Annotated in this window: 52 protein-coding genes and 3 pseudogenes; 35 read left to right on the forward strand and 20 right to left on the reverse strand. The window is 59.1% G+C overall.

The genetic code is table 11. The features are described from left to right. Positions 1-29: 29 nt before the first annotated feature. The 3 genes and pseudogenes from K9B32_RS17520 to K9B32_RS17530 form a co-directional block, all read right to left on the reverse strand. A pseudogene (locus K9B32_RS17520) lies at positions 30-188 on the reverse strand (YMGG-like glycine zipper-containing protein); the annotation flags it as partial. Positions 189-291: 103 nt separating this feature from the next. Continuing rightward, positions 292-831, reverse strand: a complete 540-nt coding sequence (locus tag K9B32_RS17525) for a DUF1269 domain-containing protein (protein ID WP_224564403.1) — start codon at positions 829-831, stop codon at positions 292-294. A gap of 351 nt (positions 832-1,182) precedes the next feature. Then, the gene (locus tag K9B32_RS17530; RefSeq protein WP_224564404.1) at positions 1,183-1,674 is read right to left on the reverse strand and encodes an AAA family ATPase; all 492 of its coding nucleotides are present in this window, start codon (positions 1,672-1,674) and stop codon (positions 1,183-1,185) included. Between the two features lie 333 nt (positions 1,675-2,007). Between K9B32_RS17530 and K9B32_RS17535 the strand changes: the two genes are divergently transcribed. Beyond that, complete coding sequence (locus K9B32_RS17535) at positions 2,008-2,871, forward strand: tyrosine-type recombinase/integrase (RefSeq protein ID WP_224564405.1); 864 nt, start codon at positions 2,008-2,010, stop codon at positions 2,869-2,871. A 42-nt stretch (positions 2,872-2,913) separates the two neighbouring features. Continuing rightward, positions 2,914-3,210: pseudogene (locus tag K9B32_RS17540) on the forward strand (transposase zinc-binding domain-containing protein); the annotation flags it as partial. On the opposite strand, the gene K9B32_RS17545 reads toward K9B32_RS17540, so the two are convergent. The 3 genes from K9B32_RS17545 to K9B32_RS17555 form a co-directional block, all read right to left on the reverse strand. Beyond that, positions 3,208-4,677 carry a Na+/H+ antiporter NhaC family protein gene (locus K9B32_RS17545; RefSeq protein WP_224564406.1) on the reverse strand — a complete coding sequence of 490 codons (1,470 nt, stop codon included), beginning with the start codon at positions 4,675-4,677 and terminating at the stop codon, positions 3,208-3,210. The pseudogene K9B32_RS17540 and the gene K9B32_RS17545 sit on opposite strands and share 3 nt — an antisense overlap. Before the next feature lie 118 nt (positions 4,678-4,795). Next, entirely contained in the window at positions 4,796-6,040 is a 1,245-nt protein-coding gene (locus K9B32_RS17550; RefSeq protein WP_224564407.1) for an arginine deiminase, read from the reverse strand. A 69-nt stretch (positions 6,041-6,109) separates the two neighbouring features. Then, positions 6,110-7,594, reverse strand: a complete 1,485-nt coding sequence (locus K9B32_RS17555) for a basic amino acid/polyamine antiporter (RefSeq protein WP_224564408.1) — start codon at positions 7,592-7,594, stop codon at positions 6,110-6,112. Positions 7,595-7,928: 334 nt separating this feature from the next. Here K9B32_RS17555 and K9B32_RS17560 point away from each other — a divergent pair, with 334 nt between their 5' ends. The 3 genes from K9B32_RS17560 (at position 7,929) to K9B32_RS17575 (ending at position 9,625) form a co-directional block, all read left to right on the forward strand. Next, entirely contained in the window at positions 7,929-8,168 is a 240-nt protein-coding gene (locus tag K9B32_RS17560) for a GrpB family protein (RefSeq protein ID WP_224564409.1), read from the forward strand. Positions 8,169-8,223: 55 nt separating this feature from the next. Next, positions 8,224-8,631 (forward strand): GNAT family N-acetyltransferase, encoded by a 408-nt coding sequence (locus K9B32_RS29130; RefSeq protein ID WP_224564410.1) that lies wholly within the window; start codon positions 8,224-8,226, stop codon positions 8,629-8,631. A gap of 682 nt (positions 8,632-9,313) precedes the next feature. Continuing rightward, on the forward strand, positions 9,314-9,625 hold the full coding sequence (locus K9B32_RS17575; RefSeq protein WP_224564413.1) for a hypothetical protein: 312 nt from the start codon (positions 9,314-9,316) through the stop codon (positions 9,623-9,625). 38 nt (positions 9,626-9,663) lie between these two features. On the opposite strand, the gene K9B32_RS17580 is transcribed toward K9B32_RS17575, so the two are convergent. The 6 genes from K9B32_RS17580 to K9B32_RS17605 all read right to left on the reverse strand — a co-directional run bounded on the left by K9B32_RS17580 (position 9,664) and on the right by K9B32_RS17605 (position 16,372). After that, a complete protein-coding gene (locus K9B32_RS17580; RefSeq protein ID WP_224564415.1) occupies positions 9,664-10,002 on the reverse strand; it encodes a DUF2147 domain-containing protein in 339 nt (112 codons plus the stop codon). A gap of 173 nt (positions 10,003-10,175) precedes the next feature. Further along, entirely contained in the window at positions 10,176-12,179 is a 2,004-nt protein-coding gene (locus tag K9B32_RS17585) for an aldo/keto reductase (RefSeq protein WP_224564416.1), read from the reverse strand. Positions 12,180-12,224: 45 nt separating this feature from the next. Next, positions 12,225-13,310, reverse strand: coding sequence for an ABC transporter ATP-binding protein (locus K9B32_RS17590; protein ID WP_224564417.1), 1,086 nt, complete (start codon positions 13,308-13,310; stop codon positions 12,225-12,227). Between the two features lie 14 nt (positions 13,311-13,324). Beyond that, positions 13,325-14,161, reverse strand: coding sequence for a carbohydrate ABC transporter permease (locus K9B32_RS17595; RefSeq protein ID WP_224564418.1), 837 nt, complete (start codon positions 14,159-14,161; stop codon positions 13,325-13,327). Further along, on the reverse strand, positions 14,158-15,018 hold the full coding sequence (locus K9B32_RS17600; RefSeq protein ID WP_224564419.1) for a carbohydrate ABC transporter permease: 861 nt from the start codon (positions 15,016-15,018) through the stop codon (positions 14,158-14,160). Before K9B32_RS17600 ends, K9B32_RS17595 begins: the two co-directional genes overlap by 4 nt. 76 nt (positions 15,019-15,094) lie before the next feature. Beyond that, a complete protein-coding gene (locus K9B32_RS17605) occupies positions 15,095-16,372 on the reverse strand; it encodes an ABC transporter substrate-binding protein (RefSeq protein WP_224564420.1) in 1,278 nt (425 codons plus the stop codon). A gap of 86 nt (positions 16,373-16,458) precedes the next feature. Here K9B32_RS17605 and K9B32_RS17610 point away from each other — a divergent pair, with 86 nt between their 5' ends. Continuing rightward, a complete protein-coding gene (locus K9B32_RS17610; protein WP_224564422.1) occupies positions 16,459-17,367 on the forward strand; it encodes a helix-turn-helix domain-containing protein in 909 nt (302 codons plus the stop codon). 20 nt (positions 17,368-17,387) lie between these two features. On the opposite strand, the gene K9B32_RS17615 is transcribed toward K9B32_RS17610, so the two are convergent. Next, positions 17,388-18,296: a LysR family transcriptional regulator gene (locus K9B32_RS17615; RefSeq protein ID WP_224564423.1), complete on the reverse strand. Its 909-nt coding sequence runs from the start codon at positions 18,294-18,296 to the stop codon at positions 17,388-17,390. Positions 18,297-18,413: 117 nt separating this feature from the next. Here K9B32_RS17615 and K9B32_RS17620 point away from each other — a divergent pair, with 117 nt between their 5' ends. From K9B32_RS17620 to K9B32_RS17635, 4 genes are all read left to right on the forward strand, one after another. Then, a complete protein-coding gene (locus tag K9B32_RS17620) occupies positions 18,414-20,249 on the forward strand; it encodes an IlvD/Edd family dehydratase (RefSeq protein WP_224564425.1) in 1,836 nt (611 codons plus the stop codon). A gap of 238 nt (positions 20,250-20,487) precedes the next feature. After that, complete coding sequence (locus K9B32_RS17625; protein WP_224564428.1) at positions 20,488-21,648, forward strand: fumarylacetoacetate hydrolase family protein; 1,161 nt, start codon at positions 20,488-20,490, stop codon at positions 21,646-21,648. Positions 21,649-21,762: 114 nt separating this feature from the next. After that, positions 21,763-22,035 (forward strand): hypothetical protein, encoded by a 273-nt coding sequence (locus K9B32_RS17630; RefSeq protein WP_224564430.1) that lies wholly within the window; start codon positions 21,763-21,765, stop codon positions 22,033-22,035. Between the two features lie 229 nt (positions 22,036-22,264). Next, complete coding sequence (locus tag K9B32_RS17635; RefSeq protein ID WP_224564702.1) at positions 22,265-22,717, forward strand: helix-turn-helix domain-containing protein; 453 nt, start codon at positions 22,265-22,267, stop codon at positions 22,715-22,717. A 68-nt stretch (positions 22,718-22,785) separates the two neighbouring features. Here the strand turns inward: K9B32_RS17635 and pepT are convergent, their stop codons facing one another. Beyond that, complete coding sequence (pepT, locus tag K9B32_RS17640) at positions 22,786-24,018, reverse strand: peptidase T (protein ID WP_224564432.1); 1,233 nt, start codon at positions 24,016-24,018, stop codon at positions 22,786-22,788. A gap of 249 nt (positions 24,019-24,267) precedes the next feature. Between pepT and K9B32_RS17645 the strand changes: the two genes are divergently transcribed. After that, positions 24,268-24,522, forward strand: coding sequence for a YMGG-like glycine zipper-containing protein (locus K9B32_RS17645; protein WP_224564434.1), 255 nt, complete (start codon positions 24,268-24,270; stop codon positions 24,520-24,522). A gap of 60 nt (positions 24,523-24,582) precedes the next feature. Here the strand turns inward: K9B32_RS17645 and K9B32_RS17650 are convergent, their stop codons facing one another. From K9B32_RS17650 to K9B32_RS17665, 4 genes are read right to left on the reverse strand one after another with little or no spacing between them, the layout of a single operon-like run. After that, positions 24,583-25,425 carry an ABC transporter permease gene (locus tag K9B32_RS17650; protein ID WP_224564436.1) on the reverse strand — a complete coding sequence of 281 codons (843 nt, stop codon included), beginning with the start codon at positions 25,423-25,425 and terminating at the stop codon, positions 24,583-24,585. Positions 25,426-25,427: 2 nt separating this feature from the next. Beyond that, the gene (locus K9B32_RS17655) at positions 25,428-26,306 is read right to left on the reverse strand and encodes an ABC transporter permease (protein WP_224564438.1); all 879 of its coding nucleotides are present in this window, start codon (positions 26,304-26,306) and stop codon (positions 25,428-25,430) included. Further along, a complete protein-coding gene (locus tag K9B32_RS17660; protein WP_224564440.1) occupies positions 26,303-27,403 on the reverse strand; it encodes an ABC transporter ATP-binding protein in 1,101 nt (366 codons plus the stop codon). The genes K9B32_RS17655 and K9B32_RS17660 overlap by 4 nt, the downstream gene beginning before the upstream one ends. 57 nt (positions 27,404-27,460) lie before the next feature. Further along, entirely contained in the window at positions 27,461-28,636 is a 1,176-nt protein-coding gene (locus tag K9B32_RS17665; RefSeq protein ID WP_224564442.1) for an extracellular solute-binding protein, read from the reverse strand. Between the two features lie 206 nt (positions 28,637-28,842). Here K9B32_RS17665 and K9B32_RS17670 point away from each other — a divergent pair, with 206 nt between their 5' ends. The 17 genes and pseudogenes from K9B32_RS17670 to K9B32_RS17750 all read left to right on the forward strand — a co-directional run bounded on the left by K9B32_RS17670 (position 28,843) and on the right by K9B32_RS17750 (position 49,378). Beyond that, positions 28,843-29,565 (forward strand): GntR family transcriptional regulator, encoded by a 723-nt coding sequence (locus K9B32_RS17670; RefSeq protein WP_224564444.1) that lies wholly within the window; start codon positions 28,843-28,845, stop codon positions 29,563-29,565. A gap of 44 nt (positions 29,566-29,609) precedes the next feature. Next, complete coding sequence (gene uxuA / locus K9B32_RS17675) at positions 29,610-30,797, forward strand: mannonate dehydratase (RefSeq protein WP_224564447.1); 1,188 nt, start codon at positions 29,610-29,612, stop codon at positions 30,795-30,797. A 475-nt stretch (positions 30,798-31,272) separates the two neighbouring features. After that, complete coding sequence (locus K9B32_RS17680) at positions 31,273-33,567, forward strand: FdhF/YdeP family oxidoreductase (protein WP_224564450.1); 2,295 nt, start codon at positions 31,273-31,275, stop codon at positions 33,565-33,567. A gap of 263 nt (positions 33,568-33,830) precedes the next feature. Continuing rightward, the gene (locus K9B32_RS17685) at positions 33,831-34,664 is read left to right on the forward strand and encodes a formate/nitrite transporter family protein (protein WP_224564452.1); all 834 of its coding nucleotides are present in this window, start codon (positions 33,831-33,833) and stop codon (positions 34,662-34,664) included. Positions 34,665-34,672: 8 nt separating this feature from the next. Continuing rightward, positions 34,673-35,821 (forward strand): HlyD family secretion protein, encoded by a 1,149-nt coding sequence (locus K9B32_RS17690; protein ID WP_224564455.1) that lies wholly within the window; start codon positions 34,673-34,675, stop codon positions 35,819-35,821. Then, complete coding sequence (locus K9B32_RS17695; protein WP_224564458.1) at positions 35,818-37,437, forward strand: MFS transporter; 1,620 nt, start codon at positions 35,818-35,820, stop codon at positions 37,435-37,437. Before K9B32_RS17690 ends, K9B32_RS17695 begins: the two co-directional genes overlap by 4 nt. Before the next feature lie 103 nt (positions 37,438-37,540). After that, positions 37,541-39,121 (forward strand): sensor histidine kinase, encoded by a 1,581-nt coding sequence (locus tag K9B32_RS17700; protein WP_224564460.1) that lies wholly within the window; start codon positions 37,541-37,543, stop codon positions 39,119-39,121. After that, positions 39,114-39,770 carry a response regulator transcription factor gene (locus tag K9B32_RS17705; protein WP_224564462.1) on the forward strand — a complete coding sequence of 219 codons (657 nt, stop codon included), beginning with the start codon at positions 39,114-39,116 and terminating at the stop codon, positions 39,768-39,770. The genes K9B32_RS17700 and K9B32_RS17705 overlap by 8 nt, the downstream gene beginning before the upstream one ends. Positions 39,771-39,838: 68 nt before the next feature. Beyond that, on the forward strand, positions 39,839-40,207 hold the full coding sequence (locus K9B32_RS17710; protein ID WP_224564464.1) for a response regulator transcription factor: 369 nt from the start codon (positions 39,839-39,841) through the stop codon (positions 40,205-40,207). Positions 40,208-40,410: 203 nt separating this feature from the next. Next, entirely contained in the window at positions 40,411-40,623 is a 213-nt protein-coding gene (locus K9B32_RS17715) for a hypothetical protein (protein WP_224564466.1), read from the forward strand. A gap of 137 nt (positions 40,624-40,760) precedes the next feature. Then, positions 40,761-40,928: pseudogene (locus K9B32_RS17720) on the forward strand (LuxR C-terminal-related transcriptional regulator); the annotation flags it as partial. Positions 40,929-41,124: 196 nt separating this feature from the next. After that, a complete protein-coding gene (locus K9B32_RS17725; protein ID WP_224564469.1) occupies positions 41,125-41,325 on the forward strand; it encodes a hypothetical protein in 201 nt (66 codons plus the stop codon). Between the two features lie 59 nt (positions 41,326-41,384). After that, positions 41,385-42,569: an efflux RND transporter periplasmic adaptor subunit gene (locus tag K9B32_RS17730; RefSeq protein ID WP_224564470.1), complete on the forward strand. Its 1,185-nt coding sequence runs from the start codon at positions 41,385-41,387 to the stop codon at positions 42,567-42,569. Positions 42,570-42,573: 4 nt separating this feature from the next. Further along, complete coding sequence (locus K9B32_RS17735; RefSeq protein ID WP_224564472.1) at positions 42,574-45,684, forward strand: efflux RND transporter permease subunit; 3,111 nt, start codon at positions 42,574-42,576, stop codon at positions 45,682-45,684. A 39-nt stretch (positions 45,685-45,723) separates the two neighbouring features. Continuing rightward, positions 45,724-46,971, forward strand: a complete 1,248-nt coding sequence (locus K9B32_RS17740) for an oxalate decarboxylase family bicupin (protein WP_224564474.1) — start codon at positions 45,724-45,726, stop codon at positions 46,969-46,971. 1,003 nt (positions 46,972-47,974) lie between these two features. Next, positions 47,975-48,661 (forward strand): GntR family transcriptional regulator, encoded by a 687-nt coding sequence (locus K9B32_RS17745; RefSeq protein ID WP_224564476.1) that lies wholly within the window; start codon positions 47,975-47,977, stop codon positions 48,659-48,661. Between the two features lie 42 nt (positions 48,662-48,703). Continuing rightward, on the forward strand, positions 48,704-49,378 hold the full coding sequence (locus K9B32_RS17750) for a GntR family transcriptional regulator (protein WP_224564478.1): 675 nt from the start codon (positions 48,704-48,706) through the stop codon (positions 49,376-49,378). A 10-nt stretch (positions 49,379-49,388) separates the two neighbouring features. Here the strand turns inward: K9B32_RS17750 and K9B32_RS17755 are convergent, their stop codons facing one another. After that, a complete protein-coding gene (locus K9B32_RS17755) occupies positions 49,389-51,278 on the reverse strand; it encodes a bifunctional sugar phosphate isomerase/epimerase/4-hydroxyphenylpyruvate dioxygenase family protein (protein WP_224564480.1) in 1,890 nt (629 codons plus the stop codon). A gap of 248 nt (positions 51,279-51,526) precedes the next feature. Here K9B32_RS17755 and K9B32_RS17760 point away from each other — a divergent pair, with 248 nt between their 5' ends. The 7 genes from K9B32_RS17760 to K9B32_RS17790 all read left to right on the forward strand — a co-directional run bounded on the left by K9B32_RS17760 (position 51,527) and on the right by K9B32_RS17790 (position 56,965). Next, the gene (locus K9B32_RS17760) at positions 51,527-52,357 is read left to right on the forward strand and encodes a transporter substrate-binding domain-containing protein (RefSeq protein ID WP_224564482.1); all 831 of its coding nucleotides are present in this window, start codon (positions 51,527-51,529) and stop codon (positions 52,355-52,357) included. 104 nt (positions 52,358-52,461) lie between these two features. After that, on the forward strand, positions 52,462-52,905 hold the full coding sequence (locus tag K9B32_RS17765; protein ID WP_224564485.1) for a type II 3-dehydroquinate dehydratase: 444 nt from the start codon (positions 52,462-52,464) through the stop codon (positions 52,903-52,905). A 9-nt stretch (positions 52,906-52,914) separates the two neighbouring features. Then, positions 52,915-53,583 (forward strand): amino acid ABC transporter permease, encoded by a 669-nt coding sequence (locus K9B32_RS17770; protein WP_224564487.1) that lies wholly within the window; start codon positions 52,915-52,917, stop codon positions 53,581-53,583. A gap of 9 nt (positions 53,584-53,592) precedes the next feature. Beyond that, positions 53,593-54,234, forward strand: a complete 642-nt coding sequence (locus tag K9B32_RS17775) for an amino acid ABC transporter permease (RefSeq protein ID WP_224564490.1) — start codon at positions 53,593-53,595, stop codon at positions 54,232-54,234. 38 nt (positions 54,235-54,272) lie between these two features. After that, positions 54,273-55,037: an amino acid ABC transporter ATP-binding protein gene (locus K9B32_RS17780; RefSeq protein WP_224564493.1), complete on the forward strand. Its 765-nt coding sequence runs from the start codon at positions 54,273-54,275 to the stop codon at positions 55,035-55,037. A gap of 19 nt (positions 55,038-55,056) precedes the next feature. Further along, positions 55,057-56,133, forward strand: coding sequence for a Gfo/Idh/MocA family protein (locus tag K9B32_RS17785; RefSeq protein WP_224564496.1), 1,077 nt, complete (start codon positions 55,057-55,059; stop codon positions 56,131-56,133). A gap of 1 nt (position 56,134) precedes the next feature. Further along, the gene (locus K9B32_RS17790; RefSeq protein WP_224564498.1) at positions 56,135-56,965 is read left to right on the forward strand and encodes a shikimate dehydrogenase family protein; all 831 of its coding nucleotides are present in this window, start codon (positions 56,135-56,137) and stop codon (positions 56,963-56,965) included. 11 nt (positions 56,966-56,976) lie between these two features. On the opposite strand, the gene K9B32_RS17795 is transcribed toward K9B32_RS17790, so the two are convergent. After that, on the reverse strand, positions 56,977-57,294 hold the full coding sequence (locus K9B32_RS17795) for a DUF6665 family protein (RefSeq protein WP_318013350.1): 318 nt from the start codon (positions 57,292-57,294) through the stop codon (positions 56,977-56,979). Between the last annotated feature and the right edge of the window lie 90 nt (positions 57,295-57,384).

A 57,384-nucleotide genomic window follows, 5' to 3' on the forward strand; every position in this document is an offset into this window, starting at 1 on the left:
AATTCCCACACGAACATAGCGGGTTACGCACCGCCAATTGCCGCCCCGACGGCCGCGCCACGCACGTTATTTGTCACCACGCCGCCAACCACAGCGCCTGTGGCGGTACCGATCCCGGCGCCTTGTTGTGTTGGGGTGCAGCCTGCAATGATTGCCCCGCCAAGAAGCAACAAAGTCGAAACGCGCATCGCTTTTTCCTTCCAGGTTTAAGCCAGCAAGATCGTGAGGACCTAGCCGGGGCGTTAGAGGATCGATCTCTTATCAATGAGAGAGCACGCGTTTACCCGACAATCATGAGGGAGCTGCCGATCCGGCTTCCGTTGCCACAGGTGAAAGCGCTTCGCGGAGTCTCGCTTCCTGATCAGGAGAGAGTGAGGTTCTCAGAATACGTGCACGCTTGTTTTTGAATTCTTCGAGGACCTTCTCTGGCTGCACTTTGCGTACAAGCAAGAAGAGAGCTGAACTGCCGGCTGGGATAGTCTCAGCCAGGCTCTTGATGAGTTTGTCGTCGATACCGTAGTCTGTGAGCGATCCGGCGATAGCACCAGAACCAGCTCCGAACGCTCCGCCAACAACCATTCCCGCCAGAGGGTTCAAAAACAAGAGACCTACGAGAGTCCCCCACAACGCTCCGGACAACCCGCCTCTTGTCGCTCCCATCCCTGCAAGGTTGACGCTTTGCTTCAAGCGAACTTTTCCGCCGCTGTCTCGAATAGCAACGACGGCGTCCTCGAGGTCTATCAGGTACTCCTTTTCGAGCGTCAACAACCGGCTGAGTATCGCGTCCGCTTCGTCAGGTTTATCAAAACCAAGCACTATGAGTTCAGACATAGTTCCCTCCTTGATCTACCGCATATCGAAATAGAGCCAGTCTTGACCACGTCCAGAGGTGTGGACTACCTTTCGTTGCACTTTGTAACATTACCATGAGAAATCCTTGGCATCGGCGTCGATTTCGGCCACTTCGATGGCGCCAGGTATCTCTGGAAGTGGCAGTGTCGCACCGCAGCGTGGTTAAAGCAGATCACATCAACTCGGCATTATCGAGCAAGTGCCACAAGAGTCCGATGAAGGCTGGCGCGACGATCGCGGGACGATGCGCGTGCCTTCAGAACGGGTGTAGTGGTGGTCAGCCGTCGGTTCGCTATCGGCTCGAAGAACGCGATAGCGAACGTTCAATCATCACGGACGATGCACTATCACCTCGAACGCCTCTTCGGGAGAGGGCGGAACGAAGTGACTGGTAAAGAGAGCGAAGTCATCGTCGCTGACGTTGAACTCGTGCTCGCCGCCCTCATTCCTTTGACGAAGGCGGGCTTTGCAAACCTCGTCTGCCACATCGAGAAAGTGGAGCTGGTGGGCGCACCCCGCCCCCTCAAACAGCGTGCGCATCCATGCTCTACTGCCGCGTGTGTTCGCGGGGAAATCCAGCACCACCGACACTCCACCACGCAGAAGACTGATTAAATGCTCGCTCATGGCGTCACGCAGCCGCCTAGAGTTGCGGATGTAGTCAGCTAAATTGTTCTGTTCGCCCGGATAAAGGCGAGCCAGCCAATAGTCCTCCTTTACGACGATCGTGTTGGGCATCCTCCCCAAAGCGCTCGTAAGTGTCGACTTTCCGGCAGCGATCTTGCCGCACACGAGGTGTAACGTGGGTTCGTTCAAAGACATGATCATAGACTTTCGCGGACGCAAACAGCGTCGTGATGTTCACACATGCGCAGACAGACCCGACCCGACGCATCAGGCCGGGCAATCAATTCGTCCGCTAGTCGCAAACGCGATGTGAATCATGAAAGTCATGCTGCGAGGATACCCGTGTTTTCGGACAGAATCCAGTAGCAGCGCCCCCTTTCGAGCGCTGCCCTAAAAGCGTGTCGCAGCTTACGTGATTCAGGATTGAACTAAGCCGCTAGTCGCGGCAGTTGGTGCCCGCTTTGAGAGATGGCTCCTGTCTGAGAGGATTTGGGTGTTGCACCCCCCCCCTTCAGACAGGAGATCCAGATGGCCGAGATGAGCCCTCTGCGTCGCCGGATGATCGAGGACATGACGGTCCGCAATCTTTCTCCGGCCACGCAGCAATCCTATCTTTATGCTGTCGCAAAGTTTAGCCGCCATTTTGGCCGATCGCCGGATCGGCTCGGACTGGACGAGGTCCACGCCTTCCAGGTGCATCTGGTGTCTACGGGCATATCCTGGTCCGGATTGAACCAGATCGTCTGCGCACTCCGGTTCCTCTATGGCGTAACGCTCGGCCAGAATACGATCCCGGAGCATATTCCGTATGCGCGCGAGCCTCGCCAGTTGCCGGTTGTTCTTTCGAGCGACGAGGTGGTCGGATTTCTGCAAGCCGTCTCCAGCTTGAAGGCGCGGGTGGCTTTGACAACGGCTTATGCCGCCGGTCTCAGAGTCTCAGAGGTCTGTGGTCTTCGCGCCACCGCTATCGACAGCTCAAGGATGGTGATCCACATCACGCGTGGCAAAGGCGGCAAAGCCCGCTACGTCATGCTGTCGCCGGAACTGCTCGGGATCCTGCGCAGCTATTGGCGCTTGGCGCGGCCCAAGGACATTCTGTTTCCTGGGCGCGATCCTGACAAGCCGATCGAGCCATGGGGGCTGCATTCCGCCTGCCGTTCGGCGGTTGCCGCAGCGGGCCTTTCCAAACACGTCACCGTCCACACACTGCGGCATTTTTTCGCCACTCGTCTGCTCGAGAACGGGACCGATATCCGCATCATCCAGGTCCTGCTCGGCCACGCCCACCTCTCGACAACAGCGCGCTATACGCAGGTCTCCACCGACACGATCCGGTCGACGGCCAGTCCGCTCGATCGGTTACGACTGGAGGTGACGCCGCCGGAATCGTAATCGGTTGCGCCCCACCTTCGAAGTCGCCGACATCTTTCGACCTTTCGACGACATGGAGGCTCCTACAGGCGAGAGAACGCCGGTCATCTTGGCCGCGGCGAGCGACGCGTCATGGGCGCGATCGAAGCCTGCCGTACACCCAGGCTTGGCGGTCACGTCGATGCCTGCGACGACTGCGGCAGGACCCGCATCTCCTACAATTCCTGCCGCAATCGCCATTGCCCGAAGTGTCAAGGCGCCGCTCGCAAGGCGTGGGTCGATGCACGCATCGCCGATCTCTTGCCGGTCCCGTACTTTCATGTGGTCTTCACGCTACCACCTGGCGTCGCCAAAAGTTCAGACCGCCGATTCATCGAAATTGACCTTCGTTAAACGCAGCATACGAATACCGAGAAAAGCAACGACGGCCGCCAGAATCGGGCTAGCGAAATTGAAAACCGCATAAGGGAAATAGTGAAAGGTCGAAACGCCCAGCGTCGCTGACAGATATGCGCCGCAACTGTTCCAAGGGACAAGTGCCGAAGTTGGCGTGCCGCTCGCGCCGATGGTGCGCGACAGAACCGGCGGCGCGAGCCCACGTTCAGCGAAGACGGCATTAAACATCCGACCTGGGAGAACAATCGATAAATATTGATCGGCGGTCGTGACGTTTGTCGCAATGACGGAAGCGATTAACGCACTAACGAGAGTTCCACCCGATTTCGCCACGCTGACAATTGGCGCAATGAGCCGCTCAAGGATACCGGCCCTCTCAACAACACCCCCGAACGCAAATGCCGTGATCACAAGCCACACAGTTGACAGCATGGCGCTCATGCCGCCGCGTGTCGCGATTGCATCTAGCGCCGGATCGCCGCTGCTGGATACATAGCCGGTAGCGAAGGCGAGCCAGACACCTTTGACAAGTGCCAGCCAATGGGGAACTGAAGCGCCCGCACCAGCGAATGCGACAACCCTCTCGGGCGCTACGATGACGGCAAGCACGCCACCGAGCAAAGCGCCGATGAAGATTGTGGTGAACGGAGGCAATTTAAGGAGCGCAAGTAACAGAACAACGAGCAAAGGCAGGAGAAGGACCCAGGACACGTGGAAAGAGGCTTGGATATTGGCCAAATGGTTGGTGGCATCGAAACTACCCGGCTCGCCAAAACGGCCGAGAAGCCAAAAAACACCGAGGCTAAGCAAGAGTGCCGGGATGGAGGTCAGAAGAGTCTCGCGGATATGATCGTAAAGATTGGCTTCGCCAGCACCGGCAGCAAGGTTTGCCGAATCGGACAACGGCGATGTCGTGTCCCCAAAATAAGCCCCGGAAATGATGGCGGCGGCCGTAATGGCGGGATCAAGGTCCATATTTGCGGCGACGCCCATTAAACCGATGCCGATCGTTCCGGCCACCGTCCAGGAGCTACCGATCCCGAAAGACGTGGCGGCAGCAACTGCACAGGCGGTAACGTAAAAATAGTTGGGGTTTAGCAGGACCAGTCCATAATAGATCATGGTGACCAGCGTGCCGCTCAACGCCCATGTACCGATCAGCGCGCCGACCCCCAATAGAATGAATATTGCGCCGACCCCTGATCCGACACTCGAAATCGCCGCTTCTCTCAGTTCATCGAGTGAACAGCCACGAATGCGCGCCATTGTGACCGCAATCATTGTCGCAAAAACCAGGGCAACCTGATTGGGGCCTGATGAGCCTGCATCTCCGAACAGATAGTAAGACAATGCGATAAGGAGGATGAGGCCAGCCACCGGTACAAGGGCTTCGAACAACGACAGCGGTTGTTTTTTGTTTTCTGCTGACATGGCTTTCACATTCAAAGAGCGCGCCGACCGTTTCACGCCGTGTCATCGTCTGGTTCCAGGACGGACCCCGGGTCATGCAGGCCTAGCCCATCGGGTATCAGATGCGAGGTTGTGGCCGTCAATAATCGACCGCGTCGCGGATGATCGGGCAGGTCATGCAGTGCCCGCCGCCGCGCCCGCGTCCAAGTTCAGCACCGGTAATGGTGATGACTTCGATACCTTCCTTGCGAAGCAGGGTGTTCGTGTATGTATTGCGGTCATAGGCATAGACGACGCCCGGGGAGGCGCAGACAAGGTTGGCGCCGCTATCCCATTGGGTGCGCTCGCGCATGTAGTCATTGCCAGCGGTCTGGACGACACGCATCTTCTTCAAACCGAGGGAGTCGCGGACCGTCTCGACGAAGCTGCCCTTGTCCTTGTGCAGCTCGACGCCGCCTTTGCCGTTCGGGCGGTAGGAGAAGGCATCGATCTTGTCGACAATGTCGGGGTAGATTAGCACGCAATCACGGTCGGCGAACGTGAAGACCGTGTCAAGATGCATGGCAGCGCGCAGCTTTGGCATGGCCGCGACAATAACGCGTTCGGCCGCACCTTTTTCGAACAGGGCCTGGGCAACCTGGCTGATCGCTTGCCGTGAGGTCCGCTCGCTCATGCCGATTAGCACGTTGCCTTTGCCGATCGGCATGACGTCGCCGCCCTCGAGCGTGGCAAGCCCCCAATCCTTCGTCGGGTCACCCCACCAGACGTTCACCTTTCCGGCGAAGTCCGGATGGAACTTGTAGATAGCGGCGGCAAGGATGGATTCTTCATGGCGCGCGGGCCAATAGAGCGCATTGAGCGTCACCCCGCCGTAGATCCAGCAGGTGGTGTCGCGGGTGTAGAGTGTGTTCGGCAGCGGCGGCAGCAGGTATTCGTTCACGCCCGCCGCGTCGCGTATCAGCGCGAGCTGCTCACCGCCGATCGATTCCGGAAATTCAAAGGTCGACAGGCCGCCGATCAGCGTTTCGGCGAGCTCGCGGTTGGAAAGGCCTTCCAGATAGGTGCGAACTTCGTCGAGCAATCCGAGCCCGATCTGGTTCGGCACGACCTGATGGTCGAGAATCCACTTCTTCGCTTCCGGGATGGCGACCGTTTCGGCGAGCAGACTGTGCATCTCAACGACTTCGACGCCGTGATCGCGCATCTTCGTCATGAAGTCGAAATGGTCGCGTTTGGCATTGTCGACCCAAAGCACGTCGTCAAAGAGAAGGTCGTCGCAATTGCTCGGCGTCAGGCGCTGGTGAGCGCGGCCCGGCGCGCAGACCAACACCTTGCGCAATTGCCCAACTTCGGAATGAACGCCAAATGAGGATTCAGTTACCATGTGTTCTCACCTCTTGCTTCAAGGAATTGCGTCGAACTGCAACTGGAGCATGGAACGGATGGTGGATTCTCAAATCTGGACTACGCCGGTGGTAAGCAACACGATCCCGATCACGGCAAAGACCAGGACAATTAAGAACACGATCAGGCCCGGCGTCGTAAAGATTCTAACGTTCTGCTGACGCCTGGCGATGAAGTACAGCGCCGTCGCGGGGGCGAGCAGGATGCAGGCGAGGAAAAGGAAAGTATATCCGGCGGCCCATATGAGGAATAGCGTGTAGACTGTCGAGACAGCTGCAACCACTAGCTCTCGGGTTCGTGAGGCGTCCGACGCGCCGTGATATCCGTCCCGCTGCCATGCGATTTTGACGGCATAAGCGCTGGCGAGTGCGAACGGTGCAAGCGCGAGCGCGGCCGTCAGGTCGAGGGTGAAGTCGAGAGCGTTTTCCGCGAACTGCACGGCGAACAGGATCGCAGACACGAAGACCGACGTCCAGAAAACCGCGTGCTCGGGAACCTGACGGTCGTTGAGCTTGGCAAACTGGCTAGGCATGTCCTGGTCCTTTGCCGCCGCGTACATGACATCGGCTGCCAGGAGCTGCCATGCGAGGTAGGCACCAAGCACCGACACAATGAGCCCAAGGCGGATGAACGTTCCGCCCCATGGCCCGACGGCGGCCTCTAAGACGCCACCCACGGATGGCTGTGACAAAGCCGCAATTTCCGCCTTTGGAAGGATGCCGTATGAGAGGATCGAGATGGAGGCAAACAGCGCGAGCACCCCGAGGAACCCGAGCACCGTCGCTGCGCCGACATCCTCCCGTCGTTTGGCGTACCGCGAGTAAACGCTTGCGCCTTCGATGCCGAGGAAGACGAAAACCGTAACGAGCATGGTGCCCTGTACCTGCATCAACAGAGATGTACCGCCAGGGACATCGTAGCCTCCAGTGAGATTGCCCCAAAAGACCTCTCCGTTGAAGAAGAAGATAACGAGCACCAGGAATAATGCTAATGGCACAAGTTTGGCGATGGTCACGATATAATTGATCCAGGCGGCCTCTTTCACACCGCGGCGGATGAGAAAGTAATATCCCCAGACCGCAACAACGGAGACGATGAAGGAGGGCCATGTATCGCCGTTGCCGAACAATGTTCCGCTCTGGGGAAACAGCTGCGAAACAGTGGTCATGATCAGAACCCAGTAGAAGGCGTTCCCCGCGCAAGCAGAGGCCCAGAATCCGATGGCGGAAAGGAAACCGGGATAGACGCCAAAACCGTCCCGCGCATAAACGTAAACGCCGTTGTCAAGCTCTGGTTTGCGTATCGCGAGTGCTTGAAAGACGAAGGCAAGGGCTAGCATACCGGTGCCGGCAATCGCCCAGGCGATGAGAGCCCCATAGACGCCGGTCTGAGTTGCAAAGCGGGTCGGCAGCTGAAACACGCCTGCGCCCACCATGGAACCAACGACCATCGCGGTCAGTGAGAAAAGGGGAAGCTTTTGCTCGGCTTCGCTCGCCGGCGGATTACTTTCGGCTTGGGTCGTTATGCTTGCCATTGTGCCGCTCCACTCACGTAAAGAATATCGTGGCGCGTTGCTTCACGATATTCCGTTAACCGCTACCGTGTTGAAACTATCAGGCGACAGAACCGAAGTTATATATGGTGGATTGTAGGATATTAGCAGGAAAATCGGTGATTGAAAAGTCCTTGAAATTGCAATGTCGTCTCCGTTGAAACCACAGCGGGAAGATTGCACAGCTGAAATCCGCGACACACTGCACCTCTTTTGAGTTTGGTGGCCTTCACGATGTCACGAGCGGCCCCCCTTTCGGACAGCGGGTGGCTTGCAGCACATCGATAGGTTACCGTTGTTTCAGAGGATGAAGCCCATGCCAACGCTGGTCGAACTTGTTCCTTATGATCCGAATTGGACAAAACATTTTTCCGATGCTGAAGCAGCATTAAGAGCAACGCTCGGGTCCAGCGTTATGGCTGTTGACCACGTTGGCAGCACAAGGATGGGACCGAGGGTAGCCGACGGCCCGGATCGTTGCTTCGCCCACGACGCAGATTTCTCACTCCCTCGCTTCCTTCATGCGAACTTTGCGCGATGGGCATTAATGCATTAATCGCCGCTTGGAACCATTTCCGAGAACCTCGAAGGCCTTCCTCCAATACCGTTCGGTGAGAGCGAAGCTGTCGCCACCGCATACCGCACTCAGCCCATCTCCTGCCTATTGTAGTAGCAACCGGGGTGGCGCCGTTGTTTTTGCCTATTTCTTGGGCCATTTTGCTGGCGAAATTTCTTATGCAGTTCCAGCGAACAACCAGCATGCGGATAGCCCGGATGATGGGGTCTCCAGCGAACAACCTCAAAAAAGTTACCAGCGAGATTACACTCTTGTATGTGGACCCAGTGCCCGCCACCAAGGTCTAAGTACCAAGCTACTGGAGGCTTTGGAAAGACGGCTGTTCTGCGCGGGCTGCCCGAAAACCTTCTTATGGTCGACAGAGACTGCTCGTGTCTTTTACGCGTTCCGCGGTTACGTTAAAATAGAAGATGGCCACCCGACCAAAATGGAAAAAAGCTGATGTGCTAAACCACCTAAGCAATTTTGTTCGGCGGTGATGAGCCCTACGCGAGTCTGATTGTTCTAAAGATGAGTTTGCAGAGCCACTGGTGACTGACTGAACGCTCGGTTCGTTCGTGCCAAACCAACTTGAACAGTATTTTCTCTGTTTCGAACGGCAGTGGACGGGTGAGGCAACCCTGCGTGGAAGATTGATAGTCCCAGATACAGGCGCCCGTCAATGTGATCGAGTAGCCCAACCGCCGTCTCCAATGTCGACTGCCTGTTAACAGTTAGTAGCTACAGGGACGATCATTCCCAAATCCACTCCTGCACGCTGGCCGCAATGCAAAGTCTGCGTTGTGAGCGCCATACCCAACCGACCCCGTTGTTCGAGGAGCGTCTGAGTTTGTCGAACACGCCGTTGCGACGCCCATGACTGCAACGACCATCCCGAGGCACATCATCTTTCGAAGCGTTTTCATTTCATCCTCACAAACATAGTTTGCCACCAACTGGACAGAAACTAGGTCCCGGTGAGACCGGGAAAACAGCGTGTGCCATCAATACTTCGTCATCGACAGCTGCCGGTGGCAACCTTTCTGCCACCAGCCCGACTTTGGCAGTCGCAAAACCATCCGGCCACCAGTTTGGCACGAGGAATGCATGGCATTTTTCAGGGGTTCCTTTGTTAGGAGGGAAAAATGACGGCCTTGGTTACCGATATCGTCAGCGCCACTGGACAACTCGAAGCAGCCATTCTCGATGTTACGTCTGCAAATCCCAGCATTATCGCTAGCTCCAAGTCAATGAAAGCAAAGGCAAAATTTCTTCCGCATGTATTGGTGGAGCAATACCCGGAGCTGTCGTGGATCGAACGCGAGCTGCGCGGTGTATTCGAAGCCTGCTCGGACGCCATTGACCGCAAATCGATCAGTCCGGTGGTCGCAAAAGCGGCAATCTCCATCGCCGAGGAATATCGGCAGGTTATCGACGGGCTGAAGCGCCGGAACTAGGAGCGCACAAAACAGCCGGCAATAGTGCCATTCGCCTGTTACAACCGCGTCCAGATCAGCGAGACGCAGATCACCTTCATCGTGCAGCCGCGCATGTGCACAGTATCGCCACTGAGTGTGAGCACTCCCGTGAAAGTCTTCCTACTCTCCGGCTCAACGATGGTTCCGGTGAAGTTACCGTTACTGCCTTGGAACGAGCCTATGCGCTTGCCCGCATTGTTGCCCGTCTTCATCGTGATGCAGTAACCCTGCGCGCATTCGTCGATGGCCGCGGTGGTGCCGACTTGCGTCTTCCAGGTGCCGACGACAGGCTCTTGAGCCAAAACACTGAAGGCCACGAGCGTCATCGACGCCGTGGTCCATACCAGCCGTTTCATGGTTTCGCTCCCCTATTGACAGTCAGGGTGAGGTCGCTGGTCCGACCTAAAGCTTTCAATTATACGCCCCGAAGGTGTCCTGCTCCAGCGTCCAGTGCTCCTTTGTGCGGGAGGGGAGTGAAGCCACACGCCCGGGACTGGCGCCCCAGCCCCGGGCGATCGTTGCTATCGCGTCACGCTTCCAGCCACTTCACCTGTTCCGGCGTCAGCTTTATGTCGAGCGCCGAGAGGCTGTCTTCCAACTCGGCGATGGTGCGCGGCCCGATCAGCGGAATGACCGGGAACGGCTGGGCGATTACATAGGCGAGCGCGATGTGGATCGGGCTGCGGCCGAGCTTGTTTGCGAGTTCGATGGCCCGGTCCCGGCGCTCGAAATTGCGATCCGAATACCAGCAACGGACGATTTCCTCATCGTCGTGCTTGTCGCGTCCGGCGCGCTCCGTAAAGAAGCCGCGGCCCTGGCTCGACCATGCAAAGTTCGGGATCTGCTTGGCATTCAGCCACTTCTTCCAGTCGTCGTCGGAAGCCGCCACGCATCCAGCCCAGATCGGATCGAGCATTTGCGCAAGCGAGAAGTTGTTGGACAGGGCAGCCGGCGCCGTCTTGCCATTCTTGGCGGCGTAGGCTGCGGCCTCGTCCACGCGCTCGCGCGTCCAGTTCGATCCGCCGAAGATGCCGCGGATGCGGCCACGCTTGACCTCTGCGTCCATGGCGTCGACGAACTCGCCAACCGGAATATCGGTATTGTCTCGATGCATGAAGTAGATATCGAGATAGTCGGTTTTCAGACGGTTCAGCGACTGGTCGAGCTGCTTGGCGATGACATCGGGGTAGCAAAGCGGTGAATGAACGCCCTTGCCGATCAGCACGATCTCCTCACGCGGCACCTTACGGCTGGTTTGCCAGTCGCCAAAGATGCTCTCGGTCTTGCCGCCGCCATAGACGAAGGCCGTGTCGAAGACATTGCCGCCGGCCTCGTAGAACGCGTCGAGGGTCAGCGACGCGGCAGCAAAGTTCGGGAAGAATTCGAAGCCGAGCGTGACGACCGAAGCCGGCTTGGAAATGCCGGGAATCCGGCGCTGCGGGATGCTGTTTCCGCGCCGAACGGTACCACCTGCGATGTTCGCGGTTCGCTTGTCCGCCTTCTCGACGCCGTATTCCAGACCAATCGAGGCGCGCCATTGATCAAGAACACGCAGGTTTCCGACCGAGTCGGCCCAGCTCATACCGGGTGAGCGGAATTCCTTTTCGCCAGCGCGGATTGCATCGCCGGCTGCATCGACCTCAAAGGAATACAGCCAGCGGTCTTCCTTCACCTCGATCGTCTGCTGCTCGTTGCTCTTGAAGATCTCGATCCTGCCAGTGCCGCCCTTGTGGCCGGAGGCGAACCAGAAGTCCTTGACCTCGATGCGTCCTTCAGAACCGATGATGCGCAGCGTATTGTCCTGCTGCGCCATGATCGAGCAGGACACTTCGGCGATGACGCCGTTCGGAAACTTCAGGACGGCGGAAGCCCACTCATCCACCCCCGATTGACCGAGGTGACCGACGCCTGAGACCCTTTCCGGCTCGAGGAACGGCTTGCCCTCGACGGCACCCGCGATCAACCTCGCCATGGAGACCGGATAGCCTCCGACGTCGAGGATACCGCCGCCGGCCGTTTCGTTGGCAAAAAGCCGATGCTCGGGCTTGAACGAGCCCATGTTGAAACCGAAGCTCGAGCGGATGATGCGCACGCTGCCGATGACACCGCCTTTGACCAGTTCGACGATCTTGGCCGTTTGCGGGTGAACGCGATACATGAAGGCCTCGCCGGCAAAGACGCCGGCCTTCTTCGCTTCGTGATAGATCGCATCGGCGTCGAACGCGGAAAGTGCAATCGGCTTTTCGACGAGAACGTGCTTGCCGGCGCGGATAGCCTTGATTGCCCATTCGGCATGACCCGTATGTGGGGTTGCGATATAGATCGCGTCGATTTCTGCGTCCGCCAGCAGCGCATCATACCCGTTGACGATGCGGGCGCCGGGGAAGTTCTCGCCAAGCCCAGGCTTTTGCGGGTTTCGGGTGGCAATGGCTGCGAGTTTTCCTGTGCGCGAATGCGCGATGCCGTCCGCAAAGGTGCGGGCGATCGTGCCCGGGCCGATAATGCCCCAACGGATCGGTTGGTCTGTGCTCATAGGGAATTCCTCTTCATTGCATAAATCTTGGGACGAGGTTTACAGTCAGCGCAGGCGGTTGCCGTCGCCATCGAACAGAAAGATACGGTGGGCGCTCAGGCCGACGGTCAGCGTGTCGCGATTGCCGGCAGCGCGCGATTCCGGGCGCTCGATAATGAGCGGCTCGCCGCCTGCCGTGGTCGCGTAGATGTAGCTGGTGTTGCCGAGGTGCTCCGCGACATCGATGGTGACGGTAAGATCCGCCTCACCTTGTCCAGCGTCGACGAAATGCTCTGGCCGGATGCCGAGCGTCACCTGCGCACCTGGATCGAGCTTGCCACTCACCGGCATGGCCAGGCGAACGTTCCTGTCTCCGGCAAGAGCGATCGTCGCGCTTGCGCCCGCCCTTTCCAGGATCTCGGCCTCGAGGAAGTTCATCTTCGGCGAGCCGACGAAGCCGGCGACAAACTGGTTGGCGGGATCGTCATAGAGGTCGAGAGGCGCTCCCACCTGCTCGATGTTGCCAGCGCGCAGGACAACGATCTTGTCGGCCAGCGTCATCGCTTCCGTCTGATCGTGGGTGACATAGATCATCGTTGTGCCTAGCTGCTTGTGCAGCCGCGAGATCTCGACGCGCATCTGCACGCGCAGTTCCGCATCAAGGTTCGAAAGCGGTTCATCGAAAAGGAAGACCTGTGGCTCGCGCACGATGGCGCGGCCGATCGCAACGCGCTGGCGCTGGCCGCCTGATAGTTGCTTCGGGCGGCGATGCATCAGCTCATTGATCTGCAGAATGTTGGCGGCGTGCTTGACGCGCTTTTCCGTGTCCTGTTTCGGGTTGCCGTTCATGCGCAGACCGAAGCTCAGGTTCTCCTCGACCGTCATGTGCGGGTAGAGAGCGTAGGACTGGAAGACCATGGCGATGCCCCGCTCGGCCGGCTCGACATCATTGACGACCGTGCCGCCAATATTGATCTCGCCGGCCGAGATGTCCTCAAGACCGGCGATCATGCGAAGCAGTGTCGACTTGCCGCAGCCGGAAGGGCCGACAAAGACGACAAACTCGCCGTCCTTTACCTCGAGATTTGCGCCATGGATGATTTCCAGCGCGCCGAAACGCTTGACGACATTTTTCAGTGAAAGTTCGGACATCAGGCGTTCCCCGATTATTTGACTGCGCCGGCCGCGATGCCAGCAATGAAGTGACGCTGCAGGAACACGAAGACGACCAGGATCGGCGCCGTCAGCATCATGGCGCCTGCCATGATCCCGCCCCAGGACACCTTGGTCAGACCGATCAGCGTGCCAAGCGCCACCGGTGCTGTCATCATCCCTGGCTTGGAGTTGATGAGCAGCGGCCAGAGATAGTTGTTCCAGGAGTGCAGGAAGAGGATGATGGCAAGCGCCGCCATTGTCGGCCTTGCGAGCGGCAGGGCGATCCGAAGGAAGATCTGCCATTCCTTGACGCCTTCGACGCGGGCCGCGTCGAAGAGTTCCGCGGGCATCATGGAGAAGGCCTGACGCATGAAGAGGACGCCGAGCGAGTTGAAGAGCGGCGGGACAATCAGCGCAATCCAGGTGTTAGCCAGCCTGAACTCGCGGGCCACCATGATGAACTGCGGAATGACAACGACGGCAAAGGGCAGCGTAATCGTACCAAGAATGATGCCAATGACGATCGACCGGCCGACGAAGCGGTAGCGGGCAAGCGCCCAGCCGGCCATCGACGTCAGAAGCACCGACAGGAACGTGTAGATCACCGCAACACCAATCGAGATGAACATGGCGCGGAGGAAGTTGGTATCAGCCTGCAGGTTTTTGAAGTTCTCGATGAAATTCGTCGACGGCCAGAGGACGATTTCGGGGCTGAAGATTCCGAAGTCCGACATTGTGGAGAAGACCAGCATCATCCACAGCGGAAACAGCCAGATGATGGCCAGCGGCGTCAGGACGGCGTGGAGGGCGATCTGCCGTAAGAGCAGGGATTGAGACTTTGATCTCATTTGGGCTCCCTTCCGATCCAGAGGTTGAAGAGTGAGATCGCAACTGCCAGCGCTGCCATTGTGTAGGCGACCGCCGAGGCATAGCCGAAGTTGAGCGAGCGGAAGCCCTCGCGATAAAGCAGAAGGCCCAGCGTTTCCGTTCCGCCTCCCGGGCCGCCGCGATTGGTGATGAGGAATGGTTCGGTAAAGAGCTGCATCGTGCCGATGACCGACAGGATGACGCAAAACAGGATGATTGGCTTCAAGAGCGGCAGCGTGATGTGGAAGAACTGCTGTGTCTTGCTGACGCGATCGAGCGTTGCCGCCTCGTAGACATCGTCAGGAATGGATTGCAGGCCGGCGAGAATGATGATGGCGTTATATCCCGCCCAGCGCCAGGTCACCGCAATGATGATCAGGGTCATGGCAGCGTTGGCATTGTCGAACCAGGAAACGGCTGGAAGACCGACCAAGGTGATGATCTTGTTGACGATCCCGAAATCGAAGCTGAACATCAGGCGGAAGACGGCCGCGTAGGCGACTTCGCCGACGACGACGGGGGCGAAGAAGGCAAAGCGGAAGAGAGGCCGCGCTTTCAGAAGCGGCGAATTCAAAAGCACAGCCATCACGGTGGCGATCATGATCATCACCGGTACCTGAATGACCAGGATGATCAGCGTGTTGTAGAGCGCATTGTAGAAGGCTGGATCGCCAACGAGGCGGCCCCAGTTCACCGAGAAACTGAATTTCCATGGATTGACGCGGGTGTTCTGAAACGAGATCAGAAACGAACTGATGATCGGCCATATCCAGAAGGTGGCAAAGACCAAGAGATAGGGCGCAAGAAAAGCGTAGGCGTTCCGGTTCCGGATCGGCATTCTATTCTCCTCACAGACGAGACGAGCCACCCCTCAGGATGGAGGCCGGGCGCCAAGCGACGCCCGGCACTGTTGCTCATTTCGCGATGGGAAGACCTGTCGCCGTGGCGATCTGGTTTGCGGCGTCATCGAGCGCTGCCTTCGCGTCGGGGTAGCCGCCGGCGAAGTACTTGGTCTGCGCTGCCCTGTAGATCGAGTCGGCGTCCGTCTGGAACGGCGTGCCACGGCTTGGAACGATCTTCGGCAGGGTCGAAAGGATGTCGGCCCAGACCTTCTGGTCGTGCCAATAAGGCAGTGGCTGGTTGACAAACGGGTCCTGGACTGCAGTCAGCAGCGATGGAACGAGACCGAAGGACTTCAGCATCGTTACCTGGCCCTCATTGGTGCCAAGAGCATAATTGATGTAGGTCCAGGCGGCTTCCTTGTTCTGCGAATTAGCAGCGATTGCGAGCGACGAGCCGCCAAGGTTTGCTGCATGCGGTCCATCTGGCGTCAGGCTTGGCATCATGTAGACGCCCCATTTGCCGGATAGATCGGGCGAGCCGGATCTGATCGTGCCTTCGTACCAGCCGCCATACATCTGGCTGGCGGCCTTGCCTGCCGTATTGGCTTGGATCTTCTCATCCCAGATGGCTGCCGTCAGCGTGCCGGCATCCTTCATCTGCTTGACCTTTTCGAGCGTCGCAACGCAGGCAGGCTGGTTGATGGTGATCGTCTGGCCATCCGTCGAGAAGTAGCCGCAGCCCTGCTCGTTGGAAATCATGCGGAACCATTCGCTGTCGCCGTTGAAGTCAGCTTGCGCCATGACGACGCCCGGATTGGCTGCGGAGATCTTCTTGCCCGCTGCAATGAAGTCGTCCCAGGTCTTGATGGTCGACGGATCAACGCCTGCCTTTTCATAGAAGTCGCGGCGATAGAAGACGGCGACCGGGCCGGAATCCCACGGCATCGCGTAGGCAACATCGCCGACTTCTAGCTCGGTGCGCTTGAAGTCTGGGAACTTTGCCTGAATTTCTGGGGTGTAGCCCAGCTCTTTCAGGTTGGCGAAGCAGTCGGGGAAGCGGTTCCAGAAGATCTCCGCCTCGAAATTTTCGACGCTGACGATGTCCGGCAGTCCTTCGCCGCCGGCAGCGCAGGCAGCCAGCATCTTGTCGAAGACCTGCTGGTTGCCGAGATCCTCGACCGTGACCTTGATATCCGGATGCTGCTTGTTGAAGCCTTCGAGCGTGGACTTCAGCGCCGATGCAGCGATGTTCCAGCTCCAGATGGTGAGATTGCCCGACTCCTGCGCGAATGCAGAACCGGAAGCGAGCAGTGCGACTGCAGCGGTCGCACTGATAAGTTTGAAGCGCATTGAAAATCCTCCCTTTTCAATTGCCGTCCCTTAGCGAACGCGGCTAGACTATCTGGAAGGGAGCCGCTGTCTCCTAAAAAGGGAACATGGATTTGGCGGAAAGTAAGATCGTAAAGCGGGCTGTCTACCAGCCGGGAGCGAGCAGTATCGAAGGGTTGCCGACGGCCCTTCAGATGTTTCACAACCACCCGCCAGTCATGTTGATGCCGCATTGGCATGTGCAGGTTGAAGTGAACTACATCATGCAGGGGAGCGTCCACTATCGCGTGAATGGTTGCGAAATCACCATGCGGGCGGGCGACATGTGCCTGTTCTGGGGCGGGCAGCCCCACCAGATGGACGATTGCTCCGAGGACGCAATCTATGCCGGCGGGCATCTTCCGCTCGTCTACTTCTTCCGAATGCGGCTGCCCATCAACATTTCCAGCCGCCTGATGAAGGGCGAGATCCTGTTCACCTCGGCAACCGACGCCGCCGACCGGGAAAACTTTCCACGCTGGGTGCACTACGCCAAGTCAGGTGACCCTGCCAAGGCGCAGCACGCCGTCGACGAGATGCTGTTGCGGGTGGAGCGAATCGCACTTGAGCCCTATTCCATGATTCCGACACTCGGGCCGACCGATGCTGACGATATCGAGCAGTGCTATCCGCAATCCTCGCGCAGCGTTGCGCGCATGTGCGACTTCATCGCCGTCAACTTCCTACAGGAAATTGATTCGGTCGATATCGCTCGTGCGGCCGACCTTCACCCGAAATACGCGATGAACCTGTTCAAGAAGACGACCGGCATGACGCTCAGCAAATATGTCAATCTCCTGCGCCTGTCGCGCGCGCAAGCGATGTTGATGAACGACGAGGCAAACGTCTTGCAAGTCGCAATGGACAGCGGATTCGGCTCGATCAGCGCCTTCAACAAGTCGTTTCGCCATATTGCGGGCATGTCACCTTCCGATTTCCGCCGCGATGCGCGCATGGTCACGCAATATGCGCCTTAGGCTCTTGGGGCGGCGCCGCATTAAGGGTTTCGCGTTGTGGCAAACACATTGTAGACAAGCTCGGCGGAGGCAGACAGTTCGCGTTCCTTCAGTTTGACGAGGCCAAAACCCGGGACGGAGATGTCGCCCTCTATCTGCAGCGCCTTGACGAGACCATGCCGCTCGAGGAGGGCTGCCACGGGCTCGGCAAAGATGCCGAGCCGCTGGCTCTGCAACATCAGCAACATGGTCAAAAGCGCATCGGAAGTCGAAACGACGCTTGCTGGCACGATGCCGTGACGACGGATGAAATCATCGATGACCTGGCGAAGGAACGAGCCATGCGGCTGGAGCACCCAGCTCTGGTGCCTGAGATCGTCCTCGGTGACGACAGGCTTGGCCGAGAGCGGGTGATCCACGGCCACTATGACACGCAGCGTCTCCTGGCCGACCGGCAGATAGTCGAACCAGAGGGGGTTCATGCCACTTGGAATGCGGCAGACGGCAAAGTCGAGCCTTCTGTTCAGCACATCCTCGAGAAGCACGTCACTGCTGCCAACGGAGATGCTGATGTCGATCGTCGGGTGGGTTTCGAAGATCCGTTTCAGCGCAGGGGCAACGTAATCGGCTGCCGGCGTCATGATCGTACCGAATGCCACGCTGCCGCCCTGCCCGGCAGCTGCGACCACCATTTCATATTCTGCCCGTTGTGCTTCGGAGATCAGCATCTTGGCGTGGCGAACGATCACTTCGCCCTGAGGGGTGGGGACGAGGCCACGATTGTGTCGTTCGAAGAGTTGGTGCCCAGACATTTGCTCCAGCTCATTGAGGGTTCTCGACAGGGCCGGTTGCGAGATGCCAAACATTTCGGCAACGACGCCGAGCTTGCCGTGCTCGCTGAGCGCCACGAGCATCTTCAGGTGCCGCAGTCTGAAACCATCTAATCCCACGATTGCCTCATTCGATATAAGATATTTGCATATCAAAATGCGAAAGACTGATTATACATTCCTGTATCGATCAGCTAAGTGCATGACAACAGCGGCTTCAAAGCAAGGAAATTCATCGTGGTTGAGAAAACTCCCTCCCCGAATCAGAACGCAGTGCAAGAGCAGGACGGATCGCGCCAGCTTCGCTCCAAGGCATGGTTCGACAATCTGGCAAACCCCGACATGACCGCGCTCTACCTGGAGCGTTACATGAACTTCGGTCTGAGCCAGGAAGAGCTGCAGTCGGGAAGGCCGATCATCGGTATCGCACAGACTGGCTCGGACCTGTCGCCGTGCAATCGTCACCATATCGAGCTTGCCAAGCGCGTTCGCGAAGGCATTCGTGACGCTGGCGGTATCGCCATTGAATTCCCGGTGCATCCGATCCAGGAAACCGGCAAGCGCCCGACCGCCGGTCTCGACCGCAACCTGTCCTATCTCGGCCTCGTCGAGGTTCTCTACGGCTATCCGCTTGACGGCGTAGTCCTGACGATCGGTTGCGACAAGACGACGCCTGCCTGTCTCATGGCCGCGGCAACCGTCAACATTCCGGCGATCGCGCTCTCGGTCGGCCCAATGCTGAACGGCTGGTTCCGTGGCGAGCGTACGGGCTCCGGCACGATTGTCTGGAAAGCCCGCGAGATGATGGCGCGCGGCGAAATCGACTATCAGGGGTTCGTCAAGCTCGTCGCATCCTCCGCACCCTCGACCGGCTACTGCAACACGATGGGCACAGCGACGACAATGAATTCGCTTGCCGAAGCGCTGGGCATGCAGCTGCCGGGTGGCGCGGCAATTCCGGCCCCCTACCGCGACCGTCAGGAAGTTTCCTATGAAACCGGCCTGCGCATCGTCGAGATGGTGCGCGAAGACCTCAAGCCGTCCGACATCCTGACCAAGGAAGCCTTCATCAACGCGATCAAGGTCAACTCCGCAATCGGTGGTTCCACCAACGCGCCGATCCACCTGAACGCTCTGGCACGCCATGTCGGCGTTGAACTGACGGTCGACGACTGGCAGACCTACGGCGAGGAAATTCCGCTCCTCGTCAACTTGCAGCCGGCCGGCGAATATCTTGGCGAGGACTACTACCATGCCGGTGGCGTTCCTGCCGTGATGGGCGAACTGATCAAGCATGATCTGCTCAATACAAGTGCGATGACCGTCAACGGCAAGACTGTCGGCGAGAACTACACAACCGCGACGATCGAGGACGACAAGGTCATTCGCCCGTTCGAGCGACCGCTCAAGGAGCGTGCCGGCTTCCGTGTCCTGCGCGGCAATCTCTTCTCGTCCGCAATCATGAAGACGAGCGTGATCTCGCCTGAATTCCGTCAGCGTTACCTCTCCAACCCGAACGATCCGGAAGCCTTCGTTGGCCGCGCGGTCGTCTTCGACGGACCGGAGGATTACCACCATCGCATCGACGACCCGTCGCTGGCGATCGACGCTTCGACGGTCCTCTTCATGCGCGGAGCCGGTCCGATCGGCTATCCGGGTGCAGCCGAGGTCGTCAACATGCGCGCCCCCGACTACCTCTTGAAGCAGGGTATCAGTTCCCTGCCCTGCATCGGTGACGGCCGTCAGTCCGGCACCTCCGGCTCGCCCTCCATCCTCAATGCGTCGCCGGAAGCGGCCGCCGGCGGTGGGCTTGCGCTGCTGAAGACCGGCGACCAGGTTCGCATCGATCTCAAGAAGGGCACTGCCGACATCCTCATCAGCGACGAGGAGCTTGCCGAACGGCGCAAGGCACTCGAGGCAGCCGGTGGTTATGCCTATCCGGAGAGCCAGACACCCTGGCAGGAAATCCAGCGTACCTATGTCGGTCAGATGGAAACCGGCGCCGTGCTCGAGCCCGCCGTCAAATACCAACGCATCGCACAGACCAAGGGTATCCCGCGCGATAACCACTAAGCCGCCCGGCGTGCAGCAGTGCACGTTGTGTGAGCCACGGCTGATCATGCACGATGGGCGCGTTGCCAACTGCGGCACCGCGCCCTTTTTCATTTTTCGAAACGAGGTCGAGATTGATTGGTTTTGACCTTGCCGACCGGCATCTATTGTGGTCGATTTCCCCGCGCCGTCGGGTTGGAGGGCGGCTGGTTCGTTTTGATTTTGAGCGCCTCCATCGCTCGCGTGACGGAACATATCGATGTCTTACACTCTTCTGGATTCTGTCGCCGCTGGCGGCCTGTTTGTCGGTCGTGCCTGGAACCCTGCTGTCGAAGGTCCATGCGTCGTGGTGGTTCGGGATGGCCAACTGGTCGACATCACCTCCAAGACCGTGCCGACGTTGAGTGCACTGCTCGAGCAGGTCGACCCCGCTGCCTTCGTGCGCGCCGCGCGCGGTCCTGTGCTCGGCGCGCTGGAGGAAGTCAAAGCCGTTGGTATCGGAACGCCTGACCCATCTCACGTCCATCTGCTTGCTCCGGCCGACCTCCAGGCGATCAAGGCCTGTGGGGTGACGTTCGCTCAGTCGATGATCGAACGTGTGATCGAAGAGAAGGCGGCCGGAAATCCAGATCGTGCCGCCGCGATCCGCGAGCGCGTCAGTACGCTGATCGGCGGTAGCCTCAACAATCTGAAGGCAGGCTCGCCGGAAGCCTTGAAGGTCAAGCAGGCGCTGATCGAGGAAGGCATGTGGTCTCAATATCTCGAGGTTGGCATTGGACCGGACGCCGAGGTGTTCACGAAGTCACCGGTGCTCTCGTCTGTCGGCTGGGGCGCCGATGTGGGCCTGCATCCGATTTCGACCTGGAACAATCCGGAGCCCGAGATCGTGCTTGCCGTCAACAGCCGTGGCGAGATCAAGGGTGCAACGCTCGGCAACGACGTCAATCTGCGCGACGTCGAAGGCCGTTCGGCGCTGCTCCTCGGCAAGGCAAAGGACAACAATGCGTCGTGCTCGATAGGTCCATTCATTCGCCTCTTTGATGAGAGCTATAGCCTCGATGATGTCCGCGGGGCGGAACTCGATCTCAAGGTTACAGGGACCGATGGATTCATCCTTCATGGGAAGAGTTCGATGTCGAAGATCAGCCGAGATCCGTGCGACCTCGTCAAGCAGACCTGCGGGCCTCACCATCAGTACCCCGATGGCTTCATGCTGTTCTTGGGGACGCTGTTTGCCCCGACACAGGATCGTGACGCACCAAACCAGGGTTTTACCCACAAGGTGGGCGATGTCGTCGAAATTTCGTCGGCGGGCCTCGGCTCGCTCGTCAATACCGTGCGGCTCTCGAGCGAGTGCTCTGCCTGGACTTTCGGTATCACCGCGCTGATGGCAAATCTTGCAAAGCGGGGCCTGTTGTAGGCGTTGGGCAAGCGTTGCGGGGAACCTGCTGAATTCTTGCGCCAGACGGCATCTGTTCGGGCCCAATTGATTGCATATATGCTTCAGGAATGAAACGGAACTGTTAAGGGTGCCATGAAGAAGGCCCTTGCGTTAATTGGTGTCCTCGCACTTGTCGGGTGCGCGACGAAGGACTTTTCCTCGCCTGGTCTCGATCCGATCTTAGGCAGCGTCACCTATGGCGGCCAGCCGCGCACTAAGCTGACGAAATCCCCGCCCGGGTCGACCTTCCCGCACAACTTCATTGATCAGTGGGGCCGGCAGATCGATGAGACCTACATGATACAACCTGACAGGTCGCTGAAGATCGTGCACAGGGAAATCCGGCCAATTCGCTTCAAGCGTTGACCGATTGCTTCGGGGCAAGCCAGCACGGTCGCCATGGACATAAGGTCTGGTTGCAGTGCTCTTCTACCTTGTTCCGGTGCGTGTCTCATTCCTGTCAGATGATATTGCGCAGGTCGTATGAACTAACAATTGAATTTGGAAGACGGCTAATACACATTTCATGAGAGTGCTGTATACGGGAGGTCAAGCGATGATCGCGACACCAGCCCGGCTCATGGAAACATTGACGATGAATGCAAAGACGCCGAATGCCATCGATACCTATGTCGGTTCTCGCGTGAGGATGCGCAGACAACTGCTTGGTCTTAGCCAGGAAAAACTGGCCGATCAGATAGGTGTTACATTCCAGCAGGTGCAGAAATACGAAAAAGGTCTGAACCGGATCGGCGCCAGCCGGCTGCAACGGATTGCCGAGGTACTGAGCACCTCTCCGAGTTTCTTCTTTCAACAGGGCGACTCCGAGCCACAAAGCTTGGCCGGATCTGAAATGACTGTCGCGGCCGACCCTGTTGCCGAATTCCTGCATTCGAAGGAAGGCCTCGCCCTCAACCGCGCTTTCCTGCAAATCACCGATACTCAACTGCGCGAAAAGATTGTCGCCTTGGTCAAGGCGATGGCCCAGGCTCAGGAAGGACGCGACATTGCGACGGGGCGGTCAAAACCGGGTGAGACTTTCGCCTGAGTGGGATACTGCAGCACGCGTGAGATTACGCGACCCGCTGGTTACAAGCGTACAGCCGTCTCCGCAGCTTACGCCCGCTCCTCCCATACCTTTGCGAGTTCGACGAGAGTGGCTACGGCCTTCTCCATGTCCTGCCTGCTGATCCATTCGCGCGGCGAGTGAAAGGCATGGCCGCCAGCAAAGATGTTCGGGCATGGCAATCCCATGAAGGATAGACGGGAACCGTCCGTTCCGCCTCGGATACTGCCCCGGACTGGCGACATGCCGGCTCGCCGAATAGCTTCCACGGCGTTCTCGACAATCTGAGGGTGGCGATCGAGCACGACCTTCATATTGCGGTACTGCTGCTTGACGACGAAGGTATAGGTAGAACCGGGATAGTCCGTCATGATCTCGCGCACCAGTGCTTCGAGATGTTTCTCCTTGTCAATGAGACCGGCTTCCTCAAAGTCGCGGACAATGAGGCTGACAGCTGCCTTTTCCATCGAGCCGCTGACGCCGGTCGGATGAATGAAGCCTTCTCGCCCTTCGGTCGTCTCAGGTGCTGTATTCCTCGGCAACCGGTCGATGATGGCGCCTGCGATCTTGATCGCATTCTCCATTTTACCCTTCGCAAAGCCCGGATGGATGGCGACGCCCTCAATGGCGATCTCGACGCCATCGGCCGAAAATGTCTCGTCTTCGATGTGCCCGGCAGTTTCGCCGTCCATCGTATAGGCAAACTGCGCGCCAAGCTTCGCCAGATCGACCTTGTCGACGCCGCGGCCGATCTCCTCGTCCGGCGTGAAAAGCAGCTTGATGGTTCCGTGCTGGATGTCGGGATTGTCCACGAGGATTTGCGCTGCCGTGATGATCTCGGCAATGCCTGCCTTGTCGTCAGCGCCGAGCAGCGTCGTTCCGTCGGTAGTCACGATGTCGTTGCCAATCTGGTCGTTGAGAGCCGGATTGTCGCTGACCCGAATGACCTGCTTCCTGTCACCGGAAAGCTGAATGTCGCCACCCTGATAGTTGTGCACGACCTGCGGCTTCACGTTCGTCCCGGTGAAGTCGGGAGCGGTGTCCATATGCGAGCAGAAGCATATGACCGGAACCGCTTTATCGACATTCGAGGGAACGGTCGCATAAACGTAGCCATGCTCGTCGAGATGAGCATCCGATAGGCCGATTGCCAACAATTCGTTGACCAGCAAACGACCCAGGTCCTTCTGTTTCATGGTCGACGGCTGTGTCGATGATGCCGAATCCGACTGGGTATCGATGACGACATAGCGAAGAAAGCGATCGAGAACGGTATCGGTCATGGCAGGTCCATTCCATGGTTTGGCGTCGCCCCGATATAGCCGTGGAGGACGCGTTGTGAACAGGGCTATTCGGGCGCTGACGAGGGCATTTAACAACAAATGGTTGTCTTTCCGCGGTGCCGTGTGAAACCAAGGTGGCGAAGCGGCCGCCGGAGGGAGGGCTACGTCGGACCTAAGTCCGATGGAACCTTGGGGCAGCGGACTTAGTTCCTACCCGACAAACCAAAAATACAATCGCAGGAGTGCCGGATGAGAAAAATTATTCTAGTTGGCGCATTTATGGGTGCATTGGCGTCATGCACAGCCACCGAAAAGGGAACTGCAATCGGTGCCGGTACCGGCGCCATCATCGGCGGCGCCGTCAGCGACAGCTGGGGCGGCGCAGCCATTGGCGCCGTGGCGGGCGGTGTTGCAGGCGCTCTGATTGGACGCTCAACCGAACGTCGCGGCTATTGTGTTTATCGTGACCGATATGGCCGCACCTATGAGGCGCGCTGCCGATAGCCGGACCAGCCAACTGACCGCCTCGTTGCAAGAGGCGGTCTAATTCCTTGGGATTTTGAACTAGTGGGCGCTTTGCTGTTTCGCCCTTGCTACGATCTGCGTCGGGTTCACGAACTGCAAAGCGAGAACCAGCCAGAACAATGTCGTGATCATGTAGACCACCGCCATCGCATCAATCGACTGACCCGCGCGCACGCCCGACGCAAAGACGGCGTAGTAGAGCGACACCACCAGCGTTTGCGTCGTCGGCCCGGCAATCAGGAACGTCAGCTCGAACATTGCGATAGTGCGCACCAACACAAGCAGCAGTGCAGCCAGCATCCCCGGCAGAAGCAACGGTAGCAAGATGCGCAGGAAGAGGTTCGTCGTTCCTGCACCAAATACCCGTGCGGCCGCTTCGATACGCGGGTCGATCTGTTCGATGAAGGGGATCATCACCAGCACGACGAAGGGCAGAGACGGGACAACGTTGATCAGCACGACGCCCCAGAACGTGCCGCCGAGCCCAAGCTGATAGAGGACGGTTGCGAGTGGAATGCCGTAAGTCAGCGGCGGGATAAGCAGAGGCAGCAAGAACAAAAGCACGACCAGACGTTTCCCGGGAAAGTCGCGTCGCGCCAGTGCATAGGCGGCCGTGATGCCCAAGATTCCGGAAATGATGACGACGGTGAAGACGATCTCGAAGGTGACAAGAACCACGCTGGAGAGCTGGAATTCCTTCCAGGCACTGAAATACCAGCGTGTCGTCCAGCCGACCGGCAGCCATGTGCCAAGCCAGCGCGTCGCGAAGGAGTTGACGATGACGGCCGCGATGACAGCAAGCAGATTGAGGACAAAGAGGATGGCCAGCGCCCAAATGGCAAAGCGCCAGATCTTCGAGGTGAGGCCCTGATCTCGGATCATGACTAGCCTTTCGTGCCGCCGGTCGGGCCGCGGTAGAAGAGTGAGCGTGTGGCCAAAACGGCGAGCACGACGACCAGCTCCACGCCGCCCATGATGAGCGCGATCGCCGAACCGAGGGAATGATCATATTGCTCGAAGGCTGCCTGATAGGCGGCAATCGAAATGACGCGCGTCGGACCGGCAGGCGCCCCAAGAAGAACGGCGGAGGGGAAGACTGCGAAGGCCTGCACAAAGGCCAGGCAGAAGGTAACTGCAAGCCCAGGGACGAGAAGCGGCAGAAAGACACGGAAGAAGCGTTGGCGCGGTCCCGCGCCCAGCGTCGCCGCGGCCTGCTCGATGGCCGGGTCGATGCCGGTCACGTAGGACAGCGTCAAAAGGAACGCGAAGGGAAAGCCGGTGATCAACAGCGAGGCAAAGACGCCCCAGTAATTGTTGGTCAGCTTCACCGGTGCGTCGAGAATGCCGAGTATCAATAGCGTATGATTGAACCAGCCGCGCGGCCCGAGAAACGTCAACAGGCCGTCCGCGACGAAGACCGTACCAAGGGTGATTGGCAGGACAAGAATGGTGGTTAACAGCCGCTGTCTGCGCATCAGGCGCACACGGAGCGCGACCGGCACGGCGAAGGCGAGGTTGATGACGGTTACCGGTAGCGCCAGCCACATGGTTGCAGCGATGGTCTGGTACTGGAAGGGGTCACTGAAGAACTTTGCGTAGTTGGCATACCACGCGCCCTCTTTCGGCACGAGAGAATCGGCCACCCCATAAAGAAACGGATAGACAAACAGCGCGATCATGAAGAACAGCCCCGGCAACAGCAGGAGCGTCGTGCCATCGAGCCCCCGGGCGGCAAGCCTGGTTTGCAGCGACGGTCCGCTCATCGCGCCGCTCCCGCAAAGACCAGCGCCCGGCCGGCAACCGGCTGCAGCCTTGTTGACGCGCCGCGCGCCAACGGCTCATCTGCCCGGAAATAGAGTTCCGAACCGTCCGTTGCCCGCGCCATGCCAAAGAAGGCACGACCGCGATATTCCATGCTGCTGACGGTTGCAGCGATTCCCTCGCCACTTGATGCGACAAGATCTTCCGGCCGGACCGACAGAATGGCTGCGTCGCCGACGCTGAGCGGCGACCGCATGGTGCCGACGAGCCGCGCGCCGGCGACCTCAATCTCGGCCTCATCGGTTGATACGCGTGTAATGCGGCCCGCAACGCGTGTCCGGAAGCCCATGAAATCCGCGACCTCGACGTTCACGGGGCGCTGGTAGAGATCCTGTGGTGAGCCGATCTGTTCGATATTGCCTTGGCTCATGACGACGATACGGTCGGCAAGCGACAGCGCCTCATCCTGGTCATGCGTAACATAAATGGTCGTGGACCCGATCTGGTCATGGATGCCGCGAATTTCTGCGCGCATCTCGAGTCTTAGTTTCGCATCGAGGTTGGAGAGCGGCTCGTCCATCAGCACGATCGGGGGGCGAATGACGATGGCGCGGGCGATCGCGACGCGCTGCTGTTGGCCGCCGGAGAGCTGGCCCGGCAACTTGTCGGCCTGGCTTTCGAGACGCACCAGCGCCAGGGCATCGCGGATACGCTGGTCGGCTTGCGGGCCCTTTATGCCCTGCATGGCAAGACCGAATCCGACGTTCTTGCGAACGCTCATATGTGGAAACAGCGCGTAGCTCTGGAAGACCATACCAAAGCCGCGACGCTCGGGTTCGAGCTGGTCAATGCGCGTGCCGCCAAGGCGTATTTCGCCACCGGTCAGCGCCAGCAAGCCGGCAATGCAGTTCAGCGCGGTCGACTTGCCGCAGCCGGACGGACCAAGCAGGGCCACGAACTCTCCCGGCTCGATCGCAAGATCAATGCCGTTCAAGGCGTTGAACGCTCCAAAAGCACGACGCATCCCATCGAGTTCCAGGCGTGCGTTCTTGCGCGTCGGTGCGGCAGCATTCGAAACCGAGGTCAAAACAATCTCCATGTGAAGAATGAGGTTGCCGGCCCAAGACGCGATCCTGGACCGACTGATTTCCTTCGATCAGCCCTTCTTGGCGCCGATCTTCTCGTCCCAGATGCGGAAGGCTTCAACCAGCTGCTTGGGTTCCAGCGGAACCTCCAAGGGATTGTTGGCGATCCAGTCGGCATATTCCGGCCTGCCGAATTCCTTGATCGTGTCCTGGCTTTCCTGCGGCGCCATCTCGAGGGTGACGTCCTTGACGGCGGGACCTGGATAGAAATAGCCAGCATCGTAGGCGATTGCCTGCTGCTTTGGCTGCAGGATATAGTTGAGGACGTCGATCAGCACGCCGATCTTCTCGTCCGACACGCCCTTCGGGATCACGGCGTAATGGGCATCGGTGACCCAATGGAAGCCATCGAGCTTCTGCACCTTCGCCTCAGCCGGCACGATACCGAGCGCACGTGGATTGATATCCCAGCCTGTCGTCGAGACGACGATGTCGCGCGTCCCTTCGCCAAGCTCCTTCATCACCTGGCCGGTGCCGGTCGGATAGTACTCGATGTGTTCGCCGAGCGCCGCGAGATAGTCCCACGTCTTTGCCCAGCCCTTTGCGGGATCGCGTGGGTCACTGTCACCAAGGAGGTAGGGCAGGCCCATCAGGAAGGTACGGCCAGGGCCGGAATTGGCCGGTCGGGCATAAATGAAGCGGTTCTTGTTTGCCTTCGCCCAGTCGAGCAGTTCCTGAGCGGACTTCGGTGGCGTAGGCACCTTGTCGGGCATGTATTCGATGAGCGGACCGGACGGGTAATAGGTGATGACGACGCCCTGATCCTTCGCAAGAGCCTGCATCTTGAAGGCTTGCGGCTGCAGGATCTGCTCGAGGTTTGGAAGCTCCGACTTATGTGCCGTAAGATCGATCCAAAGGCCCTGATCAAGACCCGCCGAAAGCGCGTCCGTGCCGGTCAAAACGAGATCGATGTCGACCTTGCCAGCCGCCTGCTGCGCCTTGATCTTGCCGGGCAGTTCCGGTGCCGGCGCCTTCGTGAAGGCAAAGCTGGAGACCCAGTCGGCCTTTTCCGAGGCATAGGCCTCGAACATGCCCTGCGTCAGCGCCAGGTTGCCGGCGACGTCGGCGATCGTGATGGTGACGGGGCTTGCCGGTTTCTTGGCCTGCGCAAAGACCTTCAGCGGCAACATGGTTGCGACAGCGGCGCCTGCCGCGGTGCCGACAAATGTTCTGCGGGTGACTTTCATAGTGTTTCTCCTCCTCTCGTTGCGGGACGCTGCAAATACGGTGCTGGGCGTCCTCGGGCCAGTCGCTGCAGGACCGGAACTTGTCTTTAAATGTGTGAAACCTCCTGAAATGATTGCCAAAAGCACCGTTCCTCCTCGGCGTGCCTTGGCAGTCGCAATAAATTGATATACTAGTATGCACGATCAAGTCAACGTCAGGGCACCTTATGCAGGCAGCAGTTGTTTCCGTCCCGGCAGCCATGGCTTCAAAAGCCGACAGGCCGGTGAAGCTGCGCCGCGTGACAACTGCCGACGCCATCTTCGATCGGCTCTACGCGGACATTCTCGCTCTGCGGATGCCACCCGGAATGCAGTTGCAGGAAAAGCGGATTGCGGAAGAGTTCAACGTCAGCCGAACGCCGGTGCGCGAAGCGTTGCTGCGGCTGTCGGAGGGCGGGCTTGTCGATATCTACCCGCAATCCGGTACCGTGGTGTCGCGGGTGCCGGTCTCGGCGATCCCCGAGGCCGTGGTCGTTCGCAAGTCGCTTGAGGGCACAACGGTGGAGCGCGCGGCCGAGATTGCAACGGCAGCCGATATCAGCCGCCTGGATTCGATCATCGCGCGACAGAGATCGCTTGCCGCCCTTGGCGATACCTCGGCATTTCACGAAGAAGACGAGGCCTTCCACGAAGCCATCGCCGGCGTTGCCGGCTATCCCGGCATCTGGACAATTCTAAAGGCCGTCAAGGTGCAAATCGACAGGGCGCGGCGTCTGACGCTGCCGGTTCTTGGTCGCATGGACAACGTCTTGCACGAACACGCGCTCATTCGCGACGCAATCGCAGCCCATGACGTTGAGACAGCGCGCGCGGCGATGATGCACCACCTCAGCGCCGTCGTTCCCGATGTCGCCGAGCTTCGCACCCAATATCCAGATTACTTCCGCTGAGCCGGTCAGCGGACAACGACAAAGAAGACCCCAAGGAGGTACACATGCGCCAAGGTTGGAGATGGTTCGGGCCGGAGGCACCTGTAACGCTCGATGAGGTGCGCCAGACCGGAGCCACGAATATCGTTTCGTCGCTGCACCAGGTTCCGATCGGCCGCGCCTGGACTGAAGGCGAGGTGCGCGAGCGACAGGCCATGATCGAAACGACACCGCCCGGGCGCTCGGGCCTGGCCTGGTCGGTGGTCGAAAGCATCCCGATCCCCGATGCCGTCAAGCGCAATGGCGGACGCGCCAAGGCGGAAATCGAGGCCTGGATCGCCAGCCTTGAAGCTGTGGCCGCCTGCCGGATTCCGATCGTCTGCTACAACTTCATGCCCGTCGTCGATTGGACGCGCACGGACCTTGACCATGTGATCGATACCGGTGCCACCGCCATGCGTTTCGATCATGAGACGTTTGCCGCCTTCGATCTTTTCGTACTCCAGCGTGCCGGCGCCGAGCAGCAATACACGCCTGAAGACATGGCGCGTGCCCGCGACGTGTTCGATGCGATGAGCGAAACCGAGGTTGCGGAGATCACCCGGATCATAACGTCCGCCCTGCCTGGCTCGACAACCGAGCCGCTGACGATCCCGCAGTTTCGTGAAAAGCTTGCCGCCTACGCCGGCATCGATGCCGCCAAGCTGCGCCAGCATCTGATCGAATTTCTCCAGGCAGTGACCCCGGCTGCGGAAGCTCGCGGTGTCAAGCTGACGCTGCATCCGGACGATCCGCCGCGCTCACTCTTCGGTCTGCCGCGTATCGCGTCGACTGCGGACGACTATGCCGCACTCTTCGAGGCGGTACCCTCTGAGGCAAACGGCATGTGCTACTGCACTGGCAGCCTTGGCGTGCGCGCCGACAACGACTTGCCGGCAATCGCTCGCCGTTTCGCGTCGCGTATCCATTTCGCGCATCTGCGTGCAACCAAGCGCGAGGGCGACGGCCGCACTTTCCATGAAAGCGCGCACCTTGAGGGCGACGTCGATATGGTTGCGGTTCTGAAGGAGCTTGTCGCCGAAGACCGCCGGCGTCAGGCAAACGAGACCATCGTGTTCCGCTCGGACCATGGCCATCGCATGCTCGATGATCTCAACAAGAACGTGACGCCAGGCTATCCCGCGATCGGGCGTCTGCGCGGCCTGGCGGAGCTTCGCGGCATACTCTACGCACTGGGCGCGCCGCCGACATGAACCGTGGACTGGAATTACCTGCTGGTCTAGTCCGGCCAATACCTAAGTTTAGTTACGCGGCCTGCCGGACGGGGCTACCTTTCACCCATCGCCTCAACCCCTCGATGAGGCGGGTAGCGTCCTCCCTGCTACCGGCTTCGGTGTCCCTCCCCTCCGCCGAGGCCGCGGATCCTCCCAAGGTCCGCCAAAGGCCGTCTCCATCTCTCCGGAGACGGCCTTCTTTTTTGTGAGAGCCGCATCGGATTCAAGCGATAGAAGAACAGACATGGCTCGTATCCGGCGACAGGTGGACGGAGCGAGATCGCGCACCAGATAGCTTTGGCATGCGCGATTTTCATGTGCGGATACCGGGCCAACGATCGGCGCCCTATGCCTGTGTATAGTGTGCAACGTTCGCACGCGTTGCTAGGTTGTCGACTGATGTGCACTCATCGGCGGCGTCCTGGTCGCCGCGCAGGATCGAAGGAGCTTCGACATGAAGGATCAGCGTCCAGAAGGCATCGAGCAATATGATCAGCCGGCCGGCGGCTGGGGCGCGCTCAAGGCGGTTGCCAAGACGCTTGCGCATCAGCAAGTCGTGGCGCAAGGCACGATGACGCTGCTGAAGGCCAATCAGCCGGAAGGGTTCGACTGTCCCGGCTGCGCCTGGCCGGATCCTAAGCACACTTCGTCATTCGAGTTCTGTGAGAACGGCGCCAAGGCGATCACCTGGGAATCCACGGCCAAGCGCTCAGGGCCGGAGCTCTTCGAAAACAATACGGTCTCGGAGCTTTGGAAGTGGACGGACCATGAACTAGAAGATGCCGGGCGGCTAACAATGCCGTTGCACTATAACAGCCAAACCGATCGCTACGAGCCGATCGAGTGGGATGAGGCCTTCAAGCTGATTGCGGCTGAACTGAATAAACTCGACGACCCGAACAAGGCCGAGTTCTACACATCCGGTCGCGCCTCAAATGAAGCGGCTTTCCTCTACCAGCTCTTCGTGCGCGCCTTTGGCACCAACAACTTTCCCGACTGTTCCAACATGTGCCACGAGGCAACCAGCGTCGGACTTCCGATGTCGATCGGTGTCGGCAAGGGCACCGTGACGTTGGAGGATTTCGACGACGCCGATGCGATCTTCAGCTTCGGTCATAATCCCGGTACCAACCATCCGCGCATGATGACAACGCTGCACAACGCGTCGCGTCGCGGCGTGCCGATCGTCGTCTTCAATCCGCTGAAAGAACGCGCATTGGAGCGCTTCGCCGCGCCACAGGATCCCGTCGAGATGGTGACGCTGTCCTCGACGCCGATTGCCTCCGCCTATCACCAACTGCGCACCGGCGGCGACCTCGCGGCGCTGAAGGGCATGATGAAGGCGGTGTTCGAGCGTGATGCCGCCGACATCGCTGCTGGCGGCTCCGGTGTGCTCGACCTTGGCTTCATCAAGGAGCACACAGTCGGCTTCGATGTCCTGCGCGCGGATCTCGATGCCACCAGCTGGGACCAGATCGTCGCGGTCAGCGGCCTTACGAAGGATGCGATCGAGAGTGCGGCCGACGTCTACGTGAAAGCCAAGAATGTGATCATCTGCTATGGCATGGGCATCACCCAGCATGCCAACGGCACGGGCAACGTGCAGCAGATTGCCAATCTGCTGCTGCTGCGTGGCAATATCGGCCGGCAAGGAGCCGGGATTGCACCGATCCGCGGCCATTCCAACGTCCAGGGCGACCGCACTGTCGGGATCACCGAAATTCCAAACAAGGCGTTGCTTGACGGGATGGAGCGGGCATTCGGTTTTCGTCCATCCGGGGAGAAGGGCCACAATGCGATCGAGGCGGTGGAAGCGATCATCGCCGGTGAATCGAAGGCGCTGATTTGCCTCGGCGGCAATCTCGCCGTCGCCATGTCCGATCCAGAAGCCACCTGGCGGGGAATGCGCAAGCTCGATCTTGCAGTCCATATTGCCACCAAGTTGAACCGCTCGCATCTCCTGACGGCAAAGACGTCGCTCGTCCTGCCCTGCCTCGGCAGGACCGACCTCGACACGCAGGCCTCCGGCCCGCAGGCGGTGACCGTCGAAGATTCCATGTCGATGGTGCACGCCTCTCGAGGCTTCCTGAAGCCCCCGAGCGAGGCTTTGAAATCCGAGCCCGCCATTGTCGCCAACATCGCCAAGGCAACGCTCGGCGATCGTTACGGCATCGACTGGAACGGGCTGATTGCGGACTATGACCGGATCCGTGAGAAGATCGAGCTGGTCTTCCCCGACTTCCACGACTTCAATAAGCGTGTGCGTGCGCGCGGGGGTTTTCGCCTTGATGTCGCCGCCTCCTTCCGTCGATGGGACACGACAAGCGGTAGGGCAAACTTCCTTGTCGCCCCAGGTCTCGACGAAGATCCGCTGATCAAGAACCCGGACGCTCTGGTCCTGACGACGATCCGCAGCCACGACCAGTACAACACCACGGTCTATGGCCTGAACGATCGCTATCGCGGTGTCTTTGGTCGCCGCGACGTGATCTTCATGAACAGGGACGATCTCTCCCGTCTTGGTCTCAAGGACGGTGACCGGATCGACATTCGCGGCCTCGTCGGGGCTGGCCAAGGAACGCACCTCGTGCGTGGCTTCACGGCGGTGGAATACAACATCCCGAAGGGGTCGGCTGCCGGTTACTACCCGGAGATGAATGCGGTCATGTCTCTGCGCCACTATGACCGGCTCTCGGGAACACCGTCCTACAAGGGTGTGCCCGTGATGGTCGCCGCTAGCAACAGCTGACCCATCACCGACCTTGGCAGATCCAACTCCCGGCGTCGCAGATGCCGGGGGACTGTTGCCGACCTCGCTTCAAAAAATTCGAGCCTGATTTCGCGGCGACACGCCGCCTTCGCTCTGTCTTTCGCTGCTGTGACGCTGGCCCAATTTGGGCTAGACCCACCTACACTTACGTATGATTCAACGCTGCGCCGCGTGCGACTAGCCTTCCTGCATCAACCAGCGAAGCGCTCGGCCCGGTCCGGGCAGGATGCGAGGATCTCGTCATGTACCAGGATTCCATCACAAATTTCGCCGAGTCAGGCGAACACAAGGCTCTCATTGTCCGTACGCAGTTCTTCGCGTTCCTGATTGGAGCGGCGATGGCCGGCGCCTATATCGGCTTCGGCGACATCCTCATGTACACCGTCGGTGCGCATGCCGATCCTGCCTGGGCCCATCTCGTTATGGGCGTGGTCTTCTCCTCGGCCCTGACGATCGTCGTGTTTGCAGGCTCCGAACTCTTCACCGGAACGGCCATGTATATGCCGCTCGCGGTGCTGACGGGGCGCGCGCGCCTTTCGGACGTGGTGCTCGTCTGGTGTAGCGCGTGGATTGGCAACCTGATGGGTGCGGTGATCCTCGCCGCCCTCTTCCACATGGCAGGCGGCGGCGTACTGCTGGGCGATGGAAGCCAGGCGTTTTTTTCAGCCGTTTCGGTAAAGATGTCGGCAAGCTCGGGAGAGCTTTTTGCCCGCGGAATCCTGTGCAACTGGCTGGTCTGCCTGGCAATCTGGATGGCCGGGCGCACCGATAATGCCGCAGCCAAGATCATGCTGATTTTCTGGCCGATCACGATTTTTGTCGCGGCCGGATATGAGCACTCCGTCGCCAACATGTTCACCTTCTCCATGGCGCTGATCGGCGATCATCCCGCAAATATCACACTTGCCGGTGCGATCCACAATCTGGTCTGGGTTACGTTTGGCAATCTGATCGGCGGCTCGGTCTTCATGGCACTGGGCTATTGGGTGCAGTTCCACAGCAGCGGGCACGTTTCATTTGTTCCGGAGCCCGCGACTGTCCGCGCAAAGATTTCCGCCAACCGGAACGACAAGTGAGGCTCGTCATGGCGGACCAGCTTCGCATCACAAATCTCAGCCCGGCGCCTGCGACCAGTCGAGCACCGGCCGCAGAGGCGCCCAAGCCGATCGCGCAGTCTTCGACGACCGTGGCGACAATCCGGCGCCTCGCTATTCCGGTTCTTGCAGTCGCCATCGTTGGCGGAAGCGTCGCTCTGGTCATGGCAGATTGGAACCGATGGGTAGCGGGTGCTGCCCGGCAAGCGACCGATGACGCCGTCATCAATGCCGATGTCTCCACCCTCAGCGCGCAGGTTAGCGGCACGATACGGAGCACGCCGATTGGCGACTATCAGCGGGTAACGAAAGGCCAATTGCTCGCGCAGATCGATCCTCGCGAATACGATGCCGCGGTCGAGGTGGCGACGGCAAACCTGGCATCTGCCAACGCCTCGCTCGTGAACCTTGCGAACCAGATCGAATTGCAGAAGGCTGTCATTGAGGCAGCCGAAGCGCAGAACGCAGCGGCGCTTGCTCAGCAGACCCAGACCGAGCTTGAGTTTCATCGGCAGACCAGCCTGGGCGATGCCACGTCGCAGCAGCAGCTTCAGCAGGCGCAGTCGTCCTATCTCCAGGCGCAAGCTGCCGTCAAATCGACAGCTGCCGCGATCGATCAGCAGAAAGCGCAGTTGAAGGTGCTCGACGGGCAAGAGCCGTTGTTGCGCGCGCAGATTGGCGCCGCACAGGGAAACCTCGACACGGCGCTGATCCGTCAGGGCTACACCAGGATCTATGCGCCCTTTGATGGCGTCCTTGGTCGCAAACTCGTCCACGAAGGCGATTTTGTTGCGGCCGGAACCAGCGTCAATTCGGAGGTCCCGCTTCCTAGCGTCTATGTGACAGCAAACTTCAAAGAGACCCAGCTTGCGCGGATGACCCCGGGCCGCACGGCCGAGATCACCATTGATACATTTCCGGGCCAGACGCTCCACGGTAAAGTCTCCCGGCTGTCGCCTGCAAGCGGCTCCATATTCGCGCTGCTGCCGCCTGACAACGCGACCGGCAACTATACCAAGGTCGTGCAGCGCATTCCGGTCAGGATCGATCTCGATCCCGGCCAACCACTGGTCGATCAGCTCCGGCCTGGAATGTCGGCCATCGTTAACGTCGATACATCGGCGGACACGACGCCATGAGTGTCGCACCGAGCGCCTTTGGCCCGGTGACCAGCGGCACGACGGCGAGCCGACCTCACCTTATCGTCGCTGCGCTGTTGCTCGCCTCCTTCGTGGTAGGCTTCGACACCAGGGTATTTGCCGTAGGCCTTCCGGATCTCCGGGGCGCCTACTCGTTGGGGGTCGACGAGGCCGCCTGGCTAAGCACCATCGCCAACGCACCGCAAATTCTCATCTCGTCGGCCGTGGCATGGCTCGCCACGGTGTTCGGCATCCGCCGGGTGATGATCCCTTCGAGCCTTATCTACGCTTGCATCTCGTTTGCGATCCCACTCCTCCATGACGGCTCGGCACTGTTTGCCCTTCATGCCGTAAGAGCGCTTTTGCTCGGCGTATTCATTCCGGCAACGATCATGGTGATCTTCCGGAACCTCGACATGAAATACTGGCTGATCGGAATTGCGATCTACGCGCTTCGCGTTCCGCTCTCGCAAAGTCTCGGTTTTGTCCTCGTCGGGGTCTATGGGGATTATCTCGGCTGGCAATGGCTGTATTGGCAGGACGTGATCGTCGCGCCACTCATCGCGCTATTGCTCATCGTTGCGGCTCCCAGGGAAGAGCTCAACGTCAGCCTGCTTGAAACTGCCGATTGGGGCGGCATGCTCCTGCTCGGTTCGTCAATGACAATGCTCTATGTCGCGCTTGACCAGGGAAACCGGCTCGACTGGTTCCAGTCAGGCATCGTCACGTCGCTTGTTGTGGGCGGCGGTATTCTGGCCATCGGATTTTTTATCAACGAGAGCGTGGTGAAACTCCCCTGGGCTCATGCGAGCGTCATCCTGTCGCGCAATATCGGAATTGGCTACGGCATAATCGTTGCCTTCACATTCTCGAGCTCGGGCGGATCGATCGTCATACCGTCGTTCCTGCAAAACGTCGCAGGGTTACGGCCGATCGCGATCTCGGAACTCTACGTTGTTGGTGCTGTCATTCCGGTCTTCGTGTTCATCACCTTGGCCGTCTACCTGCAGCGTCGGGTGGATTCGAGATTGTGCATCCTCATCGGTCTCGTGGCGATGGCAATTGGATCCCTGATCGGTTCGAGGTTGACGATTGAATGGTCGCCGTGGAGTTTCCTTCCGGTCGTTTTCTTGTTCACTGCTGGCCAGTCATTCACCTTCTTTTCGACCGTCGTCTCTCTGCTGGCGAACACCGATCCAAAGCGCGCGACGGCGTCGTCCGCCTATATCCAGGTCATCCGGCTCGGCAGTGCGGAGCTGGCTGTCAGTATATTGAATACATGGCTGCGGCAGCGCGAGCAGTTTCACTCCAACATACTGGGCGGCCCGATTGCGGCTTCGTCGCGAGATCTCCATGGCATGATCAACAAACTGGAGACGCTGTTTGGGACCTCTGCGCGCGGGAACCTGGAAGCCTTGTCGGCAGTCGCGTCACAGGTCCGGGCGCAGGCCTATGTGCTTGCCTATGCAGACGGCTTTGTGCTGTCGTTCTGGTTCGCGATTGCCGGCCTGTTATTGGTGGTGTTCATGGGGGCTATGCCATTCGGCCCACTGCACCCCGATTTTGAACACAATGCGCCTGAAGCAGCCCCGGCAGCACAGGAGAAGGCCGCTTGATAGGCGGGCGGCCAACGATATGGTCGCATCGGGCCGCACCTATGTATAGGTTCGATTGCGTCTGCAACAGGATATGCTCACGGCCAAATAGACTGGGGGAACGATGTCCATAGTGTCAACTTTACTTCGCGCCCGCGACGCTGAAGGGGGCCACAACGTGGCCTTCGGCTTGATTGCCGTCGCGCTCGCCGCGGCCGTCTTTTATGTCGATACGTACACTGACATCGAGGGCGCCATCGCGGTGCTCTATGTCGTCATCATGCTGCTTGCCGCCCAGGCGACGACGCGCGTCGGCCTGTTTGTGATTGCGGCTGCATGTGCCGCTCTCACGCTCCTTTCCTACGCCATGACGCATGGGGACGATGCCGACCTTCAGTCTACCACCCGCCTGATCGTCGCTCTCGCGGCGCTGTTCGTAACGACGATGCTGTTGGTGAAAACGGAGACAGCGCGCCTGACGCTGCTTGCAATCAATTCTGCCTTGAAAGAGAGCGAGGCAAGATACCGTTCGATTTTCGATCGCACGCGCGTCGCGCTCTGGGAGCGAGACTATTCGAAGTTGCGGAGTTATCTGATGGATGTCAGGGCGCAGGGCGTTACCGACATCAAGACCCATGCGCGAACCAACCCGACCTTCGTCGATCATTGCATCGGCCTCATCAAGGTTGTCGCCGCCAATGAAGCGGCACGCGAGATGCTGGGGCCAGAATCTTCCGCAGTCGGCAGCCTGCGTCGATCCTTCATTACCGGGCAGGAACGGTTTCTCGACGTAGTGCAGGCCATCATGGACGGCGAGAGGGTCTTTGAAGACATGGCCGAGGTACGCGCGGACAATGGCGAAGACAAACTCGTGCTGCTCAGTATCGCATTTCCCGAGGATCCGGCCGCATTCAACCGTGTGGTTGTCAGCATGGTCGATATCACACAGCGCGAAATGGCCCTTAAGGCCCTGGCCGAAGCACAGGCTGAGTTGACGATGGCATCGAGGGCCGCGACCGTCGGCGCAATGTCGGCATCACTGGCCCATGAACTCAACCAGCCCCTCGGTGCGATCGTGGTAAACTCCCAGACGCTCTTGAGGTGGCTTGATCGCGATCCGCCAGATCTCGCGGCTGTGCGCCGCTCGGCCGAACGAATGATCCGCGACAGCCAGCGCGCCAGCGACATTATCCAGAACACCCGCGGCCTTCTTTCTCCGTCGAACAACAAGCTCGAGAGTATCAGCCTGGACAGGTTGATCGACGAGACCATGGCTCTTATGGAGCACGAGCTTCAGCGGAGTGGGACGACCGTGCATATCGAACGGAAGGCTCACATTCCGCCCGTCTCAGCCGTAAAGATCGAGCTGCAGCAGGTACTGATCAATCTCCTTACCAACGCCATTCAGGCAATGGATGAGGCCCGCAGCCCGCAGCGGATCATCAGGATAGCGACAGCGCGGCCGGATATTGACCATGTTAGTATTGCTGTGCGTGACACCGGACCCGGGATCACCGACGATGTGAAGGACAAACTGTTTGCCCCCTTCTTCACGACCAAGGCGGCCGGCATGGGTATGGGCCTGTCTATTTGCCGCACTACATTGGAAGCCCGTGGTGGAAAGCTGGACGGGACCAATCATCACGACGGTGGCGCGATCTTCGAGATGAGCCTGCTGATTAAGCCGGAGGTGGAACATGCCTGATACACGTAGGCTGCAAAAGGAGCCGCCTGGACCTGTGGTCTTCATTGTCGATGACGATCTTTCGATGCGAGAAGCGCTGACGGACTTGTTCCGATCGATGAAATTCGACGCTGAGGCATTCGAGAGCGCGACGGCCTTTCTGGAAACCGCGAACTTCAACCGTCCGGGCTGCATCCTCCTCGATGTCCGCTTGCCAGGTGTCAGCGGTTTGGACTTCCAGATGCAGCTGGAGCGCATCGGCAGCAAGATGCCCATCGTCTTCATGACGGGGTTTGGCGACATTCCGATGAGCGTGCGGGCAATGAAGGCCGGCGCCGTCGATTTTCTGACCAAGCCCTTCAAGGACCAGGATATTCTCGACGCCGTTGCGGCGGCGATGGAACGTGACGCTGCGCGCCGCCGGCAAAATGCGCAGAGCGAAGCGGTCGCTTCGCTGGCGGAAAGCCTTACCCCGCGCGAGCGCGAGGTCATGGAGGCGGTGGTCAAGGGGCTGATGAACAAGCAGATCGCCTATGAGCTCGGCATCAGCGAGGTCACGGTGAAGCTACACCGCGGCAACGTCATGCGGAAAATGGAAGTTCGCTCGGTCGCCGAGCTCGTGAGGAAGACAGAAATGCTGGGCGAAGGGGTACGACCACCTGTATCTTAGTATGGTATCTTTGAATTGGGCGTGAGCGCATAACAAGACCGTGAAAGCAATCAGAAAAGGTCGGTTCATTGCCCTCAGTCCCTACCATAGCCGTCGTCGACGACGACCAGGCCATCCGTGAAGCTATGGATGATCTCGTCAAGTCTTGCGGTTACGAGTGCCGTTTGTTCGCCTCGGCGGAAGAATTCCTCGCCTTCGAACCGCGATCGGCGATCGATTGCATGCTCGTCGACGTGAAGATGCCCGGCCTCAGCGGAATTGAACTGCAGGCAGAGTTGAATAAGCATTCGCAGCGTCCCCCGATGATCTTTGTCACGTCGTACAAGGACGAGCGGACGCGCAGCAGGGCAATGAACGGTGGCGCATTCGCCTTTCTTGGCAAACCGGTCGATATCGAAAAGCTGATCGGTTGCCTCGAGTCGGCGCTCGCGCACTAGGTCGGATCGACGCGCCGCGGCCTCGATTGACGAGGCTTTAGCGCGTCGGATTATCGCCAATAAAAACCGCCCGCCTGGCGAAAGCCAATGGCCGCATCTGAAATCGGTGCCTCACCGGGACATGCCCTGACGACACCGTCTGGGCACGCGGTCCCGTGGTGCTTGCCCAGACATACCCGAAGCAATACGCACAAGGAGACAAGATGATGTTCTCATTCACGAACACCCAGCTGTCAGAGCGAGACGGCTTGCTGTCCCTGAGTGTCAGCCTGGTCAATCACGTCTCGCGTCGATCATATACGTTGCGGTGCGAACTGCGGCGCGACGAGCCTGGCCAGACGATCGATGCGGCACGTTTCGACGAGCGGCTTCAATCGCTCCGCCGGTCGATCGACAACTCCTTTTCCGGCAATTGACCGCCGCACAATCCTTCCATCCAATCGACCTCCGTCTACCCCTGTCAGCCGATCCTGTAGCGATCGCGACATTGTGACGATGGTTCTCTAGCTCCTGAACCCGCTCGATGGATTGACAGCAGGCCAAGCGAACAGGTCAATGCTTGAGATCGTTTACCGTGGGCAAGAGCAGCGAGGAAATCGCGCTCATCCGCGGTTTGAGCAGTCACCCTGTCAATACCTATCTGCGCTCTGCCATGGGGAGGCTGGACGTGGTCAATCAGATCCAGGCGGTCGCTGCCACGTGCTGTCTTCGGCTGATCTAATCGGGAACAATCGCCCTTGACGCACGCCGCAGCGGTGCAACAGCCGGCCGAGCGGTCATTGGCGCATTGGTGGCGACATCGGCGTCTGGCATGACGCTCATACCTTTTGCGAGATCCGACTAGACCTGCGTATAGATGTGGCGATGCCCATCCAGTTGTAGCCTTCTGTCATCACATTCATTGACAGGAGGACATGATGTCCAGGTTCGAAAACAAGCCAACCGTCCTGGCCCGGCTATTGGACGACATCGTCAAGTCAATCTCGATCCCACTTGAAGACGCCATCGTGGCGGCAGCACGCCGTCCTCAGGGTCTCTGGATGCAGCCTCAATACCTTCCTGTCCGCGTCCGCGCGGACGCCGACAGGCGCACGGCTTCCTATCGCCGCGATCGATAATCAATCGGCTGATGCCGTATCTCAACACAATGGTTCGATCTACATTTCTGGAGCCCGGAATGACAACCATCGGAACCATTGCTACCCCTCCGAAGCATAGGCGATCTGCCGCAGCGGCCGCTATTGTTGTGCTCGTGGTCGTGGGTGTGTCGGCCGCGTCGTTCTGGGTCGCGGGAACCGGGCCGACCGCAGCAGCGCCTGAGGCCGGCGCTCCGGCAGTGCCGGTCCAGGTTGCCGTACCGTCGATGCAAGAGGTGCCGGTTTATCTCAATGGCCTCGGCACTGTGCAGGCGAATTATACGGTCAACATCACGACCCGTGTCGACGGTGAGCTTCAGAACGTCCTCTTTACGGAAGGACAGGCGGTCAAGAAGGGCGATCTTCTCGCCGTCATCGACCCCCGTCCCTATCAGGCCGCGGCCGATCAGGCGGCTGCAAAGATCCAGCAAGATCAAGCCGATCTTGCCAATGCGCAGTATCTGCTCGCAAAAGATCAAAAGCTCTCCCAACAGCAGATTGCCACCCAAGAGACCGTCGAGCAACAACAGAGCCAGGTGGCGAGTTTCACGGCCCAGCTTGCCGAGGATCAGGCGGCCAAGGAAGCCGCCGACGTCTCGCTCTCCTATACGCAGATCCGATCACCGATTGACGGGCGCACCGGGATCCGCCGCGTCGACGCGGGAAACCAGGTCCACACGACAGACACCACGCCGATCGTGACGATTACGCAAACGCAACCGATTTCTGTGGTATCGACGCTTCGCGAAGACGATCTCGGCGCTGTTCGGGATGCGATGAAGTCGGGTCCAGTTGCAGTCGATGCGCTCGCGATGGATCAGTCCAGAACGCTGGCGACCGGTAGCCTTTCCCTGATCGACAACGTGATCGATCAAAACAGCGGCACCATCCGCATCAAGTCCACGTTCGAGAACCAAGACGACGCTCTGTGGCCGGGACAATTTGTGCTGCTGCGGCTCAGGCAGAAGACGCTTCATCAGGCGATCACGATCCCGTCGGCGGCGCTACAGCGGGGCGCGGATGGCTTCTTCGTCTACGTCGTCGATGGCAACGGCACTACCGCGGTCCGCAAGGTTGTTCCCGGGCCGATCGAGAAGGGCCGGGCCGTCATCACAAACGGGCTTGCCGGCAACGAGCAGGTGGTGACCGCCGGCCAGTACCGGCTCGATGTGGGTACACATGTGTCTGTCGAGCAAGGCTCATCAAACACGGCGCAGAAGGAGTAGCGTGGTGTCTATCTCCTCGTGGTTCATTCAAAGACCGATCGCCACCTCTTTGCTGATGGCGGCGTTGTTTGCAATCGGGGTCGTTGCCTACCCTCTCCTGCCTGTCGCGCCATTGCCTCAGGTCGACTTCCCCACGATCCAGGTGTCGACGCAGTTCCCGGGCGCCGATCCGAAAACAATGGCCTCATCCGTCACGCAGCCGCTCGAGCGACAGTTCGGTCAGATTCCCGGCGTTACGCAGATGACGTCGACGAGCACGCTCGGCAGCAGCTCGATTACGCTTCAGTTCGATCTGTCACGCGATGTGGACGGCGCTGCACAGGACGTTCAGACAGCGATCAACGCCGCCGGCGGGCAACTGCCGACAGGCCTGCCGTCGCCACCAACCTACCGAAAGGTCAACCCGGCGGACCCGCCCGTCATGGTGTTGGCATTAACATCGGACACGCTGCCGCTTACCCAGGTCGATGACTACGCCGAGAGCGTTCTCGCCCAGCATATCAGCCAGCTCAATGGCGTTTCCCAAGTCCTGATCTTCGGCCAGCAGAAACCCGCCGTACGCCTGCAGATCGATCCTCGTAAAATCGCGAACATGGGACTGTCGCTCGAAGACATCAGGACCGCTGTCACCGGCATCACCAGCAACGCACCGAAGGGCTCCGTTCAGGGAGCAGAGCGCACGTACACCATCTACGACAACGACCAGTTGCTGGATGCAGCGCCCTGGAACGATGCGATCGTTGCCTACCGGGACGGTGCGCCAGTTCGCATCAGCGATATAGGTCAGGCGGTTGATGGACCGGAGAATACCCAGCTCGCCGCCTGGGCGAATGGCAAGCACGCTATTTTGCTGCCAATTTTCAAGCTGCCGGGCGCCAATGTCGTCGATACCGTCGATCAGATCAAGGCGACGCTGCCTCAGCTCCAGGCGATCGCACCCGCAGCCATTCATCTTTCGATCCTCAGCGACCGGACCGAGACAATCCGTGCGTCGGTGCTCGACGTCGAGACGACACTAATGATCACGATTGCGCTCGTCGTCACGGTCATCTTCGTCTTCCTGCGCAATCTCTGGGCAACCGTCATCCCAAGCATTACAGTGCCGTTGGCGCTCCTGGCGACGCTGGCTTTGATGTATCTCGCCGGATTCAGCCTCGACAACCTGTCGCTGATGGGATTGAGCATAGCGGTCGGCTTCGTCGTCGATGACGCGATCGTCATGGTGGAGAACATTCATCGCCACATGGAGATGGGCAAGACGCCGAAGCAGGCTGCCATCGATGGTGCGCGCGAGATCGGCTTCACCATCATCTCGATCAGCATCTCTCTGGTCGCGGTCTTCATACCGCTGCTTCTAATGGGTGGCATTGTCGGAAGATTGTTTCGCGAGTTCGCCATTACCGTGACCATGACGATCGGCGTTTCCGCACTCGTCTCGCTGACCGTTACGCCGATGATGGCCGCCCGGTTCCTGAAACCTGACGAGGCGTCCGGTCATGGAAAGCTCTATGTTGCATCCGAGCGCATTTTCGACCTCATGCTTGACGTCTATCGGCGGACGCTCGACGTCGCGCTGCGCCACCATCGCCTGACGATGGTCGCATTCCTTGCCTCGCTCGCAGCAACCGGCATCCTCTTCGTCAACATTCCGAAAGGATTCTTCCCGACGCAAGATACGGGCCTGATCACCGGCATCCTCGAATCTTCCCAGGATATCTCGTTTACCGAAATGGCACGGCATCAGGTGGAAGCAGGCAATATTGTCGCGAGCGATCCAGGCGTTGCGACAATCGGCATGGCTGTCGGCGGCGGCTCGGGGCTGACGGTAAACACGGGCCGCATGTTCATCACACTCAAGCCGCGCGATGAGCGAGACGCATCGGCGAGCGAGATCATCAACCGGCTGCGCACGAAGCTGGCACAGATGCAGGGCGCGCAGCTGTTTCTGCAACCGGCGCAGGACATCAATGTCGGCGGCAGGAGTTCGGCCACGCAGTTCCAATACACGCTGCAGGATGGCGACGCTGACGAGCTCGACGACTGGTCAAACAGGCTGCTGGCCAGGTTCAAGACCCTGCCTGAGCTGACCGACGTCGCCACGGACCAGCAAAATGGTGGCGCTACCGTCACCCTGGCAATCGATCGCGATCAGGCATCCCGCTTCGGCATATCCCCCCAGACGATCGACAACACGCTCTACGATGCCTTTGGTCAGCGCCAGGTCACACAGTATTTCACGGACCTGAACAGCTATCATGTCGTCCTTGAGTTGGCTCCGCAGTTTCAGAATTCGCCGCTTTCGATCAATGGCCTCTACATCAAGTCGCCGCTGACTGGCGAACAGGTGCCACTCAACCAGTTGGTCAGGCAGACCACGGAACCGACGGCGGTTCTCGCGGTCAATCATCAAAGCCAGTTTCCCTCCGTCACGCTGTCCTTCAACCTGGCCAAGGGCGTGGCGTTGAGCCAGGCGGTCGCAGCCATCGGCGAGGCAGAGGTGGAGATGGGCAAGCCGGCGACGTTGATCGGCAGTTTCCAGGGTAACGCCCAGGCCTATCAAAGCTCTCTGGCGAGCGAGCCGCTGCTGGTACTTGCTGCTCTCGCGGTCATCTATCTCATCCTCGGCGTGCTATACGAGAGCTATGTCCACCCGCTGACTATCTTGTCGACCCTTCCCTCCGCTGGTCTCGGCGCGCTGGCGATGCTGTGGCTCTTCGGCTTTGACTTTACCGTAATTGCCCTGATTGGAGTTATTCTCCTGATCGGGATCGTGAAGAAGAACGGCATCATGATCGTCGACTTCGCCATCGCGGCTCAGCGTGAAGAGGGCTTGTCGCCGGAGGATGCGATCCGGCAGGCCTGCCTGCTGCGCTTCCGTCCGATTATCATGACGACTTGTGCGGCGCTGCTTGCCGGCATGCCTTTGATGGTCGGTCACGGCACTGGCTCGGAGCTTCGCCAGCCGCTCGGCTACGCCATAGTTGGCGGCCTTTTGATCAGCCAGGTCATGACACTCTACACAACACCGGTCGTCTACCTCTACCTCGAAAGGCTCGGCGAACTGATCAGTCGAAGGCGACCTGCAGTTCCCGGTGTTCCAGCGCCGGCGGAATAGTCCAAACCCACCCACCCATTCAAAGGAGGAGTGACAGCCATGGAACCTTTATCAAGACGCACAGTGCTTGCCCTTGGAGCGATGGGAGGCACGGCGCTCGCGGCGGGTGCTGCCCGTGCCGCCAGCTTCGGCAATCCGGATCAGCCGGCCGAGGGTGCGATCAATGCTAATCCTGCCGGCCTTTCGGATCCCGGTCCGAAGAACCCCGCGCTCAACGAGCAATTCCCCTCGTTTCAAAGCCCGCCAGCAACGGATGTGGGTGACATGCAGCTGTTCTGGGGATCGTTCAACAATGCCGCCAAGCGCATCCAGAATGGAGGCTGGGCGCGCCAGGTCACCAAGTCAGATTTTGCGATCTCCGAGGCTGTTTCCGGCGTCAATATGCGGCTCGGTCCCGGCGGCATCCGCGAGATGCACTGGCACCGCGCCGCCGAATGGGCGATCATGACCAACGGGCGCTGCCGCGTCACGGTTCTTGATCCCCAGGGGCGAGCCTATGTGCAGGATGTGGAGGCAGGCGATCTCTGGTATTTTCCGGCCGGATTCCCTCATTCGCTGCAAGGACTTGGGCCGGATGGCTGCGAATTCGTGATTGTCTTTGACGAAGGCGACCAATCCGAATATGGCACGCTGCTTCTGACGGACTGGCTGGCGCACACCTCGCCGGAACTTTTGGCCAAGAACTTCGGCGTGCCGCAGGAGACGTTCAAGAACATTCCGTTGCAGGATCTGTGGATCTTCCAGGGCACGGAACCCGGTCCGCTTTCGGCTGACCAAGAGGCCGTCGCTTCTGCTGGACTGCCGCCCTATCCCTTTACCTACAGGCTGACGGCCTCGGCTCCACTAAAGCAGAACGCATCCGGCACGATCCAGCTTGCCGACAGCAATAGCTTCAAGGTGTCCAAAACAATTGCGGCGGCGATCGAGACGATTAAGCCCGGAGCCGTGCGGGAGATGCATTGGCACCCGAATGCAGACGAATGGCAGTATTGGATCAAGGGGGAAGGTCGCATGACGGTGTTCGACGCCGGTCCGCGCAGCCAGACAGCCGACTTCCGGCCGGGTGATATCGGATACATAAAGAGAAGCCAGGGCCACATCATCGAAAACACCGGCAAGACGGATCTGCAATTCGTGGCCGTCTTCAAGGTTGCTGAGTATCAGGAGATAGGCCTGTCGTCCTGGCTGACGCACACGCCGGCAGCGCTTGTGGCGCAGCATCTCAATGTCAGTGTTGCCGACATTGCGAAATTCCCTGCCGATCAGCCGGGTATCGTGCCGCGCTGAACCCCGATATCGCGGCGCCGCCAGGCGCCAAGTTAGCCCTTTCCTGCCTTCATCGACCGGAGAACCGACAAAGCGCGGACGAAAAACTTGTCAGCGTGCTTACAGATGTCGCCGGAGGTACCGACCTGCTGGATGTCATCGACTTTGAGAATGACGATGCGATCGCAAGCCTCATTCCCTCGGCCTGGTCGTCGGTCACGTCAATGATCGTTATGCCGACGGCTCGGTCCAGCCGCTTGATTTCGCTACGGGTCGTGGCACGTCAACTTCGTCGAAGACAAGGATTCGTCGAGTGGTTGGCTCGGCACTTTTCGGTCTGGCGTGACGGGCCAGCTTAGTTGATGCTGTCGGCCGCAGCGATACGCGAACCACAGCTAAAAACCACAAGTCGCAAAGCATATACAAAATGTCGCGCATGCGATATCACGTAATTAAATGAAAGCTAATGTGCGTCATAACGAAATAAATCGCACGCGAAGCGCGCCGGGAACGCATCAAATGACTCCGTCCGAATTCAGGGCGGCGCTGGCTGTCACTGGATTGACAGCAAGCGTCGCCGCAGAGCTTTTTGGCGTCGATGAACTCGCTAGCCGTCGGTGGGCGTCGGGTGAGCAGCCGGTCCCACGTGCCGTTGCGCTCAGTCTGTGGCTGATGGCATCTTATGGCGTTTCAGTGGCCCAAGCGCGAATTCTTTCAGAAAGTCCAAAATTGCCAAAGTCGGCTTGAGCGCTTAGGCCCGGAATCGCCTGTTACCGCCGGAGGCCTTTTCCGAGCGAAGGTCGGCATCGTGGTGAGGCGCCTGAGGGGCCGCCTGATCTTGCTCGGCCTCCGCCAAAGGCGGCATTTCCATCAAGGCTGTGACGCAGGTTTTACGATTCCTACGCGATGGAATCGGCCGCGACCCGTTCCCACTCATGATCCTGCGCCCAACCTGCGCTACTGATTGAATTTGACCTAGCTTTCCGGATATATAGGAGGAAAGAAGAAATCTCGGAGACACACCGTGCGCCAGGAAATTGCTGAGGAAACTGTCGCTGAGAGCGGTTATCGGCAAATACGGGCGGATATAATATTCGGGCGCCTTGCGCCCGGCCAGAAGCTCAAGCTGGAGAACTTGAAAGGCGCTTACGAGACCAGCGTCAGTACTCTCCGGGAAATTCTCAATCGCCTGACGTCCGAAGGGCTCGTTGTGGCTGAAGGTCAGCGAGGCTTTGAGGTTGCACGAGTATCCGTTGCGGACCTCAAAGAGATCGCAGCTCTGCGCCTGCTTCTCGAAGAGCACGCGCTCGAACAGTCCTTCGAACAGGGCGATGTGGAGTGGGAGGCAAGGCTGGTGTCTGCTCATTATAAACTTGCGCGTATGGAAGAGGTCATGGCGTCGGGCGACACAAGCAGAGCGGAAGACTGGAAGCGCTACGACTGGGAGTTTCACCAGGCCCTGATCTCCGCCTGCGGATCGCGGCTGCTGATGGAGACCCACTCAGCCGTTTTCGACAAATACCTGCGATATCAGATGGTTGCGCTCTCCTATCGCGGCCGTGTTGCCGAACAGGAACATAGGCAACTTCTGGAGGCCGCTTTGCAACGCGATAGCACGACCGCAAAGAAAGTCCTGCAGCGTCATATACAAGGAGGCGTCGAGCATGCGCTTGGAAAAGGCCTGTTATCGGCCGTGCCACCACAAGCGTGACAATCGGCACTCTCATAGTGCCTGAGCAAAGCAGGGGACCTCATGCTCAAAATTGCCGGTGAACCTTCCGAGACCGTAAGCGACGTCGTTTTTCGGCAGATCCGTCAGGACATCATTTCCGGCGCCTTGGCGCCTGGTGCGAAAATCAAACTTGAGCAAGCCAAGGAGCGCTATTCGATTAGCGTATCGTCGCTGCGCGAAATACTCAGCCGCCTGACCACTGAGAACCTGGTGCTAGCGGAAGGCCAGCGCGGCTTTGAAGTCAGCCCGGCCTCCCGCAAGGAGCTCGAGGAGCTCGCCGATCTCCGCACCGTGCTGGAAACCCATGCGATCGACCTTTCCTTTTCGGCCGGCAATCTCGAGTGGGAGGGACGCATCGTCGCTGCCCACCACAAGCTCGCGGCAGCGGAAAAGAAGCTGCTGGCAGGCGATACATCGCGCACCATCGACTGGGTTCGCTATGATTGGGAGTTTCACCAGGCGATCGTGTCGGCCTGCAATTCCGCAACGCTGATGGCGGCGCTATCTTCTGTGTTCGACAGGTTTCTACGCTATCACATGCTAGCCCAGAGCTTTCGCGGTCAGGCCGTCGTTGACGACCACAAGCTGCTTTTCGAACTTGCCTTGAAGCGCGACGTCGAGGGCGCTCGAGCCGTCATTCGCCGGCATATAGAAAGCGGCGTGGCGCACGTCCTGAAGAGCGGTCGCATCGACTAACGGGCGCCGATCAGACGGCATCCTTCGGGACACCTTCGGGCCGCATCTGCCTCTTGAGTGCGGCAATACGGAAAATGGCGTTCGGCGCGCCATAGCCCCGATAGCCGCGTCGTTCGACGATTTCGAAGAAGAATCCCTCGCCGTAGGTGCCGCTGTAGAGCTGGAAATATTCCCCATGCTCGTCGCGGTCATAAAGGATGTTTTCTCCCTTCAGGCGCTCGGTAAGATCGGGATCCAAACCGAAGCGGGCTTCGACATCGTCATAGTAGTTCGGCGAGATATGGAGCGGCTTGAACCCCTGCTTGCGCAGCGATCTGGCGGTGACGAAAATGTCGTCGGTCGAAAAGGCCAGATGCTGGATGCCCGAACCGAATTTTTCGGCGATGAAGTGACCGGCAAGCGTGCGGCGGTTCTCCGCGCCATTCATTGTAATGCGCAGCCTGCCGGTTTCATTTTCAACCACCTGGCTGCGCACAACGCCGCTCGGATCGATGATATCAACCATTGGCGTCTTTCTGGTCTCGAAAATTGACGTGTAGAAGAGCAGCCAGGTCAGCATTTCATCATAGGCGACCGTCTGGGCGACATGGTCGAACTGCAGCAGGCCGGCGCCAGCCTTGCCGCCCTCTTCCCAAACCGGCTCGAAATCGATTTCCGAGAAACGGCCGAGCGGGCTCTTGTCGTCGATGAGGTAGATCAGGCCGCCGCCGACGCCGCGAATTGCCGGCAGTTCGAGCTCGCCATCGGCAACGGCCTGTTGGAAGGGCTCAGCATCCATCGCAAGAGCGCGCCGATAAGCTTCAGTGGCATCCTCGACAACGAGCGCCAGGGCATAAGCGAATGTGCCGTGGACTGCATAGGCAGCGCTTGCAAAACCGAGCGGATCGGCATTGACCAGGATCCGGATACTGCCCTGTTCAAACAACGTCACCTTTTTGGATCGATGGACGGCCCTCTTGCGGAAACCCAAGGCCTGTAAGAGCGCAATCAGCTCGACGGCCTCATCTTCATCGGTGGCGAATTCAACAAAGCCAATACCCTTTACGACAGCACGTTCCGGCATGGGAACGCCGATCGGCGTCTGGACATTGCGGCGAACCTGGTCGGCCAGATAGATCAGCGAACGATGACCATCCGCGGCGATCGCCCGCGTGGAGCCGCCACGAAACTGGTCATTGAAGATTTCCAGCGAGAAATAGCCGTCATACCCGGTCGACGCCACCGCCTCGGTGAACGCTGTTACCGGCAGATCGCCCTCGCCTGGCATGTTGCGAAAATGGCGGCTCCAATAGAGAAGATCCATATCGATCAGCGGCGCATCGGCCAATTGCACGATGAAGATCTTCTCCTTTGGAATCGACCGGATCGAGTTGATATCGATCTTGCGCGAGAGCGAATGGAAGCTGTCGAGGATAAGCCCGACATTCGGGTGATTAGCGCGCCGTACGATCTCCCAGGCATCGCGATGATCATTGACGTAACGGCCCCAGGCGAGCGCCTCATAACCCACCTTGAGGCCGCGTTTGGCCGCACGCTCACCCAATTCGTGAAAGTCGGCAGCCGCGCGATCGATGCCTCCAAGCGCTGCCTGCGAGACGTTCGAGCAGACAAGCACCATGTCGGTTCCGAGCTCCTGCATGACGTCGAACTTGCGTTCAGCCCGGTCGAAGGTACGGCTTCGAAGCGCATCCGGCATGCCTTCAAAGTCGCGGAAGGGCTGGAAAAGCGTTATCTTCAGCCCGAGATCGTTCGCCATCTTGCCGACGTCGGCTGGGCTCCCGTCAAAGGCCAGAAAGTCGTTCTCGAAAATCTCGACACCGTCGAAGCCCGCGCGCGCAATGGCTTCAAGCTTGTCGGGCAACTCGCCGCTGAGCGTTACCGTCGCAATCGAGGTCTTCATAATTCAAAACCCTTTCTGTCGGCACACGGGAGCGCCGCCATGGGCCACTTTGCCTTACGCGCCAACTCTCGATCATGGTATTATGCCAAATGTCGTGAACATTTCAAATCAATTGGCCAAATCAAAAGTCTCATATGATTTTGAAAAACTCGGTTGATTTATGGCAAATCCTCTGGCAAAAGTTTGTCATGCAGTCGGGAGAGGATGACTGTTGGGTCCGAGCGACCGCCAAAAAGGAGGAGGAATCGATGTTCAAATCGCTGCTGACGCGCCGAAATGTGATGCTGGGTGCTGCTGCTCTCGTAGCTGCCATCGGGCTTGCGAACCCAGCTGCCGCCGTCACACCCGAAGAAATCAAAGCCAGAGGAAAGCTTATCGTTGGCATCCAGGGCGACAATCCGCCGTGGGGCTTTGTGACGAGCGGCGGCAAGCAGGACGGCCTCGATGCCGATATTGCGACGCTTTACGCAAAGGAACTGGGCGTTTCCGTCGAATTCGTGCCGCTGGAAGTCAACAACCGCATTCCGGCCCTGACCACGGGCCGCGTCGACGTTCTCTTCGCGACGATGGCCATGCTGCCGGAGCGCGCCAAGGCCGTTCAGTTCAGCAAACCTTACGTCGCCAACGCAATCGTGCTGATTGCGCCAAAGTCCATGTCCGTCAAAACGAATGATGACATGGCCAATCTTTCGATTGGTGTCGCGAAAGGTGCGGCTCAAGATACCCAGGTTACCAAGAACGCCCCCCAGAGCGCTACGATCCGCCGCTTCGACGGTGATGCTCCCAGCGTCCAGGCGCTGGTGTCCGGCCAGGTGCAAGCGCTCGGCGGCAATATCTTCTACATGGACCGTGTCGAAAAAGCCCGTCCGGGCGAATTCGAAAACAAGCTCGAATTCCAGAAGCTCTACAATGGCGCTTGCACGCGGCTTGGCGAGAAGGAGATCAACGCCTCGATCAACGCCTTCGTCGACAAGATCAAGGCCAATGGCGAGCTCAAAAAGATCTATGACAAGTGGATGAAGGTGCCGGTTCCGGAGTTCCCTGCGAGCCTGGACGGCATTCCGTTCACCGCCAACTGAGCCGCTAACCGCTTAGCAAAAGCAAACTGGCGGGCGTTGCGATGCCCGCCAACGGTGTCGCGACGCCGAAAAGCAAGGCTTTGCGCGTTTCGAGGAGCGCGATCATGAACAATACGATATTTGTGCTCAATGGGCCCAACCTGAACCTGCTCGGCCAGCGGGAACCCGCCATCTACGGCGCGACAACGCTCGCGGAGATCAAGGAAAGGTGCCTCGCCAAGGCAAATAACCTTGGGTTCGGCATCGACTTTCGCCAGACAAATTTCGAAGGTGAGCTCGTAGAGAGCGTGCACCAGGCACGCAACGAGGCCTGCGGTATCATCATCAACCCGGCCGGCTACACCTTCACGTCGATTGCACTGCTCGACGCGCTGAAGACTTTCGATCCGCCGAAGATCGAGCTGCATATCTCCAACGTGCATGCGCGCGAGAACATCTATCACAAGTCCCTTATCTCTCGTGTAGCAACGGCAATCATGATTGGGTTTGGCGCAGCCGGCTATGAATTGGCGGTCCAAGCCATGGCTGGCATGGTCGAACGCGACTGAGGAGAGGTGATGAACTACACGCTGGATTTCGCGCCGGTCATCGATGGTTTGCCGAGCCTGCTGCTCGGCTGTCTTGGCACGTTGCTGCTTGCCATCTGCGGCATGCTGCTGGCAATCGTGATTGGCATCGGCGGCGTCGCATTGCGGGACTCGCGCTACAAACCGCTGCGCTGGCTGGTGATCGGCTTCGTCGAGCTCATTCGCAACACGCCGTTCCTGGTTCAGATCTTTTTCCTGTATTTCGCCCTCCCCCTTGCCGGTATCCGGCTCGATCCGACGCCAACGGCGATCATCGCTCTGGGGATCAACGGCGGCGCCTACGCCATCGAGATTATCCGTGGCGGCGTCCAGTCGATCTCCAAAGGTCAGATGGAAGCCGGCCTCGCGCTCGGCCTGCACAAGGCGCAGGTTTTCCGCCTCATCATCCTCAAGCCGGCGCTGAGGGCGATCTATCCGTCGCTGACCAGCCAGTTCGTGTTGCTAACGCTATCGACCAGCATTGCCTCGGCCATCTCGGCCTATGAGCTCACCTCGGTTTCGCAGCGCATCGAGTCGGAGAGTTTCCGCAGCTTCGAGGTCTATTTCACTGTGACGATTTTCTACCTCGTCATTTCCTGGCTGATGATGCGCCTCTTCGCGTTCTTTTCGGCACGTTATTTCACCTATCCGGTCACTTAGGAGCAGTCGATGGGCAGCGAAGAATTCGTCTTCCTTCTGATTGGTCTGAAATGGACCGTCGTCTTGTCCGTGGTCGGCTTCGTCTGCGGATGCATTGCCGGGCTTGGTGTCGCGCTCGCGCGCGCTTCGGAGATACCGCTGTTGGAGCGAGTGATGGCCGGCTACATCGCGGTCTTTCAGGGAACGCCACTGCTGATGCAGCTTTTCGTGGTCTATTACGGACTTGCCCTGATCGGTTTCAAGCTCGATGCCTGGGTGGCCGTTGCCATCGGCCTGACGCTGCATGCCAGCGCCTATCTGGGCGAAATCTGGCGTGGCTCGATCGAAGCGGTCCCGCGCGGCCAGACTGAAGCTGCAAGAGCGCTCAGCCTCAAATATGTCTCCCGCATGAAGGACGTCATCCTGCCACAGGCTCTGCGCATCTCACTGCCGGCAACGATCGGCTTCCTCGTGCAGTTGATCAAAGGAACCTCGCTCGCATCCATCGTCGGCTTCACGGAACTCACACGCGCCGGCAACATCATTTCCAACCAGATCTTCGAGCCGCTGACGGTCTTCGGGATCGTCGGCGCGCTGTATTTCCTGATGTGCTGCCCGTTGACGATTTTCGGCGCCCGTCTTGAACGGAAATTCGCTGCGGCATCGCGGTGATCTGCGGCGCCGACCACGAAAGAGACGGAATTAAACTCATGAACAGTCCTTGGCCCGCATCGACCACCGAGACCGTTATCACCATGAGCCACGTGGAGAAGTGGTATGGCGCCTTTCAGGCCCTGCACGATATCAACCTGTCGGTTCTAAAGGGCGAAAGGATTGTGCTGTGCGGTCCGTCCGGCAGCGGAAAGTCGACGCTGATCCGCTGCATCAACCATCTGGAGACCTATCAGAAGGGGGAAATCCGCGTCGGCGGCATCCTGCTCGCAAACCAGGCGAAGGCGATCGACGCGATCCGCCGCGAAGTCGGCATGGTCTTCCAGCAGTTCAATCTCTTTCCCCATCTGACCGTGTTGCAGAATTGCATGCTAGCGCCGATGCGCGCGCTTGGCGTTGGAAGGGCGGAGGCGGAGGAGCGCGCACGTTCTCTGCTTGGCCGGGTCAAGATCCTCGAACAGGCAGGCAAATATCCTGTGCAGCTTTCCGGTGGCCAACAGCAGCGCGTCGCGATTGCACGGGCGCTCTGCATGCGCCCGAAGATCATGCTCTTCGATGAGCCGACCTCGGCTCTCGATCCGGAAATGGTCAAGGAAGTGCTCGATACCATGATCAGCCTCGCCGACGAAGGCATGACGATGGTCTGCGTGACACATGAAATGGGCTTCGCCCGGCAGGTCGCAAACCGCGTCATCTTCATGGCGAGCGGCGCGATCGTCGAGGAGGCGCCTCCCGGGGAGTTCTTCACCAATCCCAGCCATGAGCGCACACGCAAATTCCTCGGTGAAATCCTGCGCAACTAGGACCTTTGAGGGAATTCTCATGTCAGCACCATCGCAGACGGCTCCCTTGAAAATCGCGGTGATGGGCGCCGGTCTCATCGGTCAGCGCCATATCGAAGGCATTCTGGCCGAGCCGCGCACGATACTTTCCGCCGTCATCGATCCCTCTGATGCCGGGCGTGACTTTGCGGCAAGCAAGGGCGCGTCATGGTTTTCCACGCTTGCCGAGGCGACAGCAGCCAAGCGCCCGGACGGCGTAATTGTTGCCACCCCGAACCAACTTCATGTCGACAACGCCCTCAAGGCCATTGCAACGGAAATTCCCGTCCTTGTCGAGAAGCCGATCGCCGACAATGCGGAAGCAGCCGCCCTCCTCGTTGCCGCCGGCACAAAGGCAGGCGTCCCCATCCTGGTTGGCCACCATCGCCGTCATAGCCCCATGATACGGGCGGCAAAACGCGTTCTCGACAGCGGTCGGCTCGGTAAGATCCTGACTGTCCAGGCAACATTCTGGGTCGCCAAGCCGGACGGCTACTTCGATATCGACTGGCGCCGACAGGAAGGTGCGGGGCCGACCTTCATCAACCTGATCCATGACGTTGATCTCTTCCGCTATTTCTTCGGCGAGGTCGAATCCGTCCATGCAATGGAGTCAAATTCTGCCCGCCAGTACCTTGTCGAGGATACCCTCGTCATCCTGCTCCGTTTCGCGGGCGGTGTGCTCGCAACGTTGAATGCATCCGATGCTGTCGCCTCTCCCTGGAGCTGGGAGATGACGACTGGGGAGAACCCGGCGTTTCCGCAGCAGCATCAATTTTGCTACCAGATCGGCGGGACCGGCGGATCGCTGGCCATTCCCCAACTCGCGCTTTGGACCAATGCGTCGAAGCCGGATTGGCTTGAACCGCTTGTCAAGGAACACGTGCCATTCACTCCGGCCGATCCACTGGCGCTACAGCTTCAACACTTCTGCGATGTCATTCGTCGTGAAGCGGAGCCACTTGTCGGCGGCAAGGAAGGGCTTGCCACCTTGCGCGTGATCGAGGCGATCAAGGCATCGGCGCGGTCAGGCGAGACGATCCACCTGGACAAAGTCCAGGTTCGACGAGGTCATTGAAATGATTACTGGGACCACACGGCTAATTGCTCATCTCGGCTATCCGACAGAGTCATTCAAGGCTCCCCTGATCTACAATCCCTATTTCGAAAAGAGTGGCATCGACGCCGTCGTCGTACCAATGGGTTGCAAGCCCGAAGACTATCCGTCGTTCCTCAAGCTCGTCTTCAAACTTTCGAATATTCACGGCGCCCTCGTCACGATGCCCCACAAGATTACGACAATGGGGTTGATCGACGAGGTGTCGACGAATGCGAAAGTGGCCGGCTCCTGCAACGCGGTCAGGCTCGCGCCGGACGGACGGTTGATGGGCGACATGTTTGACGGCGAAGGTTTCGTGAGGGGACTCTTGCGCAAGGGACAAACGATAACAGGGGCGCAGGTATTGATCGTCGGCGCAGGCGGTGTCGGATCGGCGATCGCTGCGTCACTGGCAGGCGCTGGCGTGCGCCGGATTTCGCTTCATGATGACAACGCTGTCACGCTCAATGGGCTTAAAAGCCGTCTGACGACACACTATCCGAAGACAGAAGTGACTGCTGGCTCGAATGACCCGACGGGTTTCGATATCGTCGTCAACGCGACACCGCTCGGAATGCGCAAGGACGATCCGTTGCCGCTTGATGTGTCTCGGCTTTCTGCGTCCACTTTCGTGGGCGAGGTCGTCATGAAGGAAGAAATCACGCCGCTGCTCGCTGCGGCACGCGCGCGTGGATGCCCATTTCAGGTTGGCACGGATATGTTGTTCGAGCAGATCCCGGCCTATCTGGAATTCTTTGGATTTCCAACGACAACGGCAGATGACCTGCGATCGATCGCAAGGCTTCAATGATCGCGCTCCGCTCATTTGCGCATCGCGCCAAGCCTTGCAAGAACCTCGTCGGGGATTTCGTAGCGCTTGATGACATCCCTCCCATTGTGGAGTCCGCAGATCTCGCGTTGAATAAACAACGCCCAAACGGCCTCGGAGGCGTCGTCGAGAAGGCTTTGTCGGTCAATTCTTCGGTCTTGTGCCGACCACGCTGCAAGCCTCGCCAGCGCGGCTTCCGCTTTCCTGCCCTGACGACCCAAAGCGTCCGCTCGCGCTGAGGCAAGCTCATATTCCAATGGATTCAAGGCACTCGACTGGCTGGAGAGTGATCGTGGTGGCCTCAGACTCACAATGTCTCCTTTCCCGGATTTCCGCTCCATTCTCGTCAGGCAGCGAAGTCGCGTTGCCATCGGGCTTCCTAGATGCATCAACCAACCCGC

This window comes from Rhizobium sp. 3T7 (assembly GCF_020166565.1).
GTDB lineage: Bacteria > Pseudomonadota > Alphaproteobacteria > Rhizobiales > Rhizobiaceae > Rhizobium.

What these genes read in the sequence shown, in the direction of transcription:
- K9B32_RS17525 (WP_224564403.1), bottom strand. Translation starts at nt 831, where the DNA reads ATGTCTGAACTCATAGTGCTTGGTTTTGATAAACCTGACGAAGCGGAC.
- K9B32_RS17530 (WP_224564404.1), bottom strand. Translation starts at nt 1,674, where the DNA reads ATGTCTTTGAACGAACCCACGTTACACCTCGTGTGCGGCAAGATCGCT.
- K9B32_RS17535 (WP_224564405.1), top strand. Translation starts at nt 2,008, where the DNA reads ATGGCCGAGATGAGCCCTCTGCGTCGCCGGATGATCGAGGACATGACG.
- K9B32_RS17545 (WP_224564406.1), bottom strand. Translation starts at nt 4,677, where the DNA reads ATGTCAGCAGAAAACAAAAAACAACCGCTGTCGTTGTTCGAAGCCCTT.
- K9B32_RS17550 (WP_224564407.1), bottom strand. Translation starts at nt 6,040, where the DNA reads ATGGTAACTGAATCCTCATTTGGCGTTCATTCCGAAGTTGGGCAATTG.
- K9B32_RS17555 (WP_224564408.1), bottom strand. Translation starts at nt 7,594, where the DNA reads ATGGCAAGCATAACGACCCAAGCCGAAAGTAATCCGCCGGCGAGCGAA.
- K9B32_RS17560 (WP_224564409.1), top strand. Translation starts at nt 7,929, where the DNA reads ATGCCAACGCTGGTCGAACTTGTTCCTTATGATCCGAATTGGACAAAA.
- K9B32_RS17575 (WP_224564413.1), top strand. Translation starts at nt 9,314, where the DNA reads ATGACGGCCTTGGTTACCGATATCGTCAGCGCCACTGGACAACTCGAA.
- K9B32_RS17580 (WP_224564415.1), bottom strand. Translation starts at nt 10,002, where the DNA reads ATGAAACGGCTGGTATGGACCACGGCGTCGATGACGCTCGTGGCCTTC.
- K9B32_RS17585 (WP_224564416.1), bottom strand. Translation starts at nt 12,179, where the DNA reads ATGAGCACAGACCAACCGATCCGTTGGGGCATTATCGGCCCGGGCACG.
- K9B32_RS17590 (WP_224564417.1), bottom strand. Translation starts at nt 13,310, where the DNA reads ATGTCCGAACTTTCACTGAAAAATGTCGTCAAGCGTTTCGGCGCGCTG.
- K9B32_RS17595 (WP_224564418.1), bottom strand. Translation starts at nt 14,161, where the DNA reads ATGAGATCAAAGTCTCAATCCCTGCTCTTACGGCAGATCGCCCTCCAC.
- K9B32_RS17600 (WP_224564419.1), bottom strand. Translation starts at nt 15,018, where the DNA reads ATGCCGATCCGGAACCGGAACGCCTACGCTTTTCTTGCGCCCTATCTC.
- K9B32_RS17605 (WP_224564420.1), bottom strand. Translation starts at nt 16,372, where the DNA reads ATGCGCTTCAAACTTATCAGTGCGACCGCTGCAGTCGCACTGCTCGCT.
- K9B32_RS17610 (WP_224564422.1), top strand. Translation starts at nt 16,459, where the DNA reads ATGGATTTGGCGGAAAGTAAGATCGTAAAGCGGGCTGTCTACCAGCCG.
- K9B32_RS17625 (WP_224564428.1), top strand. Translation starts at nt 20,488, where the DNA reads ATGTCTTACACTCTTCTGGATTCTGTCGCCGCTGGCGGCCTGTTTGTC.
- K9B32_RS17630 (WP_224564430.1), top strand. Translation starts at nt 21,763, where the DNA reads ATGAAGAAGGCCCTTGCGTTAATTGGTGTCCTCGCACTTGTCGGGTGC.
- K9B32_RS17635 (WP_224564702.1), top strand. Translation starts at nt 22,265, where the DNA reads ATGAATGCAAAGACGCCGAATGCCATCGATACCTATGTCGGTTCTCGC.
- pepT (WP_224564432.1), bottom strand. Translation starts at nt 24,018, where the DNA reads ATGACCGATACCGTTCTCGATCGCTTTCTTCGCTATGTCGTCATCGAT.
- K9B32_RS17645 (WP_224564434.1), top strand. Translation starts at nt 24,268, where the DNA reads ATGAGAAAAATTATTCTAGTTGGCGCATTTATGGGTGCATTGGCGTCA.
- K9B32_RS17650 (WP_224564436.1), bottom strand. Translation starts at nt 25,425, where the DNA reads ATGATCCGAGATCAGGGCCTCACCTCGAAGATCTGGCGCTTTGCCATT.
- K9B32_RS17655 (WP_224564438.1), bottom strand. Translation starts at nt 26,306, where the DNA reads ATGAGCGGACCGTCGCTGCAAACCAGGCTTGCCGCCCGGGGGCTCGAT.
- K9B32_RS17660 (WP_224564440.1), bottom strand. Translation starts at nt 27,403, where the DNA reads ATGGAGATTGTTTTGACCTCGGTTTCGAATGCTGCCGCACCGACGCGC.
- K9B32_RS17665 (WP_224564442.1), bottom strand. Translation starts at nt 28,636, where the DNA reads ATGAAAGTCACCCGCAGAACATTTGTCGGCACCGCGGCAGGCGCCGCT.
- K9B32_RS17670 (WP_224564444.1), top strand. Translation starts at nt 28,843, where the DNA reads ATGCAGGCAGCAGTTGTTTCCGTCCCGGCAGCCATGGCTTCAAAAGCC.
- uxuA (WP_224564447.1), top strand. Translation starts at nt 29,610, where the DNA reads ATGCGCCAAGGTTGGAGATGGTTCGGGCCGGAGGCACCTGTAACGCTC.
- K9B32_RS17680 (WP_224564450.1), top strand. Translation starts at nt 31,273, where the DNA reads ATGAAGGATCAGCGTCCAGAAGGCATCGAGCAATATGATCAGCCGGCC.
- K9B32_RS17685 (WP_224564452.1), top strand. Translation starts at nt 33,831, where the DNA reads ATGTACCAGGATTCCATCACAAATTTCGCCGAGTCAGGCGAACACAAG.
- K9B32_RS17690 (WP_224564455.1), top strand. Translation starts at nt 34,673, where the DNA reads ATGGCGGACCAGCTTCGCATCACAAATCTCAGCCCGGCGCCTGCGACC.
- K9B32_RS17695 (WP_224564458.1), top strand. Translation starts at nt 35,818, where the DNA reads ATGAGTGTCGCACCGAGCGCCTTTGGCCCGGTGACCAGCGGCACGACG.
- K9B32_RS17700 (WP_224564460.1), top strand. Translation starts at nt 37,541, where the DNA reads ATGTCCATAGTGTCAACTTTACTTCGCGCCCGCGACGCTGAAGGGGGC.
- K9B32_RS17705 (WP_224564462.1), top strand. Translation starts at nt 39,114, where the DNA reads ATGCCTGATACACGTAGGCTGCAAAAGGAGCCGCCTGGACCTGTGGTC.
- K9B32_RS17715 (WP_224564466.1), top strand. Translation starts at nt 40,411, where the DNA reads ATGATGTTCTCATTCACGAACACCCAGCTGTCAGAGCGAGACGGCTTG.
- K9B32_RS17725 (WP_224564469.1), top strand. Translation starts at nt 41,125, where the DNA reads ATGTCCAGGTTCGAAAACAAGCCAACCGTCCTGGCCCGGCTATTGGAC.
- K9B32_RS17730 (WP_224564470.1), top strand. Translation starts at nt 41,385, where the DNA reads ATGACAACCATCGGAACCATTGCTACCCCTCCGAAGCATAGGCGATCT.
- K9B32_RS17740 (WP_224564474.1), top strand. Translation starts at nt 45,724, where the DNA reads ATGGAACCTTTATCAAGACGCACAGTGCTTGCCCTTGGAGCGATGGGA.
- K9B32_RS17750 (WP_224564478.1), top strand. Translation starts at nt 48,704, where the DNA reads ATGCTCAAAATTGCCGGTGAACCTTCCGAGACCGTAAGCGACGTCGTT.
- K9B32_RS17755 (WP_224564480.1), bottom strand. Translation starts at nt 51,278, where the DNA reads ATGAAGACCTCGATTGCGACGGTAACGCTCAGCGGCGAGTTGCCCGAC.
- K9B32_RS17760 (WP_224564482.1), top strand. Translation starts at nt 51,527, where the DNA reads ATGTTCAAATCGCTGCTGACGCGCCGAAATGTGATGCTGGGTGCTGCT.
- K9B32_RS17765 (WP_224564485.1), top strand. Translation starts at nt 52,462, where the DNA reads ATGAACAATACGATATTTGTGCTCAATGGGCCCAACCTGAACCTGCTC.
- K9B32_RS17770 (WP_224564487.1), top strand. Translation starts at nt 52,915, where the DNA reads ATGAACTACACGCTGGATTTCGCGCCGGTCATCGATGGTTTGCCGAGC.
- K9B32_RS17775 (WP_224564490.1), top strand. Translation starts at nt 53,593, where the DNA reads ATGGGCAGCGAAGAATTCGTCTTCCTTCTGATTGGTCTGAAATGGACC.
- K9B32_RS17780 (WP_224564493.1), top strand. Translation starts at nt 54,273, where the DNA reads ATGAACAGTCCTTGGCCCGCATCGACCACCGAGACCGTTATCACCATG.
- K9B32_RS17785 (WP_224564496.1), top strand. Translation starts at nt 55,057, where the DNA reads ATGTCAGCACCATCGCAGACGGCTCCCTTGAAAATCGCGGTGATGGGC.
- K9B32_RS17790 (WP_224564498.1), top strand. Translation starts at nt 56,135, where the DNA reads ATGATTACTGGGACCACACGGCTAATTGCTCATCTCGGCTATCCGACA.